Annotated in this window: 46 protein-coding genes and 1 pseudogene (1 of these 47 only partly in view); 24 read left to right on the forward strand and 23 right to left on the reverse strand. The window is 69.9% G+C overall.

Going from position 1 to position 57671, the window contains the following annotated elements; translation table 11 throughout:
* Positions 1–41 precede the first annotated feature (41 nt).
* Positions 42–1187 carry a TRAP transporter substrate-binding protein DctP gene (gene dctP / locus ACSU1G_RS22670; RefSeq protein ID WP_439282286.1) on the reverse strand — a complete coding sequence of 382 codons (1146 nt, stop codon included), beginning with the start codon at positions 1185–1187 and terminating at the stop codon, positions 42–44.
* Between the two features lie 162 nt (positions 1188–1349).
* A complete protein-coding gene (locus ACSU1G_RS22675; protein ID WP_439282287.1) occupies positions 1350–4382 on the reverse strand; it encodes an AAA family ATPase in 3033 nt (1010 codons plus the stop codon).
* A gap of 221 nt (positions 4383–4603) precedes the next feature.
* Here ACSU1G_RS22675 and ACSU1G_RS22680 point away from each other — a divergent pair, with 221 nt between their 5' ends.
* The 4 genes from ACSU1G_RS22680 to ACSU1G_RS22695 all read left to right on the forward strand — a co-directional run bounded on the left by ACSU1G_RS22680 (position 4604) and on the right by ACSU1G_RS22695 (position 9165).
* On the forward strand, positions 4604–5356 hold the full coding sequence (locus tag ACSU1G_RS22680; protein ID WP_439282288.1) for a response regulator transcription factor: 753 nt from the start codon (positions 4604–4606) through the stop codon (positions 5354–5356).
* 26 nt (positions 5357–5382) lie between these two features.
* The gene (locus tag ACSU1G_RS22685) at positions 5383–6825 is read left to right on the forward strand and encodes an MFS transporter (RefSeq protein ID WP_439282289.1); all 1443 of its coding nucleotides are present in this window, start codon (positions 5383–5385) and stop codon (positions 6823–6825) included.
* Entirely contained in the window at positions 6822–8132 is a 1311-nt protein-coding gene (locus tag ACSU1G_RS22690) for an amidase family protein (RefSeq protein WP_439282290.1), read from the forward strand. The genes ACSU1G_RS22685 and ACSU1G_RS22690 overlap by 4 nt, the downstream gene beginning before the upstream one ends.
* A 61-nt stretch (positions 8133–8193) precedes the next feature.
* Positions 8194–9165 (forward strand): lactate/malate family dehydrogenase, encoded by a 972-nt coding sequence (locus tag ACSU1G_RS22695; RefSeq protein ID WP_439282291.1) that lies wholly within the window; start codon positions 8194–8196, stop codon positions 9163–9165.
* Between the two features lie 152 nt (positions 9166–9317).
* Here the strand turns inward: ACSU1G_RS22695 and ACSU1G_RS22700 are convergent, their stop codons facing one another.
* From ACSU1G_RS22700 to ACSU1G_RS22720, 5 genes are all read right to left on the reverse strand, one after another.
* Positions 9318–9473: a hypothetical protein gene (locus tag ACSU1G_RS22700; RefSeq protein WP_439282292.1), complete on the reverse strand. Its 156-nt coding sequence runs from the start codon at positions 9471–9473 to the stop codon at positions 9318–9320.
* Between the two features lie 203 nt (positions 9474–9676).
* Complete coding sequence (locus ACSU1G_RS22705) at positions 9677–10321, reverse strand: GntR family transcriptional regulator (RefSeq protein ID WP_439282293.1); 645 nt, start codon at positions 10319–10321, stop codon at positions 9677–9679.
* 107 nt (positions 10322–10428) lie between these two features.
* Positions 10429–11940, reverse strand: coding sequence for an FAD-dependent tricarballylate dehydrogenase TcuA (gene tcuA / locus ACSU1G_RS22710; protein WP_439282294.1), 1512 nt, complete (start codon positions 11938–11940; stop codon positions 10429–10431).
* A 126-nt stretch (positions 11941–12066) separates the two neighbouring features.
* Positions 12067–12810 carry a response regulator gene (locus ACSU1G_RS22715; RefSeq protein WP_439282295.1) on the reverse strand — a complete coding sequence of 248 codons (744 nt, stop codon included), beginning with the start codon at positions 12808–12810 and terminating at the stop codon, positions 12067–12069.
* A 52-nt stretch (positions 12811–12862) separates the two neighbouring features.
* Positions 12863–14533: an ATP-binding protein gene (locus ACSU1G_RS22720; RefSeq protein ID WP_439282296.1), complete on the reverse strand. Its 1671-nt coding sequence runs from the start codon at positions 14531–14533 to the stop codon at positions 12863–12865.
* Positions 14534–14675: 142 nt separating this feature from the next.
* Between ACSU1G_RS22720 and ACSU1G_RS22725 the strand changes: the two genes are divergently transcribed.
* The 5 genes from ACSU1G_RS22725 to ACSU1G_RS22745 all read left to right on the forward strand — a co-directional run bounded on the left by ACSU1G_RS22725 (position 14676) and on the right by ACSU1G_RS22745 (position 20018).
* Positions 14676–15659 carry a Bug family tripartite tricarboxylate transporter substrate binding protein gene (locus ACSU1G_RS22725; protein WP_439282297.1) on the forward strand — a complete coding sequence of 328 codons (984 nt, stop codon included), beginning with the start codon at positions 14676–14678 and terminating at the stop codon, positions 15657–15659.
* Complete coding sequence (locus tag ACSU1G_RS22730; RefSeq protein WP_439282298.1) at positions 15656–16345, forward strand: tripartite tricarboxylate transporter TctB family protein; 690 nt, start codon at positions 15656–15658, stop codon at positions 16343–16345. The genes ACSU1G_RS22725 and ACSU1G_RS22730 overlap by 4 nt, the downstream gene beginning before the upstream one ends.
* A gap of 1 nt (position 16346) precedes the next feature.
* Positions 16347–18014 carry a tripartite tricarboxylate transporter permease gene (locus tag ACSU1G_RS22735; RefSeq protein ID WP_439282299.1) on the forward strand — a complete coding sequence of 556 codons (1668 nt, stop codon included), beginning with the start codon at positions 16347–16349 and terminating at the stop codon, positions 18012–18014.
* A gap of 256 nt (positions 18015–18270) precedes the next feature.
* Positions 18271–19182: a serine hydrolase gene (locus ACSU1G_RS22740; RefSeq protein ID WP_439282300.1), complete on the forward strand. Its 912-nt coding sequence runs from the start codon at positions 18271–18273 to the stop codon at positions 19180–19182.
* On the forward strand, positions 19179–20018 hold the full coding sequence (locus ACSU1G_RS22745; protein ID WP_439282301.1) for a serine hydrolase: 840 nt from the start codon (positions 19179–19181) through the stop codon (positions 20016–20018). The genes ACSU1G_RS22740 and ACSU1G_RS22745 overlap by 4 nt, the downstream gene beginning before the upstream one ends.
* Positions 20019–20032: 14 nt before the next feature.
* On the opposite strand, the gene ACSU1G_RS22750 is transcribed toward ACSU1G_RS22745, so the two are convergent.
* A complete protein-coding gene (locus tag ACSU1G_RS22750) occupies positions 20033–20803 on the reverse strand; it encodes an MBL fold metallo-hydrolase (RefSeq protein WP_439282302.1) in 771 nt (256 codons plus the stop codon).
* 175 nt (positions 20804–20978) lie between these two features.
* Here ACSU1G_RS22750 and ACSU1G_RS22755 point away from each other — a divergent pair, with 175 nt between their 5' ends.
* Both ACSU1G_RS22755 and ACSU1G_RS22760 read left to right on the forward strand, forming a co-directional pair.
* Positions 20979–21635: a DoxX family protein gene (locus tag ACSU1G_RS22755; RefSeq protein WP_439282303.1), complete on the forward strand. Its 657-nt coding sequence runs from the start codon at positions 20979–20981 to the stop codon at positions 21633–21635.
* A gap of 55 nt (positions 21636–21690) precedes the next feature.
* Positions 21691–21909: a DUF2945 domain-containing protein gene (locus tag ACSU1G_RS22760; protein ID WP_439282304.1), complete on the forward strand. Its 219-nt coding sequence runs from the start codon at positions 21691–21693 to the stop codon at positions 21907–21909.
* A 66-nt stretch (positions 21910–21975) separates the two neighbouring features.
* Here ACSU1G_RS22760 and ACSU1G_RS22765 read toward each other — a convergent pair whose 3' ends face one another.
* Positions 21976–22650, reverse strand: a complete 675-nt coding sequence (locus ACSU1G_RS22765) for an ArsR/SmtB family transcription factor (protein ID WP_439282305.1) — start codon at positions 22648–22650, stop codon at positions 21976–21978.
* Positions 22651–22734: 84 nt separating this feature from the next.
* Between ACSU1G_RS22765 and ACSU1G_RS22770 the strand changes: the two genes are divergently transcribed.
* On the forward strand, positions 22735–24282 hold the full coding sequence (locus ACSU1G_RS22770) for an MFS transporter (RefSeq protein ID WP_439282306.1): 1548 nt from the start codon (positions 22735–22737) through the stop codon (positions 24280–24282).
* A 44-nt stretch (positions 24283–24326) separates the two neighbouring features.
* On the opposite strand, the gene ACSU1G_RS22775 is transcribed toward ACSU1G_RS22770, so the two are convergent.
* Entirely contained in the window at positions 24327–24920 is a 594-nt protein-coding gene (locus tag ACSU1G_RS22775) for a cyclodeaminase/cyclohydrolase family protein (protein ID WP_439282307.1), read from the reverse strand.
* 104 nt (positions 24921–25024) lie between these two features.
* Between ACSU1G_RS22775 and ACSU1G_RS22780 the strand changes: the two genes are divergently transcribed.
* Entirely contained in the window at positions 25025–26338 is a 1314-nt protein-coding gene (locus tag ACSU1G_RS22780) for an AI-2E family transporter (RefSeq protein ID WP_439282308.1), read from the forward strand.
* Here the strand turns inward: ACSU1G_RS22780 and ACSU1G_RS22785 are convergent.
* From ACSU1G_RS22785 to ACSU1G_RS22800, 4 genes are all read right to left on the reverse strand, one after another.
* Positions 26335–27675 (reverse strand): hypothetical protein, encoded by a 1341-nt coding sequence (locus tag ACSU1G_RS22785; RefSeq protein ID WP_439282309.1) that lies wholly within the window; start codon positions 27673–27675, stop codon positions 26335–26337. The genes ACSU1G_RS22780 and ACSU1G_RS22785 overlap by 4 nt on opposite strands.
* On the reverse strand, positions 27672–28115 hold the full coding sequence (locus ACSU1G_RS22790) for a hypothetical protein (protein WP_439282310.1): 444 nt from the start codon (positions 28113–28115) through the stop codon (positions 27672–27674). The genes ACSU1G_RS22785 and ACSU1G_RS22790 overlap by 4 nt, the downstream gene beginning before the upstream one ends.
* A 101-nt stretch (positions 28116–28216) precedes the next feature.
* Entirely contained in the window at positions 28217–29620 is a 1404-nt protein-coding gene (locus tag ACSU1G_RS22795) for a hypothetical protein (RefSeq protein WP_439282311.1), read from the reverse strand.
* 2 nt (positions 29621–29622) lie between these two features.
* The gene (locus ACSU1G_RS22800) at positions 29623–30015 is read right to left on the reverse strand and encodes a hypothetical protein (protein ID WP_439282312.1); all 393 of its coding nucleotides are present in this window, start codon (positions 30013–30015) and stop codon (positions 29623–29625) included.
* A gap of 136 nt (positions 30016–30151) precedes the next feature.
* Between ACSU1G_RS22800 and ACSU1G_RS22805 the strand changes: the two genes are divergently transcribed.
* Complete coding sequence (locus tag ACSU1G_RS22805) at positions 30152–33808, forward strand: DEAD/DEAH box helicase (RefSeq protein WP_439282313.1); 3657 nt, start codon at positions 30152–30154, stop codon at positions 33806–33808.
* 250 nt (positions 33809–34058) lie between these two features.
* Here the strand turns inward: ACSU1G_RS22805 and ACSU1G_RS22810 are convergent, their stop codons facing one another.
* The 4 genes from ACSU1G_RS22810 to ACSU1G_RS22825 all read right to left on the reverse strand — a co-directional run bounded on the left by ACSU1G_RS22810 (position 34059) and on the right by ACSU1G_RS22825 (position 37708).
* Positions 34059–34865 carry a hypothetical protein gene (locus ACSU1G_RS22810; RefSeq protein WP_439282314.1) on the reverse strand — a complete coding sequence of 269 codons (807 nt, stop codon included), beginning with the start codon at positions 34863–34865 and terminating at the stop codon, positions 34059–34061.
* 14 nt (positions 34866–34879) lie between these two features.
* Positions 34880–35212, reverse strand: coding sequence for a hypothetical protein (locus tag ACSU1G_RS22815; RefSeq protein WP_439282315.1), 333 nt, complete (start codon positions 35210–35212; stop codon positions 34880–34882).
* Between the two features lie 315 nt (positions 35213–35527).
* Positions 35528–36628: an agmatine deiminase family protein gene (locus ACSU1G_RS22820; RefSeq protein ID WP_439282316.1), complete on the reverse strand. Its 1101-nt coding sequence runs from the start codon at positions 36626–36628 to the stop codon at positions 35528–35530.
* Positions 36629–36772: 144 nt separating this feature from the next.
* A complete protein-coding gene (locus ACSU1G_RS22825) occupies positions 36773–37708 on the reverse strand; it encodes a LysR family transcriptional regulator (RefSeq protein ID WP_439282317.1) in 936 nt (311 codons plus the stop codon).
* Positions 37709–37826: 118 nt separating this feature from the next.
* Here ACSU1G_RS22825 and ACSU1G_RS22830 point away from each other — a divergent pair, with 118 nt between their 5' ends.
* The 6 genes and pseudogenes from ACSU1G_RS22830 (at position 37827) to ACSU1G_RS22855 (ending at position 47257) form a co-directional block, all read left to right on the forward strand.
* Entirely contained in the window at positions 37827–41657 is a 3831-nt protein-coding gene (locus tag ACSU1G_RS22830; RefSeq protein WP_439282318.1) for a bifunctional proline dehydrogenase/L-glutamate gamma-semialdehyde dehydrogenase, read from the forward strand.
* Between the two features lie 104 nt (positions 41658–41761).
* A complete protein-coding gene (locus ACSU1G_RS22835; RefSeq protein WP_439282319.1) occupies positions 41762–42571 on the forward strand; it encodes a TetR/AcrR family transcriptional regulator in 810 nt (269 codons plus the stop codon).
* 89 nt (positions 42572–42660) lie between these two features.
* On the forward strand, positions 42661–43911 hold the full coding sequence (locus tag ACSU1G_RS22840) for an acyl-CoA dehydrogenase family protein (protein ID WP_439282320.1): 1251 nt from the start codon (positions 42661–42663) through the stop codon (positions 43909–43911).
* Between the two features lie 59 nt (positions 43912–43970).
* Positions 43971–44528, forward strand: coding sequence for an acyl-CoA thioesterase (locus ACSU1G_RS22845; protein WP_439282321.1), 558 nt, complete (start codon positions 43971–43973; stop codon positions 44526–44528).
* Positions 44529–44688: 160 nt separating this feature from the next.
* Positions 44689–46674 (forward strand): annotated as a pseudogene (locus tag ACSU1G_RS22850) (FMN-binding glutamate synthase family protein).
* 58 nt (positions 46675–46732) lie between these two features.
* Positions 46733–47257, forward strand: coding sequence for a DUF3237 domain-containing protein (locus ACSU1G_RS22855; protein WP_439282322.1), 525 nt, complete (start codon positions 46733–46735; stop codon positions 47255–47257).
* A gap of 47 nt (positions 47258–47304) precedes the next feature.
* Here the strand turns inward: ACSU1G_RS22855 and ligM are convergent, their stop codons facing one another.
* Positions 47305–48687 carry a vanillate/3-O-methylgallate O-demethylase gene (gene ligM / locus ACSU1G_RS22860; protein WP_439282323.1) on the reverse strand — a complete coding sequence of 461 codons (1383 nt, stop codon included), beginning with the start codon at positions 48685–48687 and terminating at the stop codon, positions 47305–47307.
* 108 nt (positions 48688–48795) lie between these two features.
* Here ligM and ACSU1G_RS22865 point away from each other — a divergent pair, with 108 nt between their 5' ends.
* Entirely contained in the window at positions 48796–49737 is a 942-nt protein-coding gene (locus ACSU1G_RS22865; RefSeq protein ID WP_439282324.1) for a LysR family transcriptional regulator, read from the forward strand.
* Positions 49738–49774: 37 nt separating this feature from the next.
* On the opposite strand, the gene ACSU1G_RS22870 is transcribed toward ACSU1G_RS22865, so the two are convergent.
* Positions 49775–50830: an amidohydrolase family protein gene (locus ACSU1G_RS22870; protein WP_439282325.1), complete on the reverse strand. Its 1056-nt coding sequence runs from the start codon at positions 50828–50830 to the stop codon at positions 49775–49777.
* A gap of 51 nt (positions 50831–50881) precedes the next feature.
* Positions 50882–51943 (reverse strand): ABC transporter substrate-binding protein, encoded by a 1062-nt coding sequence (locus ACSU1G_RS22875; protein ID WP_439282326.1) that lies wholly within the window; start codon positions 51941–51943, stop codon positions 50882–50884.
* Positions 51944–52080: 137 nt separating this feature from the next.
* Between ACSU1G_RS22875 and ACSU1G_RS22880 the strand changes: the two genes are divergently transcribed.
* Together ACSU1G_RS22880 and ACSU1G_RS22885 are read left to right on the forward strand one after the other, a co-directional pair.
* On the forward strand, positions 52081–52872 hold the full coding sequence (locus ACSU1G_RS22880) for an IclR family transcriptional regulator (RefSeq protein ID WP_439282327.1): 792 nt from the start codon (positions 52081–52083) through the stop codon (positions 52870–52872).
* Positions 52865–54109 (forward strand): MFS transporter, encoded by a 1245-nt coding sequence (locus ACSU1G_RS22885; RefSeq protein ID WP_439282328.1) that lies wholly within the window; start codon positions 52865–52867, stop codon positions 54107–54109. The genes ACSU1G_RS22880 and ACSU1G_RS22885 overlap by 8 nt, the downstream gene beginning before the upstream one ends.
* A gap of 536 nt (positions 54110–54645) precedes the next feature.
* Here the strand turns inward: ACSU1G_RS22885 and ACSU1G_RS22890 are convergent.
* Complete coding sequence (locus ACSU1G_RS22890) at positions 54646–55860, reverse strand: MFS transporter (protein WP_439282329.1); 1215 nt, start codon at positions 55858–55860, stop codon at positions 54646–54648.
* Between the two features lie 170 nt (positions 55861–56030).
* Between ACSU1G_RS22890 and ACSU1G_RS22895 the strand changes: the two genes are divergently transcribed.
* A complete protein-coding gene (locus ACSU1G_RS22895; RefSeq protein ID WP_439282330.1) occupies positions 56031–57335 on the forward strand; it encodes an MFS transporter in 1305 nt (434 codons plus the stop codon).
* Between the two features lie 87 nt (positions 57336–57422).
* Here the strand turns inward: ACSU1G_RS22895 and ACSU1G_RS22900 are convergent, their stop codons facing one another.
* A protein-coding gene (locus ACSU1G_RS22900) for a hypothetical protein (protein ID WP_439282331.1) crosses the window boundary here: on the reverse strand, positions 57423–57671 show its 3' portion. Its footprint extends 63 nt past the window's final position; the window shows 249 of its 312 coding nt (coding positions 64–312); its start codon lies off the right edge, out of view; its stop codon occupies positions 57423–57425.

The following is a 57671-nucleotide window of genomic DNA, read 5'->3' on the forward strand; positions in this document are numbered from 1 at the left end:
ACCGGGTCCCGGTGCCCACGCCCATATGGAGGGTGGTGTGATTACGACCGGTCCGAGCAGACCAGGGACGGGTCCTTGGGGGTCTCGCCCTCGAAGGAGGCCATCTTCTCCTTGTACATCTCCAGGTAGCCCGCGGCATCCTCGAGGCCGGCGTCCTCAGAGTCCGAGATCCACTTCTCCTCGGGCTCGGTGCCGAGGGCCTCTCGCCAGCGATCGGACTCGGCCTCGTCCCATTCGCCGATCTGGCCGATGGTCTCCAGGACGGGGTCGCACTGCTCGAGGGTGATCTTCTCGAACACCTCGGCCACGCCGCCGTGGTTGTACTCGTCGTTGACCTCATCGACGATCGTCTTCAGGTCCTCCGGCAGGCCCTCGTAGACGTCCAGGTTCATCCAGAGGCCGGTGCTGGTGTACTGGCCGATACCCGGATCGGTCCAGTTGGCGAGGATGTCCTTGAGCTGGAAGGAGACCAGCCCGTCCATCGGGAACCCGGCGGCGTCGGCGATGCCGCGCTCCACGCCCTCGTAGGTCTCCGGTGCGGTCAGGGCCACGTTGCTGCCGCCGGCCTTCTCGATCGCCATCTGGGTGTACGGGCCGGCCATGCGCCAGCGCTTGCCGGACACATCGTCGATGGACTCCACCGGGTCCTTGCTGCCCAGCAGCAGGCGGCCGGCGGGGTTGTGGCCGATCATCTTCAGGCCGTTGCTCTCCCAGAGGGCGGCGGCACCCTCATGCTCGGTGCTCAGCTCCCAGATGGCCTGGGTGAAGGCCTGGTTGTTCTGGGTGAGGAAGGGGATGCTGACCACGGTGGTCTGCGGGAAGAGCTGCGGGGCGTAGTCGGCGATGGTCTGGCCGACGTCGGCCCGCCCGTCCCGGACGCATTCCGGGATCTCATCCGCGCTGCAGAGGGAGGCGGCGTAGCTGATGTCGAAGGTGATCCGGCCCTCAGAGCGCTCTTCGAGCTCTCCGGTCCAGTGCTCCATGACGGCCTCGTCCACACTGCCCGGATTGGCCCACGAGGCCACGGTCAGGTTGACGGTCTCCTCGCCGTTGCCGTCCCCGCCGCCGGCATCGCCGGAATCGCCTCCGGAACAGGCGGTCAGGAGAAGGCCGGCGGCCGCGACGGTGGCCACGGAGGCCAGCATTCGAGAAGGGCGGGGGGTGCCCTTGGTGCGTTGGGTGAACATGACGGTGCTCCTCGATGCGGTGGTGCGGTGCGGTTGATTGACGTACATGATGATTGTACTTACCAAGTGATTAGAAACACAGCCTCATCGACCCCGTAGTAATTACGGTTCCGTCCAGCGGTCCGGCCGGGCAGGCTGGGAATCATGGCGACACGGGGGGTTTCAGGGGACGGCTGGCCCGTCCTGCTGGATTGGCGTGCCGTCGTCGTGGGCTCCGCCGGGAAGAACCGGAACGAGCATGCTCAGGGTGGCCGGACGCAGCGACTGGCGCAGTTCCACCCGGCTGGGCTTCCTGAGCTTCGTGAGGCAGTTGCCCACGTGGTACTCCACGGTGCGCACGCTCAGGAACAGGTCGGTGGCGATCTCCCGGTTGCTCTTGCCCTCGGCGACCTTCACCGCGATCTGCCGCTCCCGGGTGGACAGCCGGGCCAACATCCGAAAGGCAGCCTGTGCCGGAGCCGAGGCCGGCTCGGGCATGCGATCTGCTCCTGGATCGGTGGCCGGGCCGGCCACCGATCCGGAGGCTTGCTCCGCCTCGGCGATGCGGGCGGCGGTGACCAGCTCCTCGGCCTGCTGGTGGAACGGCACCGCACCGCACCGCAGGAAGAACTCCGCGGCCTCCCGCGCCCACCGCCCGGTGGAGGAGTCCAGCCGGGCCAGGTCCAGCGCCAGGAAGGCCCGGGTCAGGGCATGGCCGCCACCGGGGAGCACATCCGGGCCGATGCCGGCCGCATACGGGACCGGCTCGGCGTCCAGCGCAGCCACCGCGGCCTCCAGCCGCTCTCGCGCCTTCTCCGGCTCGGACCGGGCGCGGTGGAGCGCGCCGAGGACGGTTGCCTCCACGGCGCGGAGCACGCCGTCCGGTGCGGAGTCCATGCCCGCTGTGGCGTGGGCTGCCAAGGCCTGCAGCCGGTCCAGGAGTCCGAGCTCGGCCAAGGAGCGTGCGTACAGGCAGACCGTGGTGAAGCCGGCGGTGGCCCACCCCACCCTGGTGGACTCGATGAGCTGGAACTGCCGGACGGCCTGCCGATGGTCCCCGGCGAAGACGGCCCCGAGGGCGTGCGAATAGGCCACGGCGCACACGACCACCTCACCGGAGGCGCTGGAGTCTTCTGCCGCCCTGCGGAGCAGCTGGCCGCCCGTCTGCAGCTCGCCACGAGCCAGTGGCACCAGAGCTGCCGTGGCGTAGGCGGAACGGACCCCGGAATCGGCCGGCAGCATCAGGCAGTGGTCCACGGCCCGGGTGGAATGCTCCAGCGCCCGGTCCCACTCGCCCCGATGGAACGCCAGTTGGCTCAGGGTGGTTTCCACGAACACCCGCTGGTCACGGGGGCCCCGTTCGCCCTGGGCCATGACATCCAGGATTCGGCACGCGGCCGCTACCTCACCCTGGGCCCGAAGGCGCGAGCCGACCACGGACGAGATCGCGCTCCGTACGGCGTCGGTTCCGGGGACGGTGGCCAGCTCCCTCAGCAGGGCCGTCATCTGCTCGGTGAACTGGCCCACCCGGGTCCGGTCGCCGTGCCGTAGCCCGGACCAGAGGGCCAGCAGGGCCTCCACGGAGCGTGCCTCGCTGACCAGGCGCATGGCCTGCGGTTCACGGTGGGCCATCGCCTCGAAGCCGCGGCGAACGGGCACCAGCTCCGTCAGCAGCGCGTCCATCACGCCGCTGGCCGCATCGAACCGTGCCGTGGCATAGGCCGTCCGCCCCGCCGCGGCCAGGGCATGGCCGAGCAGGAGCAGTCCGGCCTGGGCCGGGTCCTCCTCCGGCAGGAGCAGGCCGTGCCGGATCTGGTCCACGGCACCTTCGAGGTCTTCGGAGGCCAGCAGGTCCCAGGCTCGCGCCGCACAGCCGGCGCGGCTCTGCGGCAGCCCGGCCAGCAGGTCTCGCAGCTCGAGGACGAGTTCGGGGCTGCGGGCCATCACGGTGGCGCGCAGGGCCAGGACCAGGGCAGCCGGATCCCCGGTCAGGCGGAGGGCCTGGTGGAAGTGGTCGAAGGCCACCGCCCCGGCTCCACGCCCGAGGGCCTCACCACCGGCCTCCATGAGCGACCGGGCCAGCTGAGGGGTCTGCGCCGGATCCGGCGCCAGGTGCTGGGCCTGGACCCCGTGCTCGAGTGCGGCGGCCCCGTGCAGTATCCGGGCCAGGACGCGGTGCAGAGCCGCCCGGCGCTCCGCCGGCAACTGGGCCGCCACGAGGGTCGCCAGGTGGGGATGGTTCCAGCCCACGGTGCCTGTGGCATGGAAGACCTTCACCTGACCCGAGTCCAGCAGGCCGTGGTCCGGCACGCCAGGGTGGCCCAAGGCGACGAGGGCGCCGCTGAGCTGCACGATGTGGAGCGGGCCGCCGGCCACGGACAGGAGATCGACGGTGTCCCGCACATGCGGGCAGAGGGACTCGAAGGATGATTCCAGCGCACGGGTGTAGAGGTGTCCTGGTGCCGCGTGGACGTCCCCCAGGGAGGCCAGTGCCTCCTGGAGCCGGCGGTGTCCCGGCGGTGCGCTGTCCAGCCAGCGCGCCACCAGGTCCACGAGCAGCGGGACGCCACCCGTGCCGGTGTGCACCCGGTGGGCGGAGTCCTCGGAGACGGGGATGCCCAGCCGGTCCTGCAGGATCTGGCGGCAGTCCGCCACCTCCAGCGGTCCCAGCCGGACCAGTGCCCCGTGGCGGCCGGAGGCCAGGAAGCGTTCGATACCGCCTGTCAAGGCGCCCGGGTGCGGCCGGTAGGTCAAGATGAAGAGGAAGGCGCCGGAGGTCAGGCTCTGGGCGCAGCGCCACAACACCTCGACGGAGAAGTCGTCGGCCCAGTGGAGGTCCTCAGCCACCAGGACGGTGGTGGCCCCGCCGCCCGCCGCCTCCACGGCTTGGAGGGCGTCGAAGACCGCCTGTGCAGTGTCCTCCATCGAGCGGGGCCACGGTGCGGGACGGCGGCCGGTCACGGTGGACAACAGGCGTTGGACCAGTGTTCCGGGAGTGCCGGCGTCACCCGGGTACACCTCGACCACGTGGTGCGCGGTGGACTGCCCGGCCAGGAAGGTGTCCACCAGGGCGGACTTGCCGATTCCGGGTGGGCCCTCGATCGCCACGAACTGGGGGACTCCGGCGCCGACGCGGTCCAGGGCGGCCTGGATCCGGCGCAGCTCGGGCTCCCGTCCCGGAAGCGTGTCGAACTGGGCGTGCGGGTGTTGCGTCATGCCGTGTCCCCTGCTGCTCATCGAATGAAGGGGGACCGTGCGCGCCAGTGGTGCGGCCGGTGTTCCTCCTGCGGCCATGATAAGCAGGGGGCTTGCCTGCCTTTGACCATGTCAGGAGGATGACGGTCCGTCCTGGGCTTGCGCCAGGCACCGCACCGGCCCCCATTGCGGCCATGGTAGGTGCGGCTGACGCCGCGGTCCGAGCGTGGCATCATGGTGTGATGCGTGTTACGTCCGCCATCGGGCGCGCCAAGGAAGGCACCTTGCTGGAGGTCATGGAGATCGTCCAGTCCGACGCCGCTCTAGACGATCGTCGCCTGCTCATGGGGCAGAAGCTGTTGGAACTGCTTCGTGCCGAAGTTTTCGTGTCCTACACCCACGGGCCGGACGGGCCATTCTCGGACCCCGTGGGCGTCAACTTGGGCGCCGCATCAATCCAGGCCTACGACGACCACTTCCGCTTTGTGGACGGCATCACCCCGGCCCTGTCGAAGCGGATGGGTGCGGTCCGCGTCAGCCCGCCGCGTCATTCAAAGGATGAGTTCATCCGGGACTTCCTCCACCAGAGGGACATGCATCACGGGATGAATTTCTTTGCGCGGACCCCCGCGCCCGGGAAGGTGGACCTCCGTGTCTGGCGTGATCGGTCCGCCGGGGCGTTCTCCGATCATGATGTCCGCCTCCTGGAAGGGGTGGGTGGGCTCATTGAACGCCTGTGGTCAGCCACCGTGACTGTGGCCCCTATCGCGCTGACTCCGCGCGAGCGGGAGGTTGCCGGACTGGTGGCGGAGGGGATGAGCGACCAGCAGATCTGCTCAGTACTGCGGATCACCCTGCCTACCTTGCGCACCCATCTCAGCCATGCCTTTGCCAAGGTCGGTGTGCAGAACAGGGCGGGCCTCGCCGCGTATTACGTTCGCATCATCATTAATGACGATGGCACCGACATGACGGACCGCCGAAGCTGGGTGTGACCCAACACACCCACCAAGGAGTCTCGATGACTGCATCATCCCCGATGCTCGCGGAGCGAGCAGAGCTTCTTCGACGAATCGACCGCTTTCCGAGATGGGGCCTGTCCCTGACCTCAGCACTGACGATCGGCCTGGGCATGCTGTTTGTCCAGTACGACATCTTCAACATCAATGTCTCCTTCGTCCAGACGTGCCTGCAGATCGTGGACGGTTGCACGGGGGGCACCTCCGACCAGTTCATCGGACTCCCGGTGTTCGTCAGTCTTCTGGGATACGGCATCGGAGCTTTGGTCCTCGGACCGCTGTCCGATCGGTTCGGCCGGCACAAGTTGCTGATCGTGGCCATGCTCATCACGGGTTTGGGGTCCCTTTACTCCATGCTGTCCATGGACTACACGCATTTTGTCCTTTCCAGGTTGATCACGGGAATCGGCGTCGGCGCCGATCTGGCCATCATCAACGTCTACATCAGTGAAGTCGCACCCCGGCGCCAACGCGGCAAGTACACCGGGCTGCTGTTCATCATGGCCGCCATCGGTTCGGCACTCGGGATCTGGCTGGGCCTGTTCCTCACCACGCCCATGGCGCCCTGGCCCCATGGGCTGCCCATCGCCATGGCCTCCGAGGCCTTCGATTCCGGCTGGCGCTGGGTCTATGCCGTCGGGGCGATCCTGGCAGTGGTCTCCATCTTCCTTCGAGTGGCCCTGCCGGAGTCTCCCCGCTGGCTGGTGGATAACAACCGCATGAAGGAGGCCGGCACCGTCGTCGACGCCATGGAGGTTATCGCCACCCGGAAGGCCCCGCTGCTGGAGGCCGATGAGACTGACGTTCCGGAGCCTTCAGCCGTACAGCACGGACGTCGTGCCTTGACGGAGCTCTTCACCTCGCCCCTTTACCGACGCAGGCTGCTCGTGCTGGGAGCATCCTGGACCTTGGGCTATCTCACCATCTATGCCTTCGCTGGTGCGCTGACCACCGTCTTGGTCAGGCAGGGATACTCCGTCGCAGAAGCCGGCATCGTGTCTGCGGTAGGCCTGTTCGGTTTCATCGCCGCGGCCGTCGTGGCGCGATACGTGGTGGAGCACCTGGAGCGGCGCCTGTGGATGCTGATCGGGGCCGCTATCGCCGTGCTCGGCGCCATCCTCCTAGTGGTCGGTGGGGGCAATCCCACTGCGGTGTTCCTGGGTGCCCTGGTGCTGTTCTTCGGACAGAACCTCTGGGTTCCCGCACAGTATGCACTGACCGCCGAGAGCTTCCCGACCCGCTTCCGCACCACGGCCTATGCCCTGGCGGACAGCATCGGCCATGTTGGCGGCGGGCTCGGAGTCTTCCTCTTGGTCGGCTTGCTGGCGCCCCTTCCCCTGATGACGTCAATGCTCGGCCTGGTGAGTTTCCTGGTGCTCGGTGCCCTGGTGAATCTCCTGGCACCCAAGACCCGGAACAAGACCTTGGAGGAGATTTCGCAGTGAGGCACGAGGTGAACGTTATTGATGGTCCCTCGGCCGGGACCTGGACCGAGGTCGCCTCGGACGAGCAGATCGCTGGCCAGCGTGATTCTGCGCGGAGGAGAGGGAAGGGCAGAGGCTCCGTCCGGGAGCGGGCCTTCGCCTTGGCGGTCAAGGCCAACATCGGCGTCGCAGGATTCACCCGTTCTGCCGGAAGTAAGGTCCTGGACGGGTCTCCCGAGACCGCAGATGCTCCGGTGGTGGCCGCGCTTCGGGCCGCCGGAGCCGTGGTCGTAGGCATCACGAACATGCACGAGCTGGCTTTCGGCATCACCTCTAACAATGCCTCTTACGGCCAGGTCGCGCTGCCGGGGCACGAGTCCCGCAGCGCCGGCGGCTCGTCCGGAGGAAGCGCCGCCGCCGTGGCCGAGGGGTCGGTGGACATCGCGCTGGGCACGGACACTGGCGGATCGGTATCGCTCCCGGCCAGCCACTGCGGAGTGTTCGGTTTCCGTCCGACCGCGGGCCGGTGGCCCACTGCCGGCGTAGTCGGGCTGTCCTGGACCCGGGATACGCCAGGAGTGTTCACTCGGACTGTGGACGACGCCTTCCGGGCCGATACCTGGATCACCGGCGAAACAGCTGTGCCGGCGACCCAGGGAAGACTGCGGCTGGGCCTGCCACGGCAGTTCACCGAAGGACTCGATCCGCACACCGCCGCCGCCCTCGACCGGGCCATCGTGGCACTCCGGGACCGGGCCGACGTCGTGGACGTGGATTTCTCCGGGGTCCTGGACCTGACCGGTCCGGCCGAGATGCCGACCGTCCTGTGGGAGGCTCGGCGACTACTCGGCCAGGTGGCCGCCGAGGTGCTGGACACCACCCCTGCCGAGGGATTCGAGCGCCTCGCCAATCAGGTGGCGAGCCCGGATGTGGCGGCCATCCTGCAATCCCAATGTCACCATCCCATCACGGCCGAGGCCTACGGACAGGCGCAGCAGGACGTGGTGCGGGCCCGCGCGGCTTACGCAGCACTGCTGGCTGAGCACAGACTCCATGCCGTCGTCTTTCCGGCGGCACCGACCCCGGCGCCCCCGGTGGGGACTATGGAGACCGTGCAGCACCTGGGGCAGGCAGAGGACGCGTTCCATCTCCATACCCGGCACACGGGTCAGGGCACCATGGTCGCCGCTCCCATGGTCACGGTCCCGCTGCCTGTCGGGTCGGAGGCACTTCCCGTGGGGCTCACGGTGCAGGGGGCGCGCTTCGCCGACCGGCTGACCCTCGGCGTGGCCCGCGACGTGTCCGCCTGCTGGGCCACCGGGGCCTGACGTGCCGTTCGCAGGCAAAGACGTCAAGGGCCGAGAACGAGAGAGGGGTGAGGACATCGCTATGGAGGCAAGAGAAACCGTGGGCGGGTGGCCTCGGAGGATCGCCGTGATCGGTGCGGCCGGCACGGTTGGGTCGTCCGTCGCTGCTCAGATCGCGATGGCAGGGATCGGCAGCGAGCTCTACCTGATGGACGTCAGAGAGAACATCGTCACCAGCCACGCCATCGACATCACGGATGCCCAGGCCGTGACCTACGTCCCGGGGCCCCGGGCCATCACAGGGCCGCCGGCGGACGGCCCGGTCGACGTGGTCGTGGTGGCCGCGTCCAAACCCGAGGTGCCCGACGGCGACCGGCGGCATTTCCTGACAGCCAACATCGAGCTGTTGGGCCAGCTCCGGCCCCAGATCGAGTCCCTGGCCGGGTCCGAGGGGCTGGTCCTGCTACTGTCCAACCCCGTTGACATCCTGGCCGGATGGCTGGCGCGGAACAGTTCTCTGCCGGAACACCGGATCCTGGGGTACTCACTCAACGACTCCGCGCGGTTCCGTTCCGCAGTGGCCCGCGTTTTGCGGGTCGGTACCGAGCGGGTCGACGGCAAGGTCATGGGCGAACACGGCAACGGCCAGGTTCCACTCTTCTCCAGTGTCCGGCTGGATGGGGAGCCTGTCTCCCTCAGCGCGCCACAGCGGCACCAAATCGTCGACGATGTCCACGGCTGGTTCCGGAGATGGTCGTCCCTGGACCCGGGGCGCAGCTCCGGCTGGGCCACGGGCGTGGGAGTGCGGCACCTGCTGCAGGAGCTGCAGGCCGGTCGACCGGTCGTCACCACAGCTGGCACCGGCCGGCTGGTGGGTTACCCCCGTACCTTTATGGCGCTCGAAGTTCGGCGCGGCGAAGGTCGCATTGAGGTCCTTCCCCCTGACGCCGAAGCGCAGGAGGTCCGGGATCTGCTCGCCGCGGCCCGTCGCATCCACGATGAAGTCGAGGCGTTGGGAACCTCGGGGCCAGGTGGGATCCCGTCACCCAAGTGACGTGGTGAGCGTGAGTCGACCAGGACAGCAGGCGCGACCAGAGCCAGTGAGGACTACCGCATGTTGTTCTGCCTGCGGGAGTTCTGAGGGCTGGCAGAACGCTTTGAGGGTAGGAATGACAAGCCATCCCCACCCTCAAAAGGGAAAGAATTCTACCCGGCCAGGTGGAACGCGACCTCAAAGATGCCGGCGGCGAAGGCAGCGGAGACGACTCCCAGAACGGTCCAGTAGGTGACCTGTTCAGTGGTCGCCGAGGTGCTGGCCGCGGCAGTGGTTTCGGGCAGGGAAAGGGACAGCGGAGTGGACATGATGTCCTCCAAATGAGGGGGTTCCGGGTCTGCCCAGAGCGGGCATCGGGCAGGACACTACCGATGAATCCACTCGAAGGAAACCGCCACGCCGGACGACACGCCGAAGGGGTCCCATTCAGAGTGTTCCGGTACCAAAACGCGCTGGTCAGCGTCCCGATGAGCTGAGTCCTGACCGCCCGCGGAGAGGCCCCCGAACCCGCCTAACCCAGAGCGCGGCTGAGCATCTGAAGGCGCAGCTGCCGGGCCGTGCCCATGTGGGTGCGCATGGCCTCGCGGGCGGCGGCGCCGTCCCGGTCGCGGAGGTGGCCGATGAGCGAGGCGTGCTCGGCGAGCGACTGCTCCCACCGCCCGGGGGTGGTCAACGTGGAGGTCGGGGCGTGGATCTGGTGGGTGGCCAGCCGGTCCAGCAGGTCCCGCAGGACGGGATTGCGGGTGGCCGCCCACAGTGCCTCGTGGAATTCGACATTGGTGGTCAACCGGGTGGTGTTGTCCGGGTCCTCCAGGGAGCGGTCCCGGGCCAGCAGGCCCTCCAGGCGGGCGAGGTCGATCTCGGTGCGCGCGGCCGCGGCCTCCTCGGCGGCCTGGCCCTCGAGCAGGATCCTCAGGTCGTAGACCTGCATGAGCTGTTCCGGGTCCAGGCTGCGCACCTGCAGGCCTCGGGTGCCGCGCTCGAGCAGGCCCTCCTGCTGGAGCCGGCCCAGGGCCTCCCGGACGGGGGTCCGGGAGACGCCGAACCGTTCGGCCAGGGCCACCTCGCGGAACGGCGCACCGGGGGAGTGCTCGCCGCGGAGGATCTCCGCCTTGAGCTCGCCGTGCATCGATGCGGCGTCCGCTTTGCCTGCCACTGGTGTCCCTTCCTCTGCAACCCTCTTCAGCCCTCTTCAACCGCGCCGGCCGGCGCCGGAAACCCGTCAACACCCGGGGCCCGACGCCGGCCGGTCGCCGGGCGCTGTCAGGCCAGCGTACCGGCGCGTCGGCCGAAGACGACGCCGGCCGCGAGGCCGGAACCGCCGGGGTAGTTGCCCGCGAACAGCCCGCCGAGCATCTCACCGCACACGTACAGGCCGTGAATGGGGGAGCCCTCGGAGTCCAGCACCCGGCCGTGGGTGTCCGACTTCAGCCCGCCGAAGGTGAAGGTGATGCCACAGGTGACGGCGTAGGCGTAGAAGGGTCCCTGGTTCAGGGGGGTGGCCCAGTTGGACTTGACCGGGGTGGTCTCCGCGCGGCGGCCGTCCTTGACGGTGGGGTCCCAGGGGATCGAGGTGTCGATGGAGGCGTTGTAGTCCCGGACGGTCTCGGCCATCGCGGCGGGGTCCACGCCGATCTGCTCCGCCAACCCCTCGAGGGTGTCCGCCCGGGCCACGGTGATGCCCGGCATGTCGTACTCCTCGGTGCGCAGCATGGCCCGCAGCGGGGCGTCGAAGATCTGGTAGGCCACCGAGCCGGGCTGCTGGAGGATCTCGCGGCCGAACTTGGCGTAGGTGTAGTTGCGGAAGTCCTCGCCCTCGTCCACAAACCGCTGGCCCCGGTTGTTCACGATGATCCCCAGTGGGTAGGACTGGCGGGTCAGGCGGTTGGTCAGCTCGCGGTTGGACTCGTTGTCCGGGGTGAAGGCATCCCACTGGGTGGAGTGGCAGGTGGACCAGTGCCCGCCCTTGGCGGCACCGATCTGCAGGGCAGCGGCGATCATGTCCCCGTTGTTGTAGGGCGTGCCCCGGACCTTCGCGTTCTCCCAACCCTCGCCGAGGTGCTCGCGGCGCCACTCGGCGCTGGACTCGAAGCCGCCGGCGCCGAGGATGACGGACTCGGCGCGCAGCTCCTGCAGTGAGCCGTCCTGCTGGCGGACCGTGACGCCGTTGACCTTGCCGCCCTCGACGATCAGACCCGCCACATCCTGGCCGTAGCGGACCTCGGTGCCCAGCTCGCCGGCCACGCGGACGTGGTCATGCATCAGGCCCTCGCCGCCGCCGACGTTGCCCACGTGCAGCCCGCCCCAGAACAGGTAGCCGCCGTCCTCGCGCTGGTAGGCCTGGCGCTCGTACATCAGCCGGTACCTCAGGCCCAGGCTCTTCAGCCAGCGCAGGTTCGGGGCGGCCTCGTTCACGAGGACCTCGGTCAGCTCCGGGTCATTGCGGCCGTCCGTGACGCGTTCCAGGTCCGCGGCGTAGTCCGCCGCGGAGTACGGGGGGACCTCGGTGGCGGCATGGCGCTCGTCCGGCTCGATGAAGTCGGCCAGGTCCGTCAGTCCCTGGTGGGCGATGCGGGTGGCACCGGCGGTGTAGTAGCTGTTGCCGCCAAAGGCGTCCTGCGGAGCCTTCTCCAGCAGCAGGACCTTCCGGCCGCGCTCGGCGGCCGCGTGGGCCGCGGTGAAGGCGGCGTTGCCACCTCCGACGACGATCACCTCCGCATCCAGTCCGGTGCCGTGCTCGTCCAGCTGGTCCTCGGTGGGGGCGGTGCTGGTCATGGGAGTCCCTTTCGATCGCTTCACCGCTCATCCACGGTGACTGTGCACGACTGTATACAAATGTGGACAGAGGCGCAAGAAGGAGCGGGACGTCGAGTACTGCCGGGGCCCGGGCTAGCAGGACAGCTAGCGACCGGTCCAGACATAGCGGTGTTCCGGGCGGCCGGCCGCGCCGTAGCGGGGACGCAGCTCCGCCAGGTCCTGGCCGGTGAGGAACTCCAGGTAACGGCGGGCGCTGACCCGGGAGATCCCGCAGTCGGCGGCCACCTCGCGCGCCGAGACGTCGACGCCGGCCCCGGCCCGTTGCAGGGACTCGGTCACCAACTGCAGGGTGGGGGCCGAGAACCCCTTGGGCAGGCGCCCGGGTAGGCCCTGCTCCGCCGGCCCCGGGGCGCCGGCGGGCGGAACCTCCGGCGCCCGGCCGGCCGCGCCGCGGACCAGCTGGTCGATCTCGGCCTGTTCCAGTTCCTGTTGGTCCGGGTCGGTGGCGTCGGCACCCTGGACCAGGGCGGCGATCTCCAACAGCCGGGCGTTGAAGTCCTCCCGGGAGAACGGCTTGACCAGGTAGCCGTCCACGCCGAGGCCCACGGCACGCCGCACGGTGTCCCGTTCGCTGGCGGCGGTCACCATGACCACCGCCACGTCATGGCCGGTGGCGCGCAGGTCCTGGAGCACCTCCACGCCGTTGCGGTCCGGCAGGTGCACGTCCAGCAGCACCAGGTCCACCTCGTGCTCGGCCAGGAACCTGGCCACGGGTTCTCCGCGTTCCAGGACGGCCACCACCTCGAAGCCGTCCAGGGCCTCCACGAAGCGGCGGTGCATGCGGGCCACCGCGAAGTCGTCATCCACCACGAGGGTCTTGATCGTCATGTCGGTTCCTGTCCGTGCTCGGGTGTGGTCCTGGTGGTGCCGAGCTGATCGGCTACGGGGCCGCCGCCCCCGGCCCGTCGGCACCGGGCCCGTCGGCACCGGGCCACCGGGCCCGGAAGCGGGCGCCGCCCAACGGTGAGGTCTCCACGGAGACCCGACCGCGCCGCCGTCGGGCAACGCGGTCCACCAGGGCGAGGCCCACGCCGCGGCCGCCGGCGATGCGCCCGCCCGTGGCCCCATCCTCCTTGGTGGAGGTGCCCCAGCGGAACAGCTGCCGCGTCCGCGCCGGGTCGATGCCGGCACCGGAGTCATCCACCGTGACCTCGAAGCCGCCGCCCCGGGCCACCAGCTCCAGCACCACCGTGCCGCCGTCCCCGGCCGCCTCGATGGCGTTCGTCAGCAGGTTGGCCACCACGGTCAGGGCGTCGTCATCCGCGTTCCAGTCCGGATCCAGCGCGCTGGACCCGGCGAGCGTGAGCCCGACGCCGGCCTCGCGGGCCAGCGCTGCCTTCGCACCGACCAGCGCGGCAAGGGCGGAATCCGCCAGTCCCGTCCGATCGGGGCCGCCAGTGAGGTCGGTGAGGCCGGTCAGGCCGCGGATGTAGGCCTCGGCCTCCTCGGTCTCGCCGAGGGACAGCAGGCCCGAGATCACGTGCAGGCGGTTGGAGAACTCGTGGGTCTGGGACCGCAAGGTCTCGGTCAGGCTGCGTTGGCCCTCCAGCTCCCGCAGGTTGGCCTCCAACTCGGTGCGGTCCTGCACCGTGAGGGTGCGCCCGATGTCCCGCCCCTGGGCCCGGATGGGGCGCACCTGGGCCAGCAGGATGCGCTCGCCGGCCAGGGCGAAGGTGGTCCGCTCGGTGGGCTCGCCGGCGGAGTCCTCGGGGCCGGCTGGGTCCGCGGGGTCGGCCGGCGCGGCCAGGAGGGCCGCCAGGTCCGGATCGAGGACCTCCGAGGCCAGCTGACCCTGGACATCGTGGCCCACGGCGAGCAGTCGCGTGGCCTCGTCGTTGATGAGGATGATCCGGCCCTGTTCGTCCACCCCCACCACGCCGTCGCCCACGCTGTGCAGCAGGGCCTGGCGTGACTGGTGGAGGGCGGACATCTCCTCCGGTTCGGCCCCGTAGATGCGGGTGCGCACATAGCGGGAGGTCCAGGCGGCTCCGGCGGTCCCCAGGCCGGCGGCGAGCAGGATCCAGGGTGCGAAGCCGAGGACCACCTCGAGCAGGTCCCCGCGGATCTCGCTCTGCAGCATGCCCACCGAGACGGAGCCCACCACGGTGCCCCCGTCCCGGATGGGCACCTTCGAGCGCAGGGACACCCCGAGAGGTCCCTCCTCGGTGCCGCGGAACGTCTCCCCGCCGAGGATCGGCCCGTGGTCCGAGGACACCGGTTCCCCGATCTGGTCCGGATCGGGGTGGGCCACCCGCAGGCCGTCGCGGTTTACCACCACCACGAACTCCACGCCGGCCACCCGCTGGGCCAGGTGCGCGATCGGCTGGATCTGCTCCGCCGCGTCCGCCGCGTTCACGGAGGCGATGACGTCCGGGTTCTCGGCCATCTCCGTGGCCACGGTGTGGACCTCCTCGAAGGCCAGGTCCCGGGTGCGGAGGTCCTCGAAGCGCAGCACGATCGCCGCCACGGCCAGCACGGTCAGCAGCACGATGGCCACCTGCAGCGTCAACAGCCGCAGGCGGCGGCCTCGGCGGGATGGTGGCCTGTGCATTCTCGTTGTCAGAACTTTCTTAATGGGCCCTTATGACCACAACCGGTTTTCGGCTGTGCCGTGGATCACAACTCTGCCACCGTGGAGCATCGGTCCACGAACACTAGCGGGCCTGACCCTCCACCGAAGGTAACGAGAGACGATGAGTTCACGCACATTCACGAAGACCGTCCTCGGCGTGGCCGCGGCCTGCGTCGTCGGGCTGGCACTGGTCAACGCCGCCTCGGATGGCGGCGATGCCACGGCCCGGGCCAAGCTGGTGCTGATGGCCCCGGCCTCGCCCGGCGGCGGCTGGGACGGATTCGCCCGCGAGTCGCAGCAGGCCATCAAGTCCGAGGGCATCTCCAACAACGTCCAGGTGGTCAACGTCCCCGGAGCCGGTGGAACCATCGGCCTGGGGCAGTTCGCCCAGATGGAGGGCCGCTCGGACATGCTGATGGTCACGGGCGGCGTCATGGTCGGCGCCGTGGAACTGGCCGATTCCGGGGTCTCCCTGGAAGACGTCGATCCGCTGGTCCGCCTGGCGGACGACTTCGCGGCCCTCGTGGTCCCCGCGGACTCGCCCTACAAGACTCTGGACGACTTCATCGAGGCCTGGAAGCAGGACCCGGGCGGCACCTCCATCTCCGGCGGATCCCTCGGCTCCATCGACCACCTGCTCACCGGCCTCGTGGCCGAGAAGGTCGGGATCGACCCGGCCGACACCAACTACATCGCCTACTCCGGCGGCGGTGAGGCGCTGACCTCCATGCTCTCCGGCACCACGGTGGCCGGGATCTCCGGCTACAACGAGGTGGCCGACCAGGTCGAGGCCGGGAACCTGCGGGCCCTGGCCGTCTCCTCCGAGGAACGGCTGCCCGGGGTGGACGTGCCGACGTTCAAGGAACAGGGCGTGGATGCCTCCATGGCCAACTGGCGCGGACTGGCCGCGGCTCCCGGGGTATCCGAGGAGGACCGCGAGGAACTGCTGGAGATCGTGGACGAGTACCGCCAGACGGAGCAGTGGCAGGGCGCCCTCGAACGCAACAGCTGGACGGACAGCTACATGACCGGGGACGAGTTCGAGGCCTTCCTCGACGAGGAGATCACCCGTACCGAAGACATCGTGGAAGGACTCGGACTGTGAGCGAGCAGCAGACCATCACCCCCGCCTCAGGGGCACAGGCCGCCAGCCGGCCTGCGGGACCGGACCGGCCGACGTCGGGCACCACCGGCCCCCGGAAGCAGGGCTTCTGGTCCGGGCGCAGCGAGCTGATCATGCCGCTGCTGGTCGGTGGCCTCGCCACGTGGCTGGCCATCGAGACGGCCACCATGAACGTGATGGGCGATTCCGTCCCGGGCCCCCAGTTCTTCCCGACCATCGTGTGCATCGTGCTGTTCGGGGTGGCGCTGATCCACACGATCCAGATCCTGCGCCAGCCCCGGCTGCCGGACCCCACCGACGAGGCGGACAACGCCGACTGGTCCTCCGACATGCTCGGCGACCTGGCCCGCGCCTCGGAGCGCGGCCGCGAGCGGATCGCCGGCCGCACCCCGGAGGCCACGCTGCCGAAGGACTGGAAGACCTACACGGACTGGAAGACCGTAGGCCTCGTGATCGGCGGGGTGGCCGGGTTCATCCTCGTGCTGCCCGTGCTCGGCTGGGTGCTCTCCGCGGCCGGCCTGTTCTGGGTGGTCTGCAAGGCCCTGGGCAGCAAGCGCCCAGTCTTCGACCTCATCATCTCGCTGGTGTTCTCCTCCGTCATCCAGCTGGCATTCAACGCCGGACTGGGCCTGAACCTGCCCGGCGGCTTCCTGGAAGGACTGATCTGAGATGGACCAGCTGAACCTGTTGATGGAGGGCTTCGGTGCCGCCCTCACCCCGATCAACCTGCTGTGGGTGCTGATCGGCGCACTGCTGGGCACCGCCGTGGGCGTGCTGCCCGGGCTGGGCTCCTCGATGGCCGTGGCCCTGCTGCTGCCCATCACCTTCACCCTGGACCCGACGGCCGCGTTCATCATGTTCGCGGGCGTCTACTTCGGCGGCCTCTTCGGTGACTCCACCGCCGGCATCCTGCTGAACACCCCCGGCAACTCGGCGGCGATCGCCGGCTCCTTCGAGGGCCACCGGATGGCCAAGGACGGGCGGGCCGCCAAGGCCCTGGCCACCGCGGCCGTGGGCGCCTTCACCGGCGGGCTGATCGCCACCACCCTGGTGGTGTTCTTCGCACCCACCCTGGTCAAGATGGCCACCGCCTTCGGCCCGGCCGAGTACTTCGCCCTTGCCGTGTTCGCCTTCCTGGCGATCTCCTCCGTGGTCTCCGAATCCGTGGTGAAGGGCCTGGGCGCCCTGGCCATCGGGCTCGTGCTGGCCATGGTGGGCGTGGACGGGCCGTCCGGCACCGTGCGGTACACCCTGGGGATGCCCCAGCTGTTCGACGGCATCTCGATCGTGGTCATCACCGTGGGGCTGCTGGCCCTGGGCGAGGTCCTGCACATCGCCGGGCGGATCCACCGCGATCCGGACTCGGACCGGATCACCACCCGGGGCCGGGCCCGGCTGGAGCGCGCAGACGTGCGCAAGGCCCTGCCGGCCTGGCTGCGCGGGACCGCGTTCGGGGTGCCGTTCGGCATCATCCCCGCCGGCGGCGCCGAGGTGCCCACGTTCCTGGCCTACGGCACTGAGAAGCGGCTGGCCAAGCGCCGCGGTGACACCGAGTTCGGCACCACCGGCTCGATCAAGGGCGTGGCCGCCCCCGAGGCCGCCGGCAACGCGACCGCCGGCACCGCCATGGGCGCCCTGCTCGCCCTCGGCCTGCCGACCTCCGCCACCGCCGCCATCATGCTGGCCGCGTTCCAGCAGTACGGGATGCAGCCCGGGCCGTTGCTCTTTGAGCGCAGCGGTGAGCTCGTCTGGACCCTGCTGGCCTCCCTGTTCATCGGCCTGGTGGTCCTGGTCATCCTGAACATGCAGTTCGCCGTGCTGTGGGCCAAGCTGCTGCTGATCCCGCGCCACTACCTCTATGCGGGCATCACGGTGCTGTCCATGCTGGGCGTGTACGCCATCAGCTCCGCCACCCTTGACCTCTGGGTCCTGCTGGCCGTCGGCCTGCTCGGCTTCGTGATGCGCCGGTACCAGTTCCCGCTGGCCCCCGTGCTGATCGCCGTGGTCCTGGGACCGCTGGCCGAGACCGAACTGCGCCGCGCCCTCACCGTGGCCGAGGGCGACGCGTCCATCCTGGTCTCCAGCCCCGTGACCATCATCCTGTACTCCGTGCTGGCCCTCACCCTGGCGGTCAGCGGTCTGCAGCATCTGCGTCACCGCCGCCTGAAGGCCGCGGAGGCTGCGGAGGCCGCTGGCGGTACCGGGGGCTCGGGCGGCTCCGGCGGTTCCGGCGGGGGTCCCGGCCAGGGGCCCGACGCCGGCCCGGGCGGGGATCCGTCGGACTCGGCCGGTCCGTCCGGTGTCACGCAGTCAGAGCGGGAGGTCACCCGGGTCTGAGTCTCGAGCCCACTGGCCGGCGCCCGAATCCGCTGCGGCGGGTCCGGGCGTCGGCCATGCGCCGTGGCTGGTGCGATGCTGACGAAAGTCGAGAAGGGGCGTTCATTCGGTGGTCACTCGGCGTGCGGAGGGAGTGGCCACAGATCTGCGTAGTCTCCGAACCCGCGTACGTCGGCTCTCGAGCGGCGTTATGCTGACCGGGAACTGGACGACGTCGCAGTGAAACCGCGGGTCAGCCAGCAGCAAGGGGGTAAGGGTGGACTGTGTCCTGCTGGAGCGCCGGCTGACGGCCTTGGCCGAGACCGTCCCGTTCGCCATGCAGTACGCCGTGGAGCCGATCGCCTCGGTGGATGAGCCGGGCCGCATCACCCGCGGGGCCGACGTCGTTATCCCCTCCTTCTCCACGCGCAAGGTCAGCATCCTCTGCGCCACCCTCGCCCTGGCCCGAGCCGGGCGGCTGGACCTGGGCCAGCGGCTCACCGTCACGGCGGACCATCGCGAGGGGGTGCAAGCCGGGATCCTGCGCAGCCTCGCCCCCGGGATCGAGCTGACGCTGCACGACTGCCTGGTGCAGATGATGTGCACCTCGGACAACATCTGCACGCAGCTGGTCTTCGAGGCCATCGGGGCCGCCGTGCAGGACCTGCCGCAGGACGCCCTGCAGTTCGTCAACGACTACTGTGCCTGGGCCGGCATGCGCTCCACCTTGCACCGAGAGGTCTTCCCGCGCACCGGCGGGCTGGAATGGCACCACCCGATCGACGGCCTCACGGTGACCACCGCTGCGGACCAGGCCCGGCTGCTCACGATGATCGGCCGCGGTGCCGGTGGGCCGGGCGCCCTCGAGGCCTCGGCCGGCCTCCAGCTCACCCCCGCAGACTGCCGGTGGGCGATCGAGCTGATGCGCGGCATCCACACCCCGCGACTCGGCGCCGCCACGACCCGCATCACCTTCGCCGAGAAGAACGGCCGCGGCCTGCGCTCACTGTCCCAGGTGGGGCTGGCTCTGGGCGCGGAAGGAGAGCCGCTGGCGGCCGTGGCCGTCTACGCCGAGACCGTCCCCACGGCCCTTCCGGACGGCGTCCCCGGCCGCAACGCCGTGTTCGCCGCCTTCGCCGAGTTCGGCCGGGCTGTGGAGGACTGGGCTGCTCCGGTGGTGACCGCATGAACCGCCCGCTGCCCGTGGTCCGTTCCCTCCCGCTGGCGGATCTGAGTGCCGCGTACCCCCAGCTGCGCTTCGCCGTCCGGTTCGCGGACGGTCACCAGCAGGGGCACGACGCCGGCGCCCGGCACCCGCTGGCCGGTATCGGAAAACTGGTGCTGGCCTGCGCGGTGGCCCGACTGGCCGCGGGGAACCCGGATCTGCTGGGCGAACGCCTGACCCTGACCGGCGTCCGCCGAGTGGACGCACGATCGGGGACGCTGCGCCTGATGAGCGGTGAGCTGACCGTGACGGTGGATGACGCGATGGCTCTCATCGTCGGCACCGGGGATGCGCGATGCGTGCTGGCCCTGCTGGACCACCTGCGGGATCGGGCCTATGACGTGGTGGGGGAGGCCCGGGCCCACGTGACCGCACTCGGCCTTGAAAACACCGAGATCATGGGGCTGGAGACGGATGATCACCCGGACGGGGCGCACTCCGGGCGTGCCAGCTGGGGCGAGGGCCTCACGGGAACGACGACCCCGGCGGACCTCTGCACCGTGCTGGCCTCGCTGCCCGAGCCGGTGCTCGGGTGGATGGGCGCGGCCTTCGAACCGGCGGGACTGGCCAGTGGGCTGCCGGGCTTCGGCCCGCGCACCGTGCCGCATCGGACGGTGGCCGGCGGTGCCGGGCCTACCGGGGAAGCGCCCGGGTGGGCCTCTGTGCTCGTGCTGCCGGGCGCCATGGTGGCCGCGCGCCTCGCCGCCGAGCATCCGGATGGCACCGCGGTCACGCCGCTGGAGGCGTCCGCCGCCCTGGGGACGCTGGGGTTGGCGGTCTGGCAGGGCCTGAGCGCCTGAGCTGATCCGACGGATCAGAGCTCGAGCGGCGCCCCGGGCTCGGGGACCCGCAGCACATCCTGGAGTCCGGCCTCGGCGAAGGCCCGGGTGACGTCCTCGACGCCCTCGGAGAGGTGCTTCCAGGAGTCCGCGTGCAGCGGGGCGGCGACGCGGGCCTGGAGGATGCGGGCAGCCTCTGCGGCCATCGGCCCGGTGAAGGTGAGGGGTGCGTTGTCGAAGATGCCGAGACGGGCAGCACCGGCGAACAGTACGGCCACGTCAACCGGTCCGAAGTCGGCGGCTACCTGCTCGACGGCCTCCAGGGAGGCGTTGTCGCCGCTGATGTAGACCGTGGGGGTGCTGTCGCTGCTCAGGATGAACCCGGTCACGGGGCCGGTGTAGGGCTCGCAGCCTTCCGGGCCGTGGCGCGCCGGCACCGCGGTGATCGTCACCGGGTCGCGGCCCGGGGCCGTCAGGGTGTGCTGCTCTCCGGTGACCAGGCCCGTCATCGTGGGGACGCGCGCGGCGGAGGCGGGGTTGCCCAGCACCGGAACGGAACCGGACTCGACCAGGGCGCGGCCGGCGTCGTCCAGGTTGTCGGCGTGCTCGTCGTGGGAGAGCAGGATCGCATCGATGGTGGGCAGGTCCGCCACGGCGATGGCCGGACCGAGGGTCTTCTGCAGGGTGCCGGCGGGGCTCTCGTGATCGCCGGGCGCGTCGAAGGTCGGATCCGTCAGGAACGTGTATCCGGCGTAGGTGAGGAGGGCCGTGGGGCCGCCGATGAGGGTGAGCTGGATGGTGGACATGCCAACAGTGTCCCGCTCGGCCCGGAGCCCGACAAGGGATGGTGAGCAGGCCGAACGCCTCCGGTAGTACTCGGGGGTGCGCCGCCTTGGAGCGGGCTGGACAGGCTCTGTGGATCCTCTCCATCACCGCGATTCGGTTTGACGGCGGTGCCCGGTGCGCGGGACGGTCGAAGGTATGTCCAGCTACGCCCGAACCATGCAGACCCGTCCGCCCGAGCCGAAATCCCCCGAGGAGCGTGCCGCCGAGGCGCTCGCGGCCCGGGGCGACCACGCCGAGCCCCGTGGCCTGGAGTGGGCGGAGTCCGGCGGTGGGCCGCTGCGCCGCCGTCCGCCCGGCGCCGCGTCCAGGCCCGCGTCCGGCCAGGAGGCGGGTGGCGCAGCGGAGGAGCACGAGTCCAGGGCCGGCGCTGACGGCGACGTGGTCCCCGTCCCCCAGCTGGTGCGGGACACGGTGTTGCTCGTGGCCCGCGTGGTCCTCGGGGTGGTGCTCGTGGCCCACGGCCTGCAGAAGGTGATCCAGGGGGTGTCCGCCACGGCCGAAGGTTTCGGGACCATGGGCATCCCCCTGCCCGACGCGGCCGCCGTGGTCACCATGGCCGTGGAGCTCGGCGGCGGGGCCCTGCTGATCCTGGGTCTGCTGACCCCGATCGCCGGCCTGCTCTGCGCCGTCATCCTCGCGGGTGCCATCGTCTTCGCGCACCTGGGCAACGGGATCTTCGCCGCCGACGGCGGCTGGGAGGTGGCTGCGGGACTGGGCGTGAGCGCCCTGGTGCTGGCCGTCGTCGGGCCCGGCCGGTTCAGCCTCGACCAGAGGCTGCTCCGGAACCGATAGGGGCGGGCGTAAGGTGGCGGCAGCAGCGGATCGACCCACCAGACCAGGAGGCATCATGTCCGGAAAAACCGCAGAGTTCTCCGTGGGGGACCACGTGAGCTGGAACTCCGAGGCAGGCCGGGTCTCCGGCACCATCACCAAGGTCCACACCAGCGACTTCGACTACAAGGGCCACCCCCGGTGGGCCTCGAAGGACGAGCCGCAGTATGAGATCAAGAGTGACAAGACCGATCACATCGCGGCGCACAAGGGCAGCGCGCTGTCCAAGGCGTGAGCCACCACCAGCCCGCTCCGGCGTCTTGACGGCAGGGCGGACCGAGGCTTTTGCCCTCATCTGCCCTCACCGTGAGGGGGCGTCCTCTCCGTCCACCAGCGGGAACAGGCTGAGGTAGAGCCGCACCCGGCGGGACTCGGCGCCCTCGGCCGGGGCCTTCCCGGATGAGCCGAGGGCCGTCTGGTGGCGCTCGATGACCTGCAGGAGCTCCTCGCCCAAGGCCCGTTCCTGCTCGAGGGTCATGGTCATGGTGGTGGTCGTGTCCACGGAGGCGTCCACCCAGGCCCGCGGTTCGGTGGGCGCGGCATCCAGGTAGCTGCTGATGGCCTCCATGCGGCGACGCAGCCCTTCGTGCAGGACCGAGTGCATCACCCTCAGGTTCGCCGCGTCCTGGCCCAGTTCCTCCACGTGCATGCGGTAGCCGAGCGGCTTCCACCAGCGCTCCCGCCCGGAGCCCCGGCTGGTGTCCTCCTCCACGAGCCCGTGCTTCTCCAGCTGGCGCAGGTGGTAGCTGGTCTGGCCGGTGCTCTCCTGCAGATGCTTGGCCAGGGACGTGGCGGTGGCCGATCCCACGTCCGAGAGGCGTGAGTACATCGCCATCCGCAGGGGGTGGGCGAAGGCCTTCATGGTCTGGGCGTCCATGGACCGCTCGGCGATCACTGGGTGCACAGGGTCGGCGTCGGCCGGCGGATGGCCGAGGTCCTGCCGCGCATCGGACGCCGGGGTCTTGTCATCAGTCATGTGCAGAGATACCTTTGCATAGACATTAATGCAGAGAAACCTCTGCATACTCCTCTTGGCAACAGTCTACGAAGGCGGCGGACCATGTTGCGCACCACCTCTGACACGCCCCACCTCTCCACCGGGGCGTCCTCGGCCACCAGACCGGTCAGCACGCCCGTCGGCACGCCCGTCGGCACGGTCACCACGGCTGCCGCCACGCCCGTCGGCACCGACAACACCCCGGCCGCCACGCCGACCAGTCCGGCTCCTCCAACGGAGCGGCTCGGCCGGCCCTTCCACGTGCACCTGTCCACCGTGGCCCTGTCCAATCTCGTGGACGGCATGGTCCTGGTGGGCGTCCCGCTCCTGGCCGTCTCGCTGACCCGGTCCCCGCAGGAGATCGCCTGGCTCTCCACCCTCTTCTGGCTACCGTGGTTGCTGTTCGGGCTCGCCTCCGGGGTCCTGGTGGACCGTCTGGACCGACGGATCGTGCGGCTGACCGCCCTGGGGGTGCGCGTGGCCCTGGTGGGTGTTGTCTCGGTCCTCGCCGCCACCGGGCACCTGAACCTGGTCCTGCTGCTCGTCTTCATGGGCCTGTACGGGCTCACCCAGGTGGTCGTGGATCTCTCCGCCCGCACGATCGTGCCCCAGCTGGTGCCCGGGTCCCGGTTGGCCGCCGCGAACGGGCGCACCATGGCGGTCGAGCGGGTGTTCGACGATTTCATCGGCCGGCCGGTGGGTGGCCTGCTCGTGGTGGCCGGAGCCGGCTGGCTGTTCGGTGCCGCAGCCGCCGTGGGCGTGGCGGCCGTGCTGCTGCTCGCCCTCGGTCTGACCGGAAGGTTCCGCCCCGGGGACGCCCTGCCCGGCGCCGCGGCCAGCGGAACCGGGGCCGAGGGCGAGACGTCCCCGGCCGGCGTCGTGCCCGCGGAACGCACCGGGGCGCTGCGCGAGGTGCGTCAGGGACTCGGATTCCTGTTCGGCCACCCGGTGCTGCGGCCGGTGGCGATCATGGCCTCCGTGGCCAATCTGGCGTCCTCGGCCTATATGGCGGTGTTCATCCTGTGGGTGGTCGGGCCGGGGTCGGCGATCGGCCTCACCGCGGGCCAGTACCCGCTGACCATGGTGGCGATGGCGGCCGGGGCCATCCTGGCGACGGTGGTGATCGAGCCCCTGAAGAACCGGCTGCCCGAGGTGCCGCTCATGCTCGGCGGGTGGATGGCGCAGGTGCCGTTGCTGGTGCTGCCGGTGCTGTTCCCGCGCGTGGACGTGCTGCTGGCCGCCTGGTTCCTCAGCGGCTTCTGCAACATGACGGGCAACGTGCTGGCCATGACCCTGATGCAGCGTCTCACCCCCAACCGGCTGCTGGGGCGTGTCAACGGGGCCACGAGCACCCTGGCGTTCGGGCTCATGCCGTTGGGAGCCGTGGCCGGCGGGTTCGTGGGCGAACGCCTCGGACTGCCGGTGGTCTTCATCGGCTCCGCCGTGCTACTCGGTCTCGCCGTGCTCTACGCCATGCTCACCATCCCGCGCCGGGAGGTCATGACCACCGGGACGGTTCCGGTGACCGGGCGCGACCTGCGCCCCACGGACCCGACCGTCCAGCGGGTGCTGCGGGCCGGCGTCGTCGGTGGGGGACCGGGGTTGCGGTGACGGCTGCTCCGCAACCGCCCAGGGCAACCGACCCGGCACCGCGACTACCCCCGGATGCGCTCGCGCACCCGGTCGACGATCTCATCGGCACGCGTGACCAGGGTGCCGGCGTCCTCGATGTCTCGGCGGATGCGGGCCCGGGCCTCCTCGTCCTTGAGGGGCGCCAGATCGGTCTCCAGGGTCAGCGCCGCCGCGATCAGCGTGCCCCGCACGGCGGCCGTGCCGGCGCCCACGTCGCTGAGCACGGTCGCGTTGCAGTCCGCGAGGATCTGCTCCGCGATGGTCAACGCCTCGCGGCTGGCGGCGACCAGCGCCTGCGGGGGGCCGGCGGCAGCCGCCGTCTCCTGCTGGATGCGCTCCGACCGTTCCTGTTCCTGCCCGTCCGTGTCCCGGGGTAGGCCGAAGGCCTCGGCCACGCCGGCGAAGGCCTGCTCGTCGTCGTCGGACACGGACAAGGCGTGGGAGGCGAGGGTGGTGGCTTGGCCGGCGAGTTCCTCGTGGCTGCTGAACCGGGCGGCCATGGCCAGCAGTCCGGCACCCTGGGCCAGCAACAGGGCCCCGGTCGCACCCCCACCGGGGGTGGGCTTGCCGGAGGCCAGCCGGTCCACGTAGTCCTGGATCGTCTCGTGGCGGATCATGCTCCCAGACTATTCGGTTCAGGGGCGGATCGGGGAGGGATCAGGGAGGGATCAGGGTGGCCCCGGAGGGTACGGCGTCCAGGGGCCGCCGTAGACTCACGGACGTGGATACTGCAACAGCCGCGGACCGGAGCCCCGGCGTGACCCCCGACTCGACCGTGCACCGCACCTGGCCGCGGTTCCTGGTGATCGTGTTGAGTCTGGCGGGCCTGGTGATCACGCTGGAGTTCGTGCAGGGGCTGCAGGCGATCGTGGGTCCGGTGTTCCTCGGGCTGAACCTGGTGATCATCGCCTATCCGCTGCAGGCCTGGCTGATCCGGCAGGGCGTGCACCGCTTCCTCGGGGCCACGGTGACGGTGGCCGTGGTGGTGGTCGTCCTGCTGGTGTTCATGGGGCTGGTCCTCTGGTCCGCCTCCGAACTGGTGTTGGCCCTGCCCCAGTACGCGCAGCAGTTCAACGAGATCTACAACAGCATGATCACGTGGATCGGCAGCTTCGGGGTCACCCCGGACATGATGCTGGAACAGCTCTCCGGACTGAACATGTCCACCGTGGTGTCCACCGTCACCGGGATCGTCACGGCGCTGCTCTCCAACGTCACCGCCATCCTGGGGCTGTTGGCCACCGTGGTCATGACCGTGTTCTTCCTGGCCATGGACTCCGTGGCCGTGGACCGCCGGATGGCCCTGCTGAACACCGCCAAGTACGAGCTCGGCACCGCACTGACCGCCTTCGCGGACGGGGTGCGCCGGTACTGGGTCGTCACCACCATCTTCGGTCTGATCGTGGCGGCGCTGGACGTGGCCGCGCTCGCCATCATCGGGGTGCCGATGATCTGGGTGTGGGGCGTGCTGAGCTTCCTGACGAACTACATCCCGAACGTCGGCTTCATCATCGGCATGGTCCCGCCCGCCCTGCTCGGCCTGGTGGAGGGCGGCTGGGGTGCGTTCTTCGCCGTGGTCGCCGCCTACTCCGTGTTGAACTTCGTCATCCAGGCCATCATCCAGCCGAAGTTCACGGGGGAGTCCGTGGGCGTGATCCCCACCGTGTCCTTCCTGTCCCTGCTGTTCTGGGCGTGGATCCTCGGCCCGCTCGGCGCCATCCTCGCCCTGCCCGCCACCCTGTTGTTGAAGGCCCTCATGATCGACGCCGATCCGCAGTCACGCTGGATCAACTCCTTCATCGCCTCGGACCTCAAGGGCATGGAGGCGCGGATGACCAGGGCCAGGGGTACGACGGCGGCCTCGGCAGGTTCCGTGGAAGCGCCGGCCGGGGCTGTGGCTGGGCCGGCAGCGGAGACGGAGACCGAGACGGGGACCGATGGCTCTGAGGCGTCCGGGTCTCCCCAGGCTGCCGGGAGGGTGCAGGCCGAGCCGGCCGGCCGTCGTCGGGAATCAGGCGAAGCTCAAGACACCTAGGCGTCCAGGGTGACCGGGCGGCCGAAGAAGGCGGCCTGCACCCGGTCCTCGATCATGCGGTACAGCCAGGACGAGTCGGCGGGCCACAGCACGATCGAGTCGGCATTCGCAGTGTCCGCTCGGACTTGGAAGTGTCCACGTGGACCGGCATTGAGGGCGAAGGCATCATCCAGGGACCGTTCGCCCGCCCAGGTATTGATGTGCCACAAGTACAGTGATGTATCGGGGTCGAACGCCTCGAGGCGCACTGTATCGCCAGACACGATGCGGTCCACCAGGTCGGGTGAGGTCAGCACGGGGGACTCGTCGTCGGTCCACGCCGGGCCGAGTCCGAGCCATCCACACACGGTCGAGCTGAGTTCTGCCGTAGGGATGACGGCTGCCCCCGACCGGCGCTCCGAGGCCTCCCCCGGATGGCCATAGGCGAGCTGGCCGTAGCTGGGCCCCCACAGCACGGCGGTGGTCTCCCCGAACATGGCGCAGGTCAGGGCAGATTGGCGTCCGTCACGGTACATGGTCACCGAGAGTCCGGCGTCGGCCACCTGCAGGACCTCCGAGAGGAAGAGCGCGTCGCCGGAAAGTCCGCCGGGCCCGAGGAGTTCTGCCCCTGTGAGGTCTCGGAGCAGGTCCGCGTCGTCCGGGAGGACGGGGTCTTCGAGATCCATGGATGCCAGGACCTCCAGGGTGTCCGGCTGCAGGCTCACGGCTTCCGGCCTTGTCCATGCGGCACGCTCCCGCCATGGCCCCAGATCGATGCGGTTCTGGTGCCCTGTGGCCGAGGTCCCCAACGGCACCGAACCCGCGAGGACGGTGACAGCGTCCTGGGAGGTCGGGGTGCGCAGTATGGACAGACCACGGATGCCCTCCTCGAGGAGGGCGTCCATGATGAACCGGTCCTGTGGGGTGGAGGTGGTGGTGACCTGGATGGCCCACCCCTGGGCCACCGCCAGGTAGTCACGTCCGAAGACGACTCGCTCGTCCTCGCCCGTGGTCTGGGTGTAGTCGATGACGCAGCCGGTCTCCTGCGCATTCCAGGAGGCGGGAGGCTCCCAGTCAGCCACGCCGATGATGTGCGGGGACACGAGATCGCGCTCCAGGCCCTCCAACGCCGATCGGGTGAAGAGAGGCTGGCTCCCCTCGTAGCCGAAGACGGTGGCCACGAGCGTGGGAGTGTAGCCCTCACGCGTGTTGACGGCGGCTATCAGCTCCACCGGCAACGGGTCCTCGCTCTCGTCCACGATCGCCGTCATGCGCGGCGGGACGTCGAGGGCAAGGACGTTCTGCCGCCCCCTCACGGTGTTTCCGGGTGTCTCGCCGGCACCTGCTGAGTCTCTCAACGCCGTCCTTCCGCTCGTTCCTTGTCCGTGGGCCAGGGGTCAGTCTCCTGGGGGCCGCCCCACGTCAGCCAGTCGCGGTACCACCGCGGTGTCAGCGCGGCCGGCCACCAGAACACCCCGATCAGGCTGACGAAGATGAGTGCCGCACCGATCACGTCGTAGACGTCGTCCGACCCGGGGATGATTCCCAGGTCGGCAAAGATTCCGAGGCTGATGAAGATGATGCCGGGGCCCAGAAAAGCCAGTCCCAAGGTGTACCTGGTGGGGACCCGCGTGAGCATGCCGTAGGTCTTCTGCCTCGCCCATGAACGCCAACGGCCGGACCATGCCAGTACTCCGGCGAGCGTGATGGCAGCGCCGATGATGACGAGCCCGTATTGGAGCAACCATGTCACCACGGACATGAAGACGTCGTTCTCCACCAGATCGTCCTCGTTCAACGCCTACCCTCCACTCGTTCGTCCTCCGCGGCCCAGTGGATCCATCCCTGGGGTTCAGCTCCACGTCACGGTGGAACGAGATGCTTCCGGGAGGCTGACCCTCACGAGAACAAGCCTCCCACGAAGTCCTTGGCCTTCTCACCGAATGAGTCTCCGTCACTGTGCCGGAAGGCGTTGATGCCCTTGCCGACCTGTCCGCCGACGAAGCCGCCGACGACGTTCCCGAGGAATCCGCCGGCAACAGCACCCACGGCTGCTCCGACACCGGGGATCGGGATGATGGCCTGCCCGATCGCGGCACCGGCTGAACGGCCGACCACGCCGCCCACCTTGGCACCCACGGCGCTGGCACCGGTCTCGATGGTGGCGTCGACGGCCGCGTTCTTGACGTGTTCGCCCGTACTCGCCGTTGGGTTGCGCTCAACGGATTTGTTGTAACCGTCCATGGCAGAGCCGGCGAAACCGAGGGCGCCCAGCCCACGCCCGCCCCATTTCGCGGCCTTCGCCGCCTTGCCCCACTTGCCCGCGTCGGCGTGCTTGAGGGTCTTGTTCCGATTCTTGCCGTGGGCCTTGGGAGGGACTCCCTTGGGATCCTCCGCGATGATGCGCGCGGAGCCATTGGCTTTGACCTTGCCGTTCGGGAGGTTCGTGCGTTCGATACTGACGTGGGCGTCCTTGAAGCGCCGTTTCAGCCAGGGGCTGCGGGCGAACATTATGCCCAAGGCAGACTTGGGATCCACCTTGTCCACGGCTTTTTCCCAGTCGGCGACCGACAGTCTCTTCCCGGTCTCCGGGTCGAAGACGTTCGCATACTTGTTGACATAGGAATCCGGCATGCCCAGCTTGGACATGACCTTCGTGGAGATCTTGTGGCCCTTGCGCGGGATGGGCTGGGACACCTGGAGGTTGATCCGACCGTTGCGGACCCGCACGAACTTCACCTTGGACTTGAACCACGTCTCGGTGGTCGTCAAACCCACGCCGACGCCGAAGGTGACGCCGGCGGAGATGGGGAACCCCGGGACCGGGGAGGGAGTGCCGTCCCGGACCTTCTTCTCGCACCGTTCCACGGCCTCGTCGTACAGCTGCCCAACGGCCTGGACCTCCGCCGCCAGGTCAGTTTCCTGCTGGTCGTAGGTCGCCCGGTGGGGATCATCTTCCGGAGGGCGCTGCCAGTCATTGTGCTCGGAGACGTCCTCGCGGACCCGATCGTAGCGGGCCTTGAGATTGTCGATGTCCGAGGCGAAATTGTCCAGCCCCGTGGTGACCGGGCCGATCGACGTGGTGATGTCGTCGGTGAAAGGCTTGACGAGCGTGTTCATCGCCGATTCCACCGTGGCGGTATCAGGGGTGTTGAATACGCTCCCGACGCCGGACAGCTCTGTCTGAGCATCGCCGACCAAGGTGCTGGCCTTCTCTGCCTGGGTGGTGATGTCCTCGGCGGCCGTCGTGATGGCCGCGGTGTCCGGGAGTTTCTCCGGCAGTGCATCCGTGTAGACCGTCATGGTCAGTCCTCACCCCTCGGGATGTCATCCATGGAGGCCAGCGCGTCCGTGCCCATTTGTTCGTCGGAATTGACGTAGGCCCGCACGGCCTCCTCCAACTTGACCAAGACGTAGTTGCCGGCGTTGTAGGAGGCGTCGTAGAGCGGGCTGACGAAGGTCTGCAGCACGGTGTCCAGCATGGAGCCGATCGCCACATGATCACAGGCAGTTGCCGCATCGCTGAATGCGGTCACCATGTCATCTGCGCAACCGGGCAGATCGTCAATGGGTACCAAGGTCTTGGTGATGACGCCTCGGGTGCCCGCTGCGTCCACCGTCCAGCCATTGATCGCCATATCGCCCTTTGTCCTCTGTTCTCCCCTGGAGCGCTGACCATGGTCAGTCAGCTCGCTCACCGTTGCCGTCCGCCAGCCTATTCTGACGCAGCTCGGGCCCGCGATGGGGACAACTACCCATCCCGGTGGGGGTGTCGGTCGACCAGCCCTGTGGACACCGGCTCCCGCTGTCCGCAGGGCGTGAAACGATGGTCTGATGCGCGGTTCCTCCTCCTTGCCCTACATCGCCGACCAGGACATCTCCCGGTTGGTCGGCTCCCAGGCGGCTGACCGCGGCAAGGCCTACGCGCGGCAGGGGGCCGTCTCGGGTTTCATCTGGGAGCCCACGGACGGGGCCGCCGCCACCGACCGGTCCCCGGCCACGCTGTTCGGCGAGGTGCAGGGCAACGAACCGCTGCCCTATGAGACCTTCGTCCTCCTGGTTCCCGGCAAGGCGCCCTCCCAGGTCCTGCCCCGGCACTGGACCCCGCTGCGTGGCGGCTGTACGTGTCCGGTCCGCAACGACTGCAAGCACGCCGCCGCACTGCTCTACGCCGCCACCACGCAAGCGATCCGCGAGCACCTCGGCGGGCCGGGCGGTCCGGGGGGCATGGCGCCGGACGGGATGTTCGCAGGGGACGCCGCCCCTGAGCCCCGGGGCTGGGGCGAGGTGGAGCGCTTCACGGACGGCGCCCTGATGTCCTCGCCCGGAGGCGCGGGTCCGGGCCAGCAGCCGGCGGACTGGCGCTCGGTACTCGGTGAGCTCACCGGTCAGCAGGACGAGCCACAGGCCCAGGAGCCGGTGGGGATCGGGGTGGAGCTACTGGCCGAGCCGCGCAGCCAGATGCGCCGCCGTTGGGGTGCCGGTGAGGCCTCCGTGGCGGACGTCCAGGAGGGGGCCGCACTGCACGTGCAGTTGCGGCCGATGCGCCGTGGCACCCGGAACAACTGGATCAAGGGCGGACTGACCTGGAAGAAGTTCCAGTACGGGGGGCTGCGCCACCAGTTGCGGGAGGAGCAGGTGGAACTGCTCGGGCAGCTCTACCGCCTCCACCTGGCGGAGCGGCCGCCCTCCCACGGATACGGATCCGACGAGACGATCCGGCTGGACACCCTCACCGGGCCCGCCGCCTGGCAGCTGCTGGTCCGTGCGCAGCAGGCGGGCGTCGAGTTCGTGGGCCAGGGGATCGTCAGTGAGGTGCTGCTCGCCGAACCCGCCACCGTCCGGCTGGACGTGAGCGGCCCGGAGGCGGACCTCGCCGTGACGCCGGTGGTGGAATCCGGCGGGCAGGTGGTCCCCGGTGCGCGGGCGGCCGGCTCCGGCGGGTTCGTGGCCACCGAGGTACTCAGTGACTCCTCCCGGCGTCTCACCCCCGTGCGGCTGACGCTCGTCCCGGCGGCCGAGACCGTCCCGCGCGCCGTGTTGGACCTGCTCGCCCAGCCCGAGCCGCTGCGGATCCCGAAGGCGGAGTCCGAGGAGTTCTTCTACGACGTCTACCCGCGGCTGTCCCGCATCCTGCCGGTGGACAGCACGGACGGCACGGTGTCCTTCCCCGAGGTGCCGGCGCCCCAGCTGCAGCTCTCCGTCACCCACCGCCGTCACCACGAGACCGCCCTGGAGTGGTCCTGGCTCTACTGGGGGCCCCGACGGGAGCTGCCCGTGGAGCACCGGCGCTCCCACACCCGGGGCGGATGGTCGCCCACCGGCTACACGGGCCGGGCCCGGGGGGTGGACGTGGACCGGGACATCGACCACGAGGACGCGGTGCTGGAATCCGTCCGCGCCACGGCAGAGCAGGCCACGGACGGCGTGACCGTGCTGCCCGGCTACATCCGCAACACGCACCTGCACGGGGCGGACACCGCCCGATTCGTGGAGTACGTGCTGCCGGAGCTTCAGAAGCTGGACCACGTCATGGTGGTGGAACACGGCACGCGTCCGGATTACCGCGAGCTGACGGATGACCCCCAGGTCCGCGTCACCCAGGTCCAGGCCGCCAACCCCCAGGACAACGACTGGTTCGACCTCGGCTTCGAGATCACCGTGAACGGCCAGCTCATCCCCTTCACCGCCGTGTTCAAGGCCCTGGCACAGGGCAAGAAGACCCTCCTGCTGAACGACGGCACCTACTTCTCCCTGGACAACCCGGGCCTGAACCGTCTGCGTGAGCTCATCTCCGAGGCCGAGGCCATGGGGGAGTGGAAGCCGGACGCCCCGCGGATCAACAAGTATGACGTGGCCTTGTGGGAGGAGTTCGAGGACCTCGCCCACGAGGCGGTGGAGGCGGTGGCCTGGCGCGAGTCCGTCGGTGCCCTGAAAGACCTCTCCGAGATCACGACGCCGGCCGTCCCGGTGGGCCTGGACGCCACCTTGCGTCCGTATCAGCTCGAGGGCTTCGCCTGGCTGTCATTCCTCTACGACCACCACCTCGGCGGGATCCTGGCCGACGACATGGGCCTGGGCAAGACGATCCAGACGCTGGCGCTGATGCTCCGGGCACGGGACCTGAGCCGTCCCGGTCCCAGCGAGCACGTCCATGACGCCATGGCCGCCCAGTACGCACAGCTCCACGGTGAGCCCGAGCCGGCCCCTCTGGTGGCGCCGCCGTTCCTGGTGGTCGCGCCGTCCTCGGTCCTGTCCGTCTGGAAGGACGAAGCGGAGCGCTTCGCACCGGGGCTGGAGCTGCGCGTGCTGGACACCACCGCAGCCAAGCGCGGCACGCGCGTCGCCGCCGAGGTGGCCGGGGCCGACGTCGTGGTCACCAGCTACACCCTGCTGCGCCTGGACTCGGATCAGTTCACGGAACTGGAGTGGGACGGGCTGGTGCTGGACGAGGCGCAGTTCGTGAAGAACCGGGCTGCGAAGGCGCACCAGGCGGCCAAGGCCATCCGGGCGCCGTTCCGGCTGGCGATCACGGGAACGCCCATGGAGAACTCGCTGTCCGACCTGTGGGCGCTGCTCTCCTTGACCGCCTCGGGACTGTTTCCCTCGCCCACGGTGTTCCGTGCCGAGTACACCAAACCGATCGAATCGCCGGACTCCTCCGACGACGGCCGCCGCCTCGCTGCGCGGCGGATGGCCCGGCTGCGGCGCCGGATCCGACCGTTCATGCTGCGCCGGACCAAGGCCCTCGTGGCCTCGGACCTGCCCCCGAAGCAGGAACAGGTCAGCCACGTGGAGCTGGTGCCCAAGCACCGGCGGCTCTACGACCAGGTGCTGCAGCGCGAACGCCGCAAGGTCCTGGGCCTGCTGGAGAACATGGAGGAGAACCGCTTCGTCATCTTCAAATCGCTGACGCTGCTCCGGATGCTGGCCCTGGACCCGGCGATCGTGGATGAGAAGTACGCCTCCGTGCCGTCCTCAAAGATGGAGGCGCTGATGGGCCAGCTCGAGGAGATCGTCTCGGAGGGACACCGGGTCATCATCTTCAGCCAGTTCACCTCCTTCCTCACGCGGGTGGGGGACGCCCTGGCGGACCGGGGGGTGGCCTTCGCCTACCTGGACGGCTCCACGCGGAACCGGGCGAAGGTGATCGATGAGTTCAAGACCGGGACGGCGCCGGCCTTCCTCATCAGCCTCAAGGCCGGTGGCTTCGGCCTGACCCTGACCGAGGCCGACTACGTGTTCCTGCTGGACCCGTGGTGGAACCCCGCCACCGAGGCCCAGGCCGTGGACCGTGCGCACCGGATCGGGCAGGACCGCACCGTGATGGTCTACCGCATGGTGGCCGAGGGCACGATCGAGGAGAAGGTGCTGGCCCTGCAGCAGAAGAAGGCCGCCCTGTTCTCCTCGTTGACGGACGGGGATGCCGCCTTCTCCTCCACCATCACCGCCGACGACGTCCGCGAGCTGTTCAGCCCCGAAGCCGACTGACCGGCTGCGGTTGGCTGCAGGCCCACGTCACCGCCCGCACACGAACCACCCTCATGCGCCGGGGCCACAGCTATCCTGCCGAGTCACCCTCATGCGCCGGGCCACAGCTATCCTGCCGAGCCACCCTCTTGCGCCGGGCCACAGGCATCCTGCCGAGCCACCCTCTTGCGGCGGGCCACTGGCATCCTGCCGAGCCACAGCGATAATTGCTGTAGCTCGGCAGGATGACTGTGGCTGGCCCGACGGGTTTCTATGACCGGGCTGGATGGTTGTGGTTGAAGCGCTGGTGGCCGACGACAGCGCGGGGGACGCCGACTCGGACCAGTTTCGCCGCGAGTCGTTGCGGCGTGGTCAGGTCGCTCCACATCCAGCGGACGACACGAATCCCCTCCTCCTGGATGCGTTCCATCCTCAGTTTCTCCTCGCGGATCACGTCGTCGATGTCCCTCCCGGAATAACTGGCCCCGCCGGTGTACTTCCGCTTGCCATCGAACTCGCCCGCCAGCCGCAGCTCCTTCCACCAGAAATCGACGATCCCCAGGAGCTTCCCGTGGGCATCATGGATCTTGTGTTGGAGCTCAGGTGGGTGGAACCCCAGCTCGTCGATGCAGACCCTGCTCAGCGATTCGCCCGGAGACTCTGACAGCGGCGAGGCGAAACCGGCGATCCATCGGAAGGCTGTCCTGGCCTTCTGGGTCAGACAGAGGTCGGCCAGTCCGAGAAACTCCTTGCTCCCCATGGGGGTGGCCATGAAGGGATGTTTGCCGTCGTCGGCGAGACGCCTGCCGCTGAGTACGGCATCGGCCACCATGATGGCGCTGCCCGGAGTCATATGGGGAAGGCCGTCGGCCAGGGCCAGCTGGAGGTCTTCGACGCGGAGCGCGACCTCGCCATCGATGAGTAGCGAGGCGGCAGGACGGTCCGCGTAGGTTGAGTCCGCCCATGCCTTCGGATAGACCAACCGGCGTTCCTCGAACAGCGGCCGTTTCGAAGCCTCGGGCTGCAGTCGTTGAATGGTCCCGGCGGCGCCGACGCTGGAAGCCCGGAGCTTCACCACTGTGGGGATTCTGTTCAGGGGGAGCCGGTGGAGCATGAGCGCTCCCGCGCGAACACCGGCGGCTTCCGTGACGTCATGGCGATGGAGAGGGCCGAGGCGAGATGCCGCTCACGGGAAAAGGCCCTGTTCCAGCTGGTGGCCTCGGCGAATGCACCGGGGCGGAGCCGAATCGCCGTTCCCATAGCTGCGGACCGGTGCAGCTGGTGCCCCCAATCCACCTCCGATCGCTCTGCCGAGGACAGCATCAGCGGGATGTCCCACGCCCTGAAGGCACCGGGACCCGTGTGGCTGACGGGGTGGGTGGGCAACGGGTGTAGAGGCAACGGGGCCGGTTCCGGGGAATCCATGACGTCCACTCCACCCGGAGAAGCAGCCACAGCGTGCAGGCGTAGTGCCCATCTGTGGAGCCCGTGCCGAAGACGGTCCGGTGTGGAGGAGGGCAGCTGGCCTCGAGGCCATCGGGTGGGCCGGAGCCGAATTTCACGCCACAGTCTTCCTGCCGAGCCACAGCGATAATTGCTGTAGCGCGGCAGGATCAGTGTGGCTGGGCTGTTGGGCCGCTGTGGCGCGGCAGGATCGGTGTGGCCAGGGAGGGGAAGCGGCGGGCCATGTCGCCGCGACGCAGTGAGCCGTGGAGCCGTGGAGCCGTGGAAGCGGCGGCTTCAGCCCTGGCGGGAGGGCTGGGGGAGGGCCACCTGCCGGATGCCGACGCCGCGCCGGTACAGCCGCTGTGCGGGGATGGGCACCACCGTGCGCCCTGGGAAGGCGGCCTGCAGCAGCTGGTGGGCGCCGTCGTCGTGCGGGTCCTCGAAGGAGGGCACCACCACGGCGCCGTTCACGGGCAGCACGTTGACGTAGGACCAAGCCAGCGGGCCGCGCTCGTCCTGGCCGGCCAGGGGAGCCGTCACGGTGGCCACGTTCAACGGGCGGCCGCGCGCGTCCGTCTCGTTCTGCAGGATCTCGAGCGTGTGGACGGAGACCTCGTGGTCCGGGTGCGCGGGGTTCTCCTGCCAGTGCAGCAGCACCACGGAGGGGGAGGCGAAGGCCACGAGTTGGTCGATGTGACCACCGAAGCCGAAGCGGCCCCGGTCCCGGGTCAGCCCGCCGGGCAGCCAGATGATCTTGCGGATGTCCGTGTAGCGGGTGAACTCGGCCTCGATGTGCGCGCGGGACCAGCCGCCGTTGCGGGCCGGGTCCAACAGCACGGACTCGGAGGCGATCAGGGTGCCCTCACCGTCCGTGATGAACGCCCCGCCCTCGTTGACCAGGAGGGAGAGCTGGCGTCTGGCGCCGGTCAGGTCGGCAATTGTCCCGCCGGCCACATCATCCAGCTGGTAGTCCATGCCGGGGCGCCGGCCGAAGCCGTTGAAGACCCAGTCGATCATCCCGAGCGCCCGGTGGCCGGTCCCTCCGTCCACGGGACCGAGGGTGAAGGTCGGGCCCGTGAGGCCGAGGAAGGGGTTGTCCATGGTGAGCGGCACCACCGGGATCATGGGGTCCACGTAGGTGTGCACGATCTGCCGGTCCGCCGGATCCACCAGCAGGGTGACCGGCTCATAGTCCATGACCGCGTGCGCCACCCGGGTCCAGGCCCGCCGGGCCCCGGAGAGTTCCCAGAGCGAGGAGCCCATCTGCGCGTAGTCACGGGGGAAGGCCATCCACAGCCGTTCCTGCGGCTCGGTGTCCGCGGGCAGGTGCCAGAGCGCCGTGGACAGGTCCGCCGACGCCTCAGCCCGCGGCAGTGTCTGCGGGTCCTGGCGCATGGCTCCCTCTCCTCAGCTGCATCACGGGTGTTCCGGGCATCAGTCCTGACCTTCGCTACAGCGTGGTGGGCCGATCTCCGACCTCCCCATGCTAAGCGAGGGCGCAAGGCCCCCACCCCGGAACGCCCGGTCCCGGCCGGTTCGTTATGGGTCCGTTCTCATATCCAGCCGGCCCACGGCCGCCTCCAGCGCCTCCCGGACGGCGACGACGGCCGGAGACCGGGCGGACGAGGACCGGATCGAGGTGAAGACGGTGCGCAGGGGACGCCCGGCCAGGGGGATCCGGCGCAGGCGGGCCGCATGGTCCACGAGGGTCAGCCCCGGCAGCAGGGCCACCGCGTTGCCGGACTCCACGAGCCTCACGTGCGCCTGCAGGTCCGCCGAGACGAAGCGGACATCCGGCTCGTGACCGGCGGAGCGGATCAGCTGCTCGGCCCAGTGCCGGGTGGCCGTGCCATGCGGTTCCATCACCCAGGGCAGCGGCCGGTGTCTCAAGAGTGCTGCCAACTCCCCGCCGGGTGGCAGCGGCCCGCCCTCCACCGTGAGATCGGCCGGCACGGCCAGCTGCAGTTCGTCCTGCAGCAGCTGGCGGCGGTCCAAGCCGGGCCAGTGAGGTGCGGAATGCCCGGGGTACTGCTCGGCGACCACCACATCGAAGTCCCGCACCCAGGCCTCGTGCAGGGCCTGCTCCGGCTCGTAGTGGACCAGCTCCAACCGCAGCTCGGGATGCTGGGTGCGCAGGCGGGTCAGCGCGGTGGGGACCACGGTCAGGGCCGCGGACTGGAAGGCGGCCAGCCGGACCCGGCCGCTGATGGCGCCGCCCGCGGACGTCAGAGCCGTCTCCGCCTCCTCGAGGGCATCGAGGATCGGCTCCACCCGGCTGACCAGGGCCAGCGCCGCCTCCGTGAGTTGCACGTTCCGGCCGACCCGGCGCAGCAGCTGTGTCTTGGTCTCCCGCTCCAGCAGGGACAGCTGTTCGGAGACGGAGGAGGGGGCCAGGTTCATGGCCCGGGCCACGGCGGAGAGGGTGCCGCGGATGGACAGCTCACGCAGCAGCACGAGGCGGCGGACCTCCAGCATCAGTGCCCCCTCCCGCCGGCATCTCCCGGCAGCTTTCCGAGATCATTCGGGTCATCCGAAGGGTACCGTGCGGAAACGTTCGCTGGTCACGCACGGTGTGACCGAGAACAATGGCTGCATGAGCACCCTGAACCCGGCGATCCCGGACCCTGACGAGTTGCGCACCCTGGCCCCGGCCGCCGTCGAGCAGGTCAAGGCCTGGCTCCATGAGGCCCGGAAGCACCCCTCGAACTTCTCGGCCCAGCAGCTGGCGGGCGTCCTGAAGGACCCGGCGGGGCTGGACTTCACGGTGGGCTTCGTGGACCGCGTGATCCGCCCGGAGGACCAGCAGATCGCGGCCGAGGCGCTCGCCGACCTGGCTCCGCAGACCCCCGGGTTCCTGCCCTGGTACATGCGCTCGGCCATGAGCGCCGGCGGGCGGCTGGCCCCCGCGCTGGCCCCGATCGCCGTGCCCGCGGCCCGCAAGGTGCTGCGTGAGCTGGTGTCCCACCTGATCGTGGACGCCACGGACGCCAAACTCGGTCCGGCCATCGCGAAGCTCCAGACCGAGGGCATCCGCCTGAACATCAACCTGCTCGGCGAGGCGATCCTGGGCCAGCAGGAGGCGGACCGGCGGATGGACGGCATCCGCGCGCTGATCGAGCGCGATGACGTGGACTACGTCTCCGTCAAGGTCTCCGCAGCCACCGCCCCCCACAGCGCCTGGGCCTTCAACGAGGCCGTCGAGGAGGTCACCGCCGGCCTCCTGCCGCTCTACGAGCTCGCAGCCTCCCAGGCCGGTGCCGCCGGAACCCCCGCAGCACCCACCTTCATCAACCTGGACATGGAGGAGTACCACGACCTCGATATGACCCTGGCCGTGTTCATGGCCCTGATGGACACCCCCTCCCTGCGGGACCTCGAGGCGGGGATCGTGCTGCAGGCCTACCTGCCGGATGCCCTGGACGCCATGATCCGCCTGCAGGAGTTCGCCGCCCGCCGGGTGGCCGCCGGTGGGGCGCCGCTGAAGGTCCGCGTGGTCAAGGGCGCCAACCTGCCGATGGAGCACGTGCAGGCCTCCATCACGGGCTGGCCCGCCGCCACTGTGGACTCCAAGCAGGCCGCGGACACCAATTACAAGCGTGTGCTCAACTACGCCCTCACGCCGGAACGCACCCGCAATGTTCGGGTCGGCGTGGCCGGTCACAACCTCTTCGACGTGGCGCTGGCCTGGCTGCTCGTGCGGGAGCGCGGCCTGAGCACCCGCTGGGAGGACGGCGGCCGCGCCCCGGACGTCGAGTTCGAGATGCTGCTGGGCATGGCCACCGGCCAGGCCGAGGCCGTGCGCCAGGACGTGGGCTCGCTGCTGCTCTACACCCCCGTGGTCCACCCGCACGAGTTCGACGTGGCCATCTCCTACCTGATCCGCCGCCTCGAGGAGGGGGCCAGCCAGGAGAACTTCATGTCCGCCGTCTTCGAGCTGGACACGGACCCGGAGCTCTTCGCCCGCGAGGAGGCCCGCTTCCACGCGTCCCTCGAGGACCTGGACACCGAGATCCCGACGCCGGCCCGGAGCCAGAACCGGCAGCGCGCTACATCCACGGCGGATCTTGACGTGGCTCGGGGACCGGCCCCCGAACCGGTGGACGGCTTCGCCAACACCCCGGACACGGACCCGTCCCTGGCCGCCAACCGCGATTGGGGCCGGGCCATCACCGCCGCCATCCCGGGATCCACGCGGGGGATCGAGACCGTGGCCGCAGCGCAGGTGACCTCACCGGAACAGGTGCGGGCCGCCGTCGGGCAGGCCGTGTCCGCCGGTGAGGCGTGGCGGACCCTGACGGGGACCGAGCGCGAGCGGGTGCTGCATGCCGTGGCCGACTCGCTGGAGGCGCACCGGGGTGCGCTGCTCGAGGTGGCCGCCGCGGAGACCGGCAAGACCTTGGACCAGGGGGACCCCGAGGTCTCCGAGGCCATCGACTTCGCCCGGTACTACGGGCGGCTGGCCCGCGGCCTGGACGAGGTGCAGGGGGCGCAGTACCACCCGGCGAAGCTGGTGCTGGTGATCCCGCCGTGGAACTTCCCGGTGGCCATCCCCACCGGTGGCGTGCTGGCCGGGCTGGCCTCCGGTGCGCCCGTGGTGTTCAAACCCGCCCCGCAGTCGGTGCGGACCGGGGCTGTTGCCTACGAGGCCATCCGCGAGGGCCTGACGGTGGGACTCCGGCAGCTGGACTGGCCCGAGGAACGGGTGACCGGGACCGCCGAGCACCTGGTGAGTCTGGTGAGCATCGACCCGGACCGTGAGGCCGAACTGGGCGAGGGGCTCATCACCCACCCGGACGTGGAGCGGGTCATCCTCACCGGCGGCTATGACACGGCGAAGCTGTTCCGTTCCTTCCGGAAGGACCTGCCGCTGCTGGCCGAGACCTCGGGCAAGAACGCGATCATCGTGACCCCGAGCGCCGACCTGGACCTGGCCGCGAAGGACGTGGTGAACTCCGCGTTCGGGCATGCCGGGCAGAAGTGCTCCGCCGCCTCGCTGGTGATCCTCGTGGGCTCCGTGGCCACCTCGAAGCGCTTCCACCGCCAGCTGTTGGACGCCGCGCACTCACTGACCGTGGGCTACCCGGAGGATGCGCGCTCGCAGATGGGACCGGTGATCGAGGAGCCCGGGGAGAAGCTGCGGCGCGGACTGACCGAGCTGGGCGAGGGGGAGCGCTGGGCCCTGCAGCCGCAGCCGCTGGATGACACGGGACGGCTGTGGAGCCCGGGGATCCGCGCGGGCGTCCGCCCCGGATCGGACGCCCACCTGACCGAGTACTTCGGCCCCGTGCTGGGCGTGATGACGGCCGAGACCCTGGAGGACGCGGTCGGGCTCGTCAACGCCGTGGACTACGGGCTGACCTCGGGGTTGCACTCCCTGGACCCGGACGAGATCGGTCAGTGGCTGGAGACGGTGCAGGCCGGCAACCTCTACGTGAACCGGGGGATCACCGGGGCCATAGTGCGCCGGCAGCCCTTCGGTGGCTGGAAGCGCTCGACCGTCGGCGCGGGCACCAAGGCCGGCGGCCCGCACTACCTGCACGGGCTGGGCACGTGGACGGATGCGCCGGTGGCTGCGCAGGTGGACGCGCCGGCCCACGACGGCGGCCCTGCGGCGTCCGCTGGCGGGTCTGGTCCGGCGTCGGACCAGCAGACCACAGGCATCCTGTCGAGCCACAGCGATAATCAGCGTGGCGCGGCAGGATCAGTGTGGCCCGCCGCAGCCTCCACCGCGTCCGCGGCATCCACCGGGGCCTCCACCGCGGCATCCACCGCAGCCTCCGCCGCGTCCGGGGCCGGCCTGCGGCTGGCCGAGGCCGCCGGACTGGATGCCGCCGAGCTGGACTGGCTGGTGGGAGCCGCCGCTCTGGACGACACCGCGTGGCGCGAGACCTTCGGCGTGGCCCGGGACATCTCCGGGCTGATGGCCGAGCGCAATGTGCTGCGCCACCTCCCGGTGCCGGTCACCGTCCGCTGGGAGTCGGGCCCGCTGGTGCACCTGCTGCGCGTGCTGATGGCCGGCCGCCGTGCCGGGGCGGAGCTCTCGGTGAGCGTTCCGGAGAGGCTGCCGGCCGGCGTCGGGCGTCTGCTGGCCGGGGACCCGGACGTGGTGGTGCACGTGGAGGACGCCGCGGCGTTCCACGCCCGGGCCGCGCAGCTGACCGGGCTGCCGCCGTCCGCGCCGGGCGCCGGGGACCCGCGAATCCGGTTGGTGCAGGACTGGAGCGACCCCGGTGTCGAGGCCTCCCGCGGCAACCTGCTGGCGCTGCACGAGGCGCTCGGTGGTTCCCCGGACGTGGCCGTGTATGCGGGGCCGGTGGTCTCGGCCGGTGACGTGGAGTTGCTGCCGTTCGTGCACGAGCAGGCCATCTCCGTCACGGCCCACCGCTTCGGCACCCCGGACCACCTCACCGAGCATCTCCTCTGACCCCACCACCCCAGATCACCGCCGCAGTACACGTCGAAACACGCCGGGCAGATCGACAGTTGCCGCTCTCATGTTCGGGGCGGGGCGGGGATAGAGTCGGGCGCATGGTCGAGGTGTCACGCTCCGTTGAGGTCCGTTCGCAGGTGGTCGAGGCCGCCGTGGAGTTGTTCAGCGAGCGCGGCTTCGAGGGCACGAGCGTGGATGACCTGGCCCGCGCCGCCGGGATGTCCCGGTCCACCTACTTCCGTCAGGTGGGTGGCAAGGAGGATGCGGTGTTCGCCGACCACCCTCGGCTCATCGAGGAACTCGGCGCGTGGATGGACGGCCAGGCCTGGGCCGAGGAGCCGGCCGCGGCCGAAGCTGTCGAACGGATTGCCGCCTGGACCTCGGGCCCGACCTCGGGCCGATCCGCCGACCCTTGGGCCACCGTGTGTTCGGCCTCCGAACGCGTCTTCGCACACCTCTCCGCAGACCTGGACCTGGCCCGCCGCCGCTACACCCAGGTCCTGGCCGTCCGGGCCCTGCGTGACCGGGAGATCATCACCGAGCGCGGATACGAGCGGCTCTTCTCCGACTACCTGCGGCGCAGCGTCCCGGGCCTGGACCTCGTGGACGCGATCGGTTTCGCCGCCCTCGTCACTGCCACGCACAACCACTTCCTGCGCCAGGCGGTCCGGACCGAGTCGGGCGAACCGGCGGCGCAGGTCCGCGACCGCCATGCGGCGGCCCTGGGCCGGGCCCTGACGCGGGTCCGGCTGCGCTTCGGTGTCGGTGCGGAGGCCGCCGCCGGACCGGGCCGCGGTGACGGCCCGGAAACGGCCCCCGCCCAGGTCCTGGTGGCGAGCTTCCCTGTGACCATGCCGTCCGGCGAGGTGCTGCGCCGGGTCCGCGACGCACTGGACGTGGAAGCCTGACGCGGAGGCCTGACGAGCGGCCGACCCCCCAGCCGTTCTGACACTCCGTACCATTGCACATGGAACTGAGTGTCGCCTACTATGGGCCCATGACCGAGACCTCCGCTTCCTCCCCGTCAGCCCCGTTCCCCGGCGCCACCGAGCCCGCCTATGACGTGATCAGCCCGCTGGATATCGACTACTTCGACGCGTTCCGGGACATCCCGGCCGCGGACCGCGCGATCTGGGACCGGGCGCGGAAGGCCGCGGCCGCCGTCGCGCCCCAGATGGCGGAGGGCTGGGACCGGCACCTCTACCCGGTCCAGGCCGCCGTGACGCTGGGTGAGCACCAGCTGTTCAACGACGGGCTGGTCCACCCGGACCTGGAGGAGTTCTCCCCGCTGGCCACCGGGCTGGTGAACATGGAGGTCTCCCGCGTCGACGGCTCCCTCGGCACCGTGATCGCCGTCCAGGGCGGACTGGCCCTGCGGACCCTCGTCTACTGCGGCAGTCGGGAGCAGCAGGCGCAGTACGTGAAGCCACTGGCCTCCGGCGAGGTGCTCGGCTCCTTCGCGCTGACCGAGCCGGACCACGGCTCCGATTCCTCCGGGCTGGCCACCCGGGCCACGCGCACCGCCGCGGGGTGGACCCTGCGCGGGGCCAAGAAATGGATCGGCAACGGTGCCTCCGGCGGCATCACCTTCGTCTGGGCGCGGGTGGAATCCCCCGGGGAGGAGGACCACGGGAAGGTCCGCTGCTTCCTCGTCCCGCAGGACACCCCCGGCTACCGGGCCGAGGTGATCTCCGGCAAGGGCGCCCTGCGCGCGATCGACCAGGCGCTGATCCACCTGGATGACGTGGAGCTTCCGGCGGATGCCCTGCTGCCGGGATCGAACTCCTTCAAGGACACCTCGCGGGTCCTCTACGCCACCCGCGCCGGCGTCGCCTGGTCGGCCCTGGGCCATGCCACCGCCTGCTTCGAGTCCGCGTTGGCCTACTCGCAGCAGCGCGAGCAGTTCGGCAAGAAGCTGGCCCAGCACCAGATGGTCCAGGAGAAGCTGACCCGGATGCTCTCCCACCTGGTGGCCATGCAGATGTACTGCGTGAACCTGGCGCAGCTGGAGTCTGAGGGCCGGTTGCGCCCCACCCAGGCGTCCCTGGCGAAATACCACAACACCCGCACCGCCCGGATGATCGCCTCCGAGGCTCGGGACATGCTCGGCGGCAACGGGATCCTGCTGGAGAACGGCGTCATCCGGCACCAGATGGATATCGAGGCCATCCACACCTATGAGGGCACCGAATCCGTCCAGGCCCTGCTGATCGGCCGCGACCTCACCGGGTTCAGCGCCTTCGCCTGAGCGTCCGCCAGCGAACTGGCGAACTACTGGTCAGTAACTTGGCGTGACATGATGGAGCCATGCACCTGATCTTCCGCACCCTGTTGGTGCTCCTCAAGGCCCGCCGCCGCTCCAAGCTGAGCGTCTGGGAGACCTCCTCGCTGCCGTTGAAGGCGCTGCCCACGGACATCGACTTCGCCATGATCGTCAACAACGGGATGTACTTCTCCCTCATGGACCTGGGCCGGTTCGACCTGCTGGCCCGCAGCGGTTTCTGGGACCTGATGAGGAAGCGCCAGTGGACCCCCGTGGTGCAGTCGGAGCAGATCTCCTTCCGCAGGTCGATCCGGCTGTGGCAGCGCTTCAGCCTCGAGACCCGGATCATCGGGGTGGATGAGAAGTGCATCTGGATCGAGCAGCGCTTCGTCCGGGACGACGAGGTCTACGCCCGGGGCTACCTGGCCACCCGCTTCGTGGACTCCCACGGTGCCGTGGCGCTCGAGGAGGTCCTCGACGTCGTCCGGACCGAGCTGGGCCAGGCCCTGCCCGAGGACTTCACCGTCCCGGACTGGCTGCACGAGTGGCGCGGCAACATCGCCCTGCCGGGCACCCGGAGGCCGGCCCCGCACCGCTGGTAGGGCTACCCAGGTGAGATGAACGACGCCGGCCGCGCGCCGTCGTCGTGCCCCTTCCGATCCGCTGGCTCGGCTCGAAGGCGCGGCGACGTCCAGCGCCGTCCGCACCACCAGCCGTGCTGCGGCCGTGCGATCTGTGTCACAGGGGTGCAGGATGGAGGGTATGAACAACCGCCTCCTCATCATCGGGGGCTGGCCACACTCGGGCTGGTCCTCGTCATCGCCTATCTGGTCGGGTTCTGGGCATGGATCTTCCTCGGCGTCATCGCCGTGCTGCTGGCGATCCTCGCGATCTGGGATCTGACCCAGAAGAGGCACGCCATCCTGCGGAACTTCCCGGTGATCGGGCACGCCCGCTACCTGCTGGAATCGATCCGGCCGGAGATCCAGCAGTACTTCATCGAGCGGAACTATGACGGGCGCCCCTTCGACCGGGATACCCGGTCCATCGTGTACTCGCGGGCCAAGGGAGCGGACGACCACAAGCCCTTCGGCACGGAGAAGGACACCGGCAGCATCGGCTACGAGTTCAATGCTGCACTCCACCGCGCCCGTCCCCCCGCCGGAGAAGATCCCCACCGTGCGCGTCGGCGGGCCGGACTGCCGCCAGCCCTACGACCTGTCCCTGATGAACATCTCCTCGATGTCCTTCGGCTCGCTGTCCAAGAACGCGGTCATGGCCATGAACAAGGGTGCGGCGATGGGCGGGTTCGTCCATGAGACCGGCGAGGGCGGTCTCACCAAGTACCACCAGGGCAACGGGACGGACCTGTTCTGGGAGATCGGCTCCGGCTACTTCGGCTGCCGCACCCATGAGGGGCGTTTCAATCCGGCGACCTTCACCGCCAAGGCCACCCTGCCCGAGGTCAAGGGCATCACCATCAAGCTCTCCCAGGGGGCCAAGCCGGGCCTGGGTGGGGTGCTGCCGGGGCCCAAGGTCACCGCCGAGATCGCCGAGGCCCGGGACGTGCCGGTCGGCGTGGACTGCATCTCGCCGGCCTCCCACTCCGCGTTCTCCACCCCGCGGGAGATGGTCCTGTTCATCGGCCAGCTGCGCGAGCTCTCCGGCGGCAAGCCGATCGGCATCAAGTTCTGTGTGGGTTCGCGGACGGACGTGCTGGCCATGTGCAAGGCGATCTGGGAGGAGCGGATCGCCCCGGACTACATCATCGTGGACGGTTCCGAGGGTGGCACCGGCGCCGCCCCGCTGGAGTACTCGGACCATGTGGGCACCCCGCTGACCGAGGGGCTGATGCTCGTCCACAACGCCCTGGTGGGCACCGGGCTGCGGCACATGATCAAGATCGGTGCGGCGGGCAAGGTCGCGTCCGGCTCGGACATCGTCAAACGCCTCATCCAGGGGGCCGACTTCACCATGTCCGCCCGGGCCATGATGATGGCCACCGGGTGCATCCAGGCCCAGAAGTGCCACACCAACCACTGCCCGGTGGGCGTGGCCACCCAGGACCCCCGCCTGGTGCGGTCCCTGGACGTGGAGGACAAGTCCAAGCGGGTGCACAACTACCAGAAGCTGACCGTCCGCGAGGCGGTGCAGATCATGGCCTCGATGGGACTGAACCATCCCTCGCAACTGAACACGCGCATGCTCCGCCGGCGGGTGGACCACCTGAACACCCGTTCCTACGCCTCGATCTACCACTGGCTGCGCGAGGACGAGTTGCTCAACGAGCCGCCCCGGGGCTGGGCTGCGGACTGGAAGGAGGCTGACGCAGACCACTTCGGCGAGCGTGCCCCGGTGGGTTACCTGACGCAGGCCGACCCGCAGTGGCGGGATGAGTTGGACGTGCAGACCTCCGCCATGTCCCTCGGGGAGTTGCGTTCTACCCTGCGCTCGGGGGATGCGGTGACCACCGCGCCGGCCAGCGCCGCGCCAGCCAGCGCCACCCCGGCGGAGGCAGGCTCGGATGCCGTTCCGGTGGGGGCCAAGCGCGAGACTGACTCGGCGGGGGACCGTAGCGGGGGGCAATGGGCCGGTGAGGGCGAGCCCCGTTCCGGCGGCCAGCCGCCCGAGCGCAACGCCGACGAGAAGAACACCGACGGCGCCCGCCCGCGGCGGTCACGCAGTGAGACCGGCTCCACGCCCGTGGTGAGCGACGCGCCCCGCCCGGAGGGCCAGCTGGGTTCCTGAGGTGGTGACTCCGGGTGTGTGATCTCCGGGCGCTGCCCTGCCCTTTAGCATGTAGGGCATGTCACAGTTTCTCGCCGGCTCCGCCGGCTCCGCCGATCCCACGCGCCCCGTCGACCCGACCCAGCCCGCCCCGCCCCGGCTCGAGTTCCTCGCCACCGTGGCCGTGGAGGTGGACACGCCCGTGGAGGTTGGCCGTACCCACCGCGGGCAACGCCGGATCATCCCGATCACCGGTGGCACCGTCACGGGACCGGAACTCAACGGCACCGTCCTGACGGGTGGGGCCGACTTCCAGCTCATCCAGTCCGAGACCTCCTCGGACCTGGACGCGCGCTACGTCATCGAGACCGACGACGGCGAGCGGCTGTACGTCATGAACGCCGCCTACCGCACGGGCTCGGCGGAGGACATCACCGCTCTCGCCCGCGGCGAGCGGGTGCCTGCCGAGCGGATCTACTTCCGCTGCGCGCCCCGGTTCGAGGTGGCCGGTGAACGATGGGCGTGGTTGGATTCCACGGTGGTCATCGGTTCGGGCCGCCGCGAGCCGGAGCGCGTGCTGATCGATCTCTGGGCGGTTCGCTGAGCCGTCCGGCCGTCCGGCCATCCGGCTGTCAGGCGGTCCGTCCGGCCTCAGGCCGGCTGGTCCGCCCGGTAACTGGTGCGTGCCTTCTCCGTCAGCGGGGCCGGCTGGACGGTGACGCGGATCGGTACCTGCACGTGGTCCTCCACCTGGGCCTTCGAGGACGGGGTGTCCTCGCCCCAGAGCAGGGTCAGCTCGGTGCCGGGCTCCGCCAGGTCGGCATCGATGATGGCCAGGGACAGGATGGCGCGTTCATTGGCCGAGTACCCGGTCCAGGTCGAGAAGCCCGCCGCCCGGCCGTCCTGTTCGACCCGGTCGAAGTGGAAGGTGTCATACAGGGCCATCGGGAGGTTGATGAACTTGGCCCCGGGGCCCGGATGGAACATGGAACCGTAGGCCTTCGCGGTGTCCTCCCCGTTCCACACCAGCGTGACCTTCTTCCGGCGCGTGGTGGTGCCCGCCTGCTCCATGGCCTGGAGGGCTTCCTTGCCGATGAAGTCGTGGTCGAACTTCACGATCCGCCCATAGTCGAGTTCATAGGGCGTGACGTAGTAGTCCGCGATGTCCTGTGAGTGGAACGAGCCACCCAGTGGGGCGGTGGCCTCATAGGACGTCGAGCTCAGCCATTCCCGGTAGCCCTTGAGCTCGTCCCCCGAGTAGATGGCCGGCAGGGGCCGAGGCAGCCAGCCCGATTCCAGGGCGTTGGTGTGGTAGGCGCGGCCGCCCACCTGCGTCAGGCCGAACTGCTGGCCTGCCTCGAGGAGGGCGGCGTGCACGGCCTGGTTGTCCTCCCAGGGGCCCCACAGCTCCAGCCCCGGCTCCCCGGCCATGCCGTGCCGCAGGGCGCGGACCTCCTTGCCGGCGATCGTCAGGCGGGTCATGTGGAAGAACTTCAGCGTGGGAGGCTCCTGCCCCGTCGCGGCCTGGATCACGTCCATGGCGCCGGGCCCCTGGACCTGGTAGCGGTAGAGCCGCGGGTCACCCTTGCGGTACAGCGAGTTGTCATCGCGCCAGACCTCGACGTCGTACCCACCGGTCTCAGCGTGATACTGCAGCCAGTTGATCGAGGGTGGGATGCCCACCGCCTGGTACTCGTCCTCCTCGAGGTGGAACAGGACGTTGTCCCCGATCACGTGACCGGAGGGGCTGACCGCCACGTACTGCTTGGCCATCTCCACCGGGAAGTTCGCCACCGAGTTGACCGCGGTGTCGCTGATGAGCCTCAGGGCATCCGGACCTTTGATGTTCAGGTCCGCCATGTGGTGGGACTGGTCGTAGAGGACGGCGGTGCGGCGCCAGGCGAGCTGTTCGTCCCGCCAATTGGTGAACTCCGGCACCACATGGGGCACGACGGCGGGCGGAGACTGCGACTCCCACAGCAGGTTGACGGCGCCTCCGGCCTGGGCGATGGCGTCTTCGAGATGGTCGACCATGATTCCTCTTCTCAGATGGGAGTACAGACCTGTTACTGCCAGTGTGGTGAACGCCATATCGTCTGTAAAGTCTCTTTTGGAGCCAATCATCCCAAGGAGAACTGCGTTATGGAACTCGAGGCGATGCTCGAGGCCGGGCCGCAACTGACCCTCCGCCAACTCGAGCTGTTCGTCGCCGCCACGGAGCACGGCTCATTCACGGCCGCGGCGCAACACGCCTATGTGACGCCGAATGCCGTCTCCCTCGCGGTCGGCGAACTGGAGCGGGTACTCGGGGTCACCCTGCTCGTGCGGCACCGCGCCCGCGGGGTGACCACCACCCCGGCCGGCATACAGCTGGTCGAGGGGGCGCGGGCCCTGCTGCGGCAGGCGGCCGATCTGCAGCTGACGGTCGGGGACCACGGCACGAACCTGTCCGGGCCGGTGGCCCTCGGCTGTTACTCCACCCTGGCGGCCACTGTGGTTCCCGAGCTGTGGGAGCGGCTGGCGGAGCGGCATCCGGAGATCGAGCTGTCCATCACGGAGGGGACCACCGAGGACCTCGTGGGCCAACTCCACGAGGGTCGGCTGGACTGCGTCATCGCCTATGAGGTGGCGCTGCCGCTGGGCCTGGCGGTCCGCCGGCTGTACGGTGCCCCGCCCTCCGTGGTCCTGCCGGAGTCCCACCGGCTCGCCGGCCGGGCCGCGGTGGACCTGGCGGAGCTGGACGGGGAGCCGCTGGTGCTCTTCGACCTGCCACCCAGCGGCCAGAACACGCTGCAGCTGCTGCGCAGCCGCGGGATTCGCCCCCGGGTGGCGCACCGCACCACGAACTTCGAGCTCGTGCACTCACTGGTGGGCCGCGGCATGGGATTCGCCGTGCAATACCAGCACTCCGGGGTGGAGGTGAGCCGGGAGGGCCGCCGCCTCGCCTTCCGGCCGATCACCCCGGAACCGGAGTCCGAGCCGGTCATGGTGGCCTGGCCGGAGAGGCTGCCCCTCACCTCGAGGGCGGCGGCGGTGGTCCGGTTGGCCCAGGACTGCCTGCCCGTGGAAGAGACAGCTGGCTGAGACCCCCCCCTCCACACCCCTTGGTGGGGCGGCAGGGTCAGAGGTCCAGGTTGAAGACCCGGGTGGCGATGCCCTCGAAGAACTCGAACTTCTCCTGGTCCGTCAGCGGCAGGTTGTCCTGAAGCTCCACCTCGGACGGCTCGTACTGGTACGGGTAATCCATCGCGTACATCACCCGGTCCGCGCCCATCATCTTCCGCACGAACATGATCTCGTCCTCCCAGGGCATGCCGCTGGTGGTGATCCAGACGTTGCGGCGGATGTACTCCGAGGGCTTCAGCGGCAGTGGCTTCACATGCGGGTAGCGGCCGGTGGCCACCTGCTTGCCGTACATGTAGTCGATCCGGTTCAGCCAGAACGGCACCGCCTCACCGAGGTGACCGACCACGAGCTTCAGGTTCGGGAAGCGCTCGAACACCCCGGAGACCACCAGCCGCATCAGGTGCAGGCCGGTCTCCACGCCGAAGCCGTACATCGAGCCGTCCAGGCCCCGATCGTGCAGGGGTTTGAACAGGCCGGCGGAGGGGGCGTTCGGGTGCAGGTAGACGGGCGCCCCGAGGGACTCGGCCGCCTCGTAGAACGGCAGGAACTCGGGGGCGTCCGTGTAGCGGTCCCGCACGTGGGAGTTCAGGATCGCGCCCTTGAGTCCGAGCTCGGTGACGGCCCGTCCCAGCTCGGCGGCGCCGGCGTCCGGTGCCGTGAACGGCACGGCGGCCAGCCCGGAGAACCGGTCTGGGCGGTTGCGGACGATCGCCCCCAGATGGTCGTTCGACAGGCGTGCCAGGTCGGTCGCCTGGGCGGCGGCCAGGGGATTGGTCCCCGGTGCGGTCAGAGCCAGGATCTGATGGTCGACGCCGGCCGCGTCCATCTCCTGCAGGCGAATCCCCTCGGTGTCCACCATGCGCTCGCGGATGAACCGCGGGCGGTCTCCGTCACCGAGGGCGTAGTAACCCATCAGACTCATGAAGCCGGGGTCGTCCTCGGGGTTCTCGCTCAGGATCTGGCGGAAGAGGTCGAACATCTCCGGCGGCGCCCAGGCCTCCTCGGTGGCGATGCGTCGGTAGGGGCGGGGGGCTGAAGCTGGGTTGGTCATCTTCGGGGTCCTTGTTTTCTCTCGGGGTGTGGTTCGCGGGTGTGCTCGGGCTCAGTGGGCCGCAGGGGTGACGATGTCCTCCACGGTGATCTCCTCGTCCAGGAGTCCGTAGCGGACCATGCGTTCGTTGAGGAACTGCAGGGTCTCCTCGTCCACGGTGGCGTTCCAGACGGGCAGGTGGATCTGACCGGCGAGGTCGGGCTCGATCGTGGTGACCTCGGGCAGGGCCTCGCGGAACGCGTCCGGATCCTCGGCGATGGCCTGGCCGGTGGCGTCGATGCCCCGCTGGAACGCCTCCACCACCTCAGGGTTCTCGGCGGCGTAGTCCTCGGAGGTCATGTAGGTGCCCACCATCATGTCCGCCCGGGACTCGGCGTACGGGCTGGCCACTTCCACGGCCCCCTGGTCCACGGCCATGGTGACGAAGGGCTCGATCAGCAGGGCGCCGTCCACCTGGCCGTTGGCTACCGCCGGCAGCATGTCGGAGAAGCCCATCTCTGCGAACTTGACCTGGGTGCGGTCCGCGCCGGCGTCCTCCATCAGCGTCATGATGACCACGTCGTTGATGTTCTCCAACGTGTTCACCGCGATGGTGGCTCCTTCGAGGTCGGAGACGTCCTCGATCCCGCTGGAGCTGGAGGCCACGATGCGGGCGAAGTCCTCGGCGGGGTCGGCCACGGTGCGGGTGCCCGCCGCCACGATGGTGATGGGCAGCCCCTTGCTGGCCGCCAGGATGGCACTGACGGTGTTGGACCCGGCGAACTGCGTCTCACCGTTCACCACGGCGGGCACGGCTGCTGCTCCGCCGATGCTGACGTCCACGGTGACGTCCAGCCCCTCGGTTTCGAAGAAGCCCTCGTTCACCCCGTACTGCAGGAAGGCCGAGGGCATCCCTGCGGTGTCCGCCACGCGGACGGCTGTGGTCCCGGTGGTCCCCGTGGTGCTCTCAGTGCTGCCCGTGTCCTCTGCCGGTGCGCCGTCCTGTGGGCCGGAGGTGCCGCCGCCCCCGCAGGAGGACAGCAGCAGTGGGGCGGCCAGAAGGGGTGCCAACCAGCGGGTCCGGCCGGTGATCCTCGTGCTGCGCTTGGTGGTGCCCTGCGTGCTGGTCCTCATGGTGATCTCCTGTGCGGTGGGGATAGGGAGTGGTGATGTCTTCTCCAGAGCGTAGGATGCAATCTCAACAGACAGAACAGTTAGGCATTTTGTTCTGCTGTGGCGAACAGCAACGAAGTACGAGGAGGAGCTGCCCGATGTCCGAGATTCGGTCCGTGGTGCATGCCCTGACGGTGGTGGACCAGGTGATGAGTGCCGGCGGGGTCCGGGTGCGAGAGGTGGCCGAGGACCTCGGCATCGCCCCCTCGAGCGCCCACCGCCTGCTGAGCACGCTGGCCTCGAGGGACTATGTGGTCCAGGACCCCCACACCCGGATCTACCGGCCAGGGGCAAAACTGCTCGGCCTGACCGGCGGGACGGTGGGCACCAGAGAGATCCGCCACGCGGCCCACCGGCCCATGGAATCGCTGGCGGCGGCCACGGGGGAGTCGATCTCCCTGTCCATCCTCGTGCGGGCGGAGGTGGAGTTCGTGGATGGCATCGAATCCGGCCATATCCTCCGGGCCTCACCGCGGATCGGGGCCCGGCTGCCGGCCTACAGCACGGCGGGCGGGCGGGTGCTGCTGGCCGAGCTGGGGCCCGAGGACGTCTCCGGTATGTTCGGCGCACGCCTGAAGAAGCTGACGGATCGCACCGTGGACACGATGCCGGAGCTCGGCGGGATGCTCGCTAGGATCCGACAGGCCGGCTATGCGGTGTCCCGGGGTGAGAGCACTGCGGGGATCTCTGCCGTGGCGGTGCCCGTCCGCTTGGCTGGCGGCCGGGCGGTCGCCGGGCTGGCCGTCGTCGCCCCCACCGAACGGCTCCCGGACACGGGACTATCCGTGATCATCGATCAGTTGCTGCGGGCGGCCCGGGACATCGCCGTGGCCCTGCCGCCCACGGCCGGGTGGGACAACAGACTCGGGAATGAGGAGCGCAATGACTGAGGGAGCCCCCGCACAGAGACCGTCCGCGCCACGGGCCGGCACGGCGCTGCTGACCGTGCTGCTCATCGCCATGGGCGTGGGACCGCTGCTGAACTATGGACTCTCAGCCACCTCGGATCTGCTGATCCATGAGCTCGGGGTCTCCGCCGGCCAGTTCGGTCTGCTCGTCACCGTGCTGTTCATCAGCGCCGCCGTCTCCTCCATGGTGATCGGCCGGCTGGCGGACGTGCTCAGCATCCGCAGCCAGCTCATCTTCAACTACGGCGGCACCGTGGTGGCGCTGCTGATCTCCGCGATCGGTCCGGCGTACTGGACCCTCATCCTGGCCTGCATCATCGTGGGGCCGTCCCAGGTCATCGCCAATCCCACCACCAATCGCGTGATCTACTCGGCCGTCCCCGCCCCCAAACGGTCCGGGTGGATCGGGGTCAAGCAGTCGGGCGTCCAGGCCAGTCAGCTGGCCGCCGGGCTGATGTTCCCCGCCGTCGCCCTGTGGGCCGGTTGGTCGGGGGCCGCCGTGGTGGCCGCCGTGGGTGTCCTGGTGCTGCTGTGGTGGTCGCTGCGCCACATCCCGGCGGAGGAGCCCACCGACTGGACGGAGTTCTGCCGGGTGCTGACGGACCGGTTCCGCCGTGGCCGGGGCGTCGCCACGGCCTCCCTGCCCCTGCAGGTGTGGCTGTTCACCGCCGTGGCGTTCGCCAACGGCGTGGGCACCCAGGCCACCAACGTCTACCTGCCCCTGTTCGCGGTGCGGGACCACGGGTACAGCCTACTGATCGGCGGACTGGCCGCCGGGCTCTCCGGCGTGGTGGGGGTGTGCAGCCGGGTCTACTGGGGCCGTGCGCTGGGCGCCGGCCGGAAGCCGGGCACCCTGCTGGTGATGATCGCCTCCGGGGCGCTGCTGGGCATGGCGAGCATGGCGGCATCCTCCGTCTGGGACCTGCCCGCCCTGTTCTGGACCGGGGTGGTGCTGCACGGGCTGACGGTGCTGGGTACCAACGTGGTGGTCAACGCCGGAACCATGCAGGCCGTGGACGCCACCCGCATCGGTGCCGCCAGCGGCACCACCACCATGGGGATGTACGCCGGCTTCGCGGTTGGCCCCGTCGGCATGGGGGCCATCGTCGAGCTGACCGGCGGCTTCGTCCTCGGATGGATCCTGGTCGGAGTGACCTACGCCGTGCTGCTGGCCCTCGCGGTGGTCATGGTCCGCACGGCCCGCCGCCCCATCGCCTGAACGTGGTCCGCGCTGCAGCGCCGGGCGCCCCGCACGCCTAGCATCGAAGCATGGACCTTCCCGACGCCGGCCCCCACGATCCCGCCCACCGCACCACCCGCTGGGCGGACGCCGCACCCGCCGGCGGTCCTCTGGGGGCGCGGGCCCTGCTGATGGTGGTCCCGGCCGTGTGGCTGGGACTGGTCATCGGCATCTCGCTGATCGAGGCGCCGCTGAAATTCACGGCGCCGGGCATCACCATCCCGCTCGGGCTGGGCATCGGCCGCCGGGTGTTCATGGCCATGAACCTGGTGGAGGTGGTGCTGGCCGTGGTGTTGCTGGCGGCCCTCTGGCGGAGTCTGGGCCGGCCCGGCCGGAGCCGGCTGTGGCTGCTCAGCTGGGCCGCCACCGCCGTGCTCGTGGTCAAGATGGCCGTGATCAAGCCCTTCCTGAACCGGCGGACGGACGCCGTGCTGGCCGGGGACTTCGGGGGCGGCTCCGGCACCCACTACGTCTACATCGCGGCCGAGGCGGTGCTCATCGTGATCCTCGTGCTGCTACTGCTCACCGCGGCCCGGGCGGTGTTGGGCCCGGCGGCCGTGGGCCAGCCAGTACACCCCCATGGTCAGGACCACGAAGCCGGAGAGCCCCAGGTACATGCCGGAGAATCCGGTGGCCGGCAGCAGGGCGCCCAACAGGATGGGCCCCAGGCCGATGCCCACGTCCAGCATGAGGAAGTACGTGGAGGTGGCCACCCCGATCTGGAACGGCGGCACCACGGTGGCGGCCACGGACTGCAGTGACGTCAGCAGGGCACCGAAGCCGAAGGCGCACAGGACGGCCGCGATGAGCAGTCCCGGAAGGGCGGGCCAGAGGGCCAGGACCGCCATCGCCGCCGCCAGGCAGGCCAGCAGTGGGAAGACCACCGCGTTGTCCCCGTACCGGTCATGGGCCGGCCCCACGATGAACCGGGAGAGCACCAGCACCACGGCGTAGACCACGAAGAACAGGCTGGCCGAGGTGGGGCTGATGCCCTGTTCCCGGGCATAGCCGTTGAGGAAGGCCAGCACACTGGAGTAGGCCAATCCGGACAGCAGGATGATCAGGGAGACGGGCACGGCAGACCGGGCGACGATCCGCAGCAGCGAGAATCCCGGGCGGGATCCGTCGGCCGGGCGCGGTGCCGCCGGCAGGTGGACCAGGCAGGCGGCGACGAGGCCGATTCCGGAGACCACGGTGCACAGGATGAACAGCGAGTCGAAGCCGAAACGGTCCGTCAGCTGGAAGGCGAGCAGGGGGCCGATGGCCGTGGCAACCGTGGTGGAGGTGCCGAACCAGCCGGTGCCCTCACTGCGCCGGTGCGGCGGGATCATCCCCTGGACGGCGGTCGCCACCACCGTGCTGGCTGCGCCGAAGGTCACCCCGTGCAGCACCCGGATCACGATCAGCATCCCGAGGCTGTCCACCAGCAGGTACAGCGCCGAGGCCACCAGGAACAGCGCCATGGACACCAGCAGGGTCCTGCGGCGTCCGATGAACTCCATGGCCTGCCCCGTGAACAGCCGGGCGAGCACGGAACCGAGGACGAATCCGCTGACCGCGAGCCCGGACATCACCTCGGAGGCCTGGAACTCGTTGACGGCGTACAGTGCCATGGCCGTGACCAGCAGGTAGAACACCAGGGACTGGAACAGGTTGGTCAGGGAGACCAGGATGAAGTTCCGGCTCCACAGCCGCGAGGGAGGCTGCGGTGTGCTGACTGCGGAGGACACGGACGGGGACCGGCTTTCTGGGCGGGGCGGGCGGAGGAGCGGGGCGGCGGGGGACTGGCGGGGTGGCGCAGGGACGGGCGAGGCACCGGCACGGGCCGGGAGTGCCCGGGCGATTCTAGCCCTCGTGCGCGCGGCGGGCCGGGGGAAGTCCGCGGGCTACGCTGGTGGTCATGGCGAAACGCGGCGATCTGAGCTGGCTCTGGATCATGATTGCCGCAGCGGTCCTCACCCAGACCGCCCTGAACCTGCTGCGCCCGGTCACCAGCTACAAGCTGCTGGTCCTGGGGGCCGGGGAGACCTGGGTGGGCCTGGCCACCGCCGCCTACGCCATCCTTCCACTGGTCTTCGCCATGGCCCTGGGCCGGCTGACCGGGCGGCTGCCCACCCTGCGCGGCATGATCGCGCTCGGCGGTGCGGTCATGGCCCTGGGCGGCCTGGGTCTCGCGTTCGGCGGCAGCATCGCCGTCATCATGGTCTCCTCGGCCGTACTGGGCATGGGCCACCTGGTCTTCACCATCGCCGGCCAGACCGTCATCGGGCGGCGGAGCACACCGGCCACCATGGACGCGGCCTTCGGGTGGTTCACCGCCGCCTTCTCCGTCGGCCAGATGCTCGGGCCGCTGATCTCCGGACTCATCCTGGGCAACGTCACCTTGGGCGAGGCGTCGCACAGCACGGCCTTCGCCGGCCGCATCGACGCCTCCCTGTGGCTGGGTGCGGCCTGCTCCCTGCTGGCCGTGCCCGTGATGTACCTGATGAGGGCCGACGGCGGCCGGCGGCCCCGCGCGCACCCGCCGGCGCCCGGGGTGGCACCGGAGCACCGGACCGGACGGCGCGGTGAGACGGCCGCGGCCGGGGCCGGGCCGGCGTCGGGCTCCGGGGTGGGTTCGGAGAAGCCGACCATGCTGCGGATCTGGCGCGTGCCGGGGATCCCCTCCCACATGATGGCCTCCTTGGCCCTGCTGGCGATGCTGGACATCCTGACGGCTTTCCTGCCGCTCGTCGGTGAGGCCGCCGGGGTCGCGCCGATCGGGGTCGGAGTCCTGCTGTCCGTCCGCGGCGGGGCCTCGTTCGTGTCCCGCATCGTGCTGCCGTGGATGTCCCGGCGGTGGTCCCGCCACGGGCTGGTGTTGGTGTCCCTGCTGGCGACCGCCGTGGCGTTGGGCTTCGTGCCGCCGGTGCTGCAGGTGTGGGGCGCCTCCTGGCTCGCACTGAGCCTGATGGCCGTGGGCGGGCTCGCCCTCGGGATCGGCCAACCGCTGACCATGTCACTCGTCTCCCAGGCCGTGCCGGTCCCGTGGCGCGGCCCGGCGCTGGCGGTCCGCCTGGTCGGAAACCGCGTGGGGCAGGTGGTGATGCCCGTGGTGGCCGGCCTGGTGGCGGCACCCCTCGGCCCGGCCGGCGGCATCTGGTGCGCCTGCCTGATCCTGGCGGCCTCCGGCGCCGAACGGCTGGTGTCCGGGCGCCGGAGGTAGAGGTTCTCAGGCCTCAGGCCTCAGGGCCTCAGCGAGGTCTCCGCGGCGCGGGTGGTGCGGGCTGTGCGGATGGTGCGCCTAGGGGGCTCAGCGGTCGGCGTCGTCGTTGCCGCTGTCCTCGTCGTCCTCGAGGCCGTCCCATTCCGAGTCCTCGTCCGGGATATCCTCGTCCGTACTCGCCTCGGCTTTGCCCTCCTGGTAGTCCGGGACGCCGTTGTAGTCCTGGTCCCCGTCCAACAGGAAGGTGTCCCGGCGCAGTGGGTCGATGGCGTCCAGGGTGTCCGGGTCGTCGGAGGAGCCGATGTCCGTGGTGCCGTCACGGCCGTCGGCCGGCTG

Source organism: Microbacterium sp. A93 (genome assembly GCF_051842835.1).

Bases quoted from the DNA above. Each gene is read 5' to 3' on its own strand.
- dctP (WP_439282286.1), bottom strand. From the start codon at position 1,187: ATGTTCACCCAACGCACCAAGGGCACCCCCCGCCCTTCTCGAATGCTG.
- ACSU1G_RS22675 (WP_439282287.1), bottom strand. From the start codon at position 4,382: ATGACGCAACACCCGCACGCCCAGTTCGACACGCTTCCGGGACGGGAG.
- ACSU1G_RS22680 (WP_439282288.1), top strand. From the start codon at position 4,604: ATGCGTGTTACGTCCGCCATCGGGCGCGCCAAGGAAGGCACCTTGCTG.
- ACSU1G_RS22685 (WP_439282289.1), top strand. From the start codon at position 5,383: ATGACTGCATCATCCCCGATGCTCGCGGAGCGAGCAGAGCTTCTTCGA.
- ACSU1G_RS22695 (WP_439282291.1), top strand. From the start codon at position 8,194: ATGGAGGCAAGAGAAACCGTGGGCGGGTGGCCTCGGAGGATCGCCGTG.
- ACSU1G_RS22700 (WP_439282292.1), bottom strand. From the start codon at position 9,473: ATGTCCACTCCGCTGTCCCTTTCCCTGCCCGAAACCACTGCCGCGGCC.
- tcuA (WP_439282294.1), bottom strand. From the start codon at position 11,940: ATGACCAGCACCGCCCCCACCGAGGACCAGCTGGACGAGCACGGCACC.
- ACSU1G_RS22715 (WP_439282295.1), bottom strand. From the start codon at position 12,810: ATGACGATCAAGACCCTCGTGGTGGATGACGACTTCGCGGTGGCCCGC.
- ACSU1G_RS22720 (WP_439282296.1), bottom strand. From the start codon at position 14,533: ATGCACAGGCCACCATCCCGCCGAGGCCGCCGCCTGCGGCTGTTGACG.
- ACSU1G_RS22725 (WP_439282297.1), top strand. From the start codon at position 14,676: ATGAGTTCACGCACATTCACGAAGACCGTCCTCGGCGTGGCCGCGGCC.
- ACSU1G_RS22735 (WP_439282299.1), top strand. From the start codon at position 16,347: ATGGACCAGCTGAACCTGTTGATGGAGGGCTTCGGTGCCGCCCTCACC.
- ACSU1G_RS22745 (WP_439282301.1), top strand. From the start codon at position 19,179: ATGAACCGCCCGCTGCCCGTGGTCCGTTCCCTCCCGCTGGCGGATCTG.
- ACSU1G_RS22750 (WP_439282302.1), bottom strand. From the start codon at position 20,803: ATGTCCACCATCCAGCTCACCCTCATCGGCGGCCCCACGGCCCTCCTC.
- ACSU1G_RS22755 (WP_439282303.1), top strand. From the start codon at position 20,979: ATGTCCAGCTACGCCCGAACCATGCAGACCCGTCCGCCCGAGCCGAAA.
- ACSU1G_RS22760 (WP_439282304.1), top strand. From the start codon at position 21,691: ATGTCCGGAAAAACCGCAGAGTTCTCCGTGGGGGACCACGTGAGCTGG.
- ACSU1G_RS22765 (WP_439282305.1), bottom strand. From the start codon at position 22,650: ATGACTGATGACAAGACCCCGGCGTCCGATGCGCGGCAGGACCTCGGC.
- ACSU1G_RS22770 (WP_439282306.1), top strand. From the start codon at position 22,735: ATGTTGCGCACCACCTCTGACACGCCCCACCTCTCCACCGGGGCGTCC.
- ACSU1G_RS22775 (WP_439282307.1), bottom strand. From the start codon at position 24,920: ATGATCCGCCACGAGACGATCCAGGACTACGTGGACCGGCTGGCCTCC.
- ACSU1G_RS22795 (WP_439282311.1), bottom strand. From the start codon at position 29,620: ATGACGGTCTACACGGATGCACTGCCGGAGAAACTCCCGGACACCGCG.
- ACSU1G_RS22805 (WP_439282313.1), top strand. From the start codon at position 30,152: ATGCGCGGTTCCTCCTCCTTGCCCTACATCGCCGACCAGGACATCTCC.
- ACSU1G_RS22815 (WP_439282315.1), bottom strand. From the start codon at position 35,212: ATGGATTCCCCGGAACCGGCCCCGTTGCCTCTACACCCGTTGCCCACC.
- ACSU1G_RS22820 (WP_439282316.1), bottom strand. From the start codon at position 36,628: ATGCGCCAGGACCCGCAGACACTGCCGCGGGCTGAGGCGTCGGCGGAC.
- ACSU1G_RS22825 (WP_439282317.1), bottom strand. From the start codon at position 37,708: ATGCTGGAGGTCCGCCGCCTCGTGCTGCTGCGTGAGCTGTCCATCCGC.
- ACSU1G_RS22830 (WP_439282318.1), top strand. From the start codon at position 37,827: ATGAGCACCCTGAACCCGGCGATCCCGGACCCTGACGAGTTGCGCACC.
- ACSU1G_RS22835 (WP_439282319.1), top strand. From the start codon at position 41,762: ATGGTCGAGGTGTCACGCTCCGTTGAGGTCCGTTCGCAGGTGGTCGAG.
- ACSU1G_RS22840 (WP_439282320.1), top strand. From the start codon at position 42,661: ATGACCGAGACCTCCGCTTCCTCCCCGTCAGCCCCGTTCCCCGGCGCC.
- ACSU1G_RS22845 (WP_439282321.1), top strand. From the start codon at position 43,971: ATGCACCTGATCTTCCGCACCCTGTTGGTGCTCCTCAAGGCCCGCCGC.
- ACSU1G_RS22855 (WP_439282322.1), top strand. From the start codon at position 46,733: ATGTCACAGTTTCTCGCCGGCTCCGCCGGCTCCGCCGATCCCACGCGC.
- ligM (WP_439282323.1), bottom strand. From the start codon at position 48,687: ATGGTCGACCATCTCGAAGACGCCATCGCCCAGGCCGGAGGCGCCGTC.
- ACSU1G_RS22865 (WP_439282324.1), top strand. From the start codon at position 48,796: ATGGAACTCGAGGCGATGCTCGAGGCCGGGCCGCAACTGACCCTCCGC.
- ACSU1G_RS22870 (WP_439282325.1), bottom strand. From the start codon at position 50,830: ATGACCAACCCAGCTTCAGCCCCCCGCCCCTACCGACGCATCGCCACC.
- ACSU1G_RS22875 (WP_439282326.1), bottom strand. From the start codon at position 51,943: ATGAGGACCAGCACGCAGGGCACCACCAAGCGCAGCACGAGGATCACC.
- ACSU1G_RS22880 (WP_439282327.1), top strand. From the start codon at position 52,081: ATGTCCGAGATTCGGTCCGTGGTGCATGCCCTGACGGTGGTGGACCAG.
- ACSU1G_RS22885 (WP_439282328.1), top strand. From the start codon at position 52,865: ATGACTGAGGGAGCCCCCGCACAGAGACCGTCCGCGCCACGGGCCGGC.
- ACSU1G_RS22895 (WP_439282330.1), top strand. From the start codon at position 56,031: ATGGCGAAACGCGGCGATCTGAGCTGGCTCTGGATCATGATTGCCGCA.